Source organism: Bythopirellula sp., assembly GCF_041737835.1.
Taxonomy (GTDB): Bacteria; Planctomycetota; Planctomycetia; order Pirellulales; family Lacipirellulaceae; genus Bythopirellula.
In genome coordinates, this window is sequence record NZ_JBGSQY010000022.1 from 115,343 (window position 1) to 172,335 (window position 56,993).

50 protein-coding genes (2 of these 50 running past the window's edge) are annotated in these 56,993 nt (G+C 55.8%); 30 read left to right on the forward strand and 20 right to left on the reverse strand.

Annotated elements, in window-relative coordinates; genetic code table 11:
- The 4 genes from AC6T8Q_RS06875 to AC6T8Q_RS06890 form a co-directional block, all read right to left on the reverse strand.
- A protein-coding gene (locus AC6T8Q_RS06875) for an MlaD family protein (protein WP_496922343.1) crosses the window boundary here: on the reverse strand, positions 1-438 show its beginning. Its footprint begins 678 nt before the window's first position; 438 of the gene's 1,116 nt are visible here — the first part of the coding sequence; its start codon is at positions 436-438; the stop codon falls past the left edge of the window.
- Positions 439-465: 27 nt separating this feature from the next.
- On the reverse strand, positions 466-1,272 hold the full coding sequence (locus tag AC6T8Q_RS06880; protein ID WP_500678368.1) for an ABC transporter ATP-binding protein: 807 nt from the start codon (positions 1,270-1,272) through the stop codon (positions 466-468).
- Positions 1,272-2,144 carry an MlaE family ABC transporter permease gene (locus AC6T8Q_RS06885; RefSeq protein ID WP_496922345.1) on the reverse strand — a complete coding sequence of 291 codons (873 nt, stop codon included), beginning with the start codon at positions 2,142-2,144 and terminating at the stop codon, positions 1,272-1,274. The genes AC6T8Q_RS06880 and AC6T8Q_RS06885 overlap by 1 nt, the downstream gene beginning before the upstream one ends.
- 459 nt (positions 2,145-2,603) lie before the next feature.
- The gene (locus AC6T8Q_RS06890; protein WP_500678369.1) at positions 2,604-3,047 is read right to left on the reverse strand and encodes a hypothetical protein; all 444 of its coding nucleotides are present in this window, start codon (positions 3,045-3,047) and stop codon (positions 2,604-2,606) included.
- 180 nt (positions 3,048-3,227) lie between these two features.
- Between AC6T8Q_RS06890 and AC6T8Q_RS06895 the strand changes: the two genes are divergently transcribed.
- The 4 genes from AC6T8Q_RS06895 (at position 3,228) to AC6T8Q_RS06910 (ending at position 5,300) form a co-directional block, all read left to right on the forward strand.
- The gene (locus AC6T8Q_RS06895; protein ID WP_500678370.1) at positions 3,228-4,139 is read left to right on the forward strand and encodes a tetratricopeptide repeat protein; all 912 of its coding nucleotides are present in this window, start codon (positions 3,228-3,230) and stop codon (positions 4,137-4,139) included.
- A gap of 140 nt (positions 4,140-4,279) precedes the next feature.
- On the forward strand, positions 4,280-4,534 hold the full coding sequence (locus AC6T8Q_RS06900) for a hypothetical protein (RefSeq protein WP_500678371.1): 255 nt from the start codon (positions 4,280-4,282) through the stop codon (positions 4,532-4,534).
- A 125-nt stretch (positions 4,535-4,659) separates the two neighbouring features.
- The gene (locus tag AC6T8Q_RS06905) at positions 4,660-4,890 is read left to right on the forward strand and encodes a hypothetical protein (protein WP_500678372.1); all 231 of its coding nucleotides are present in this window, start codon (positions 4,660-4,662) and stop codon (positions 4,888-4,890) included.
- Positions 4,887-5,300 (forward strand): type II toxin-antitoxin system VapC family toxin, encoded by a 414-nt coding sequence (locus AC6T8Q_RS06910; protein WP_500678373.1) that lies wholly within the window; start codon positions 4,887-4,889, stop codon positions 5,298-5,300. Before AC6T8Q_RS06905 ends, AC6T8Q_RS06910 begins: the two co-directional genes overlap by 4 nt.
- An 11-nt stretch (positions 5,301-5,311) precedes the next feature.
- Here the strand turns inward: AC6T8Q_RS06910 and AC6T8Q_RS06915 are convergent, their stop codons facing one another.
- From AC6T8Q_RS06915 to AC6T8Q_RS06925, 3 genes are read right to left on the reverse strand one after another with little or no spacing between them, the layout of a single operon-like run.
- Complete coding sequence (locus tag AC6T8Q_RS06915; RefSeq protein WP_500678374.1) at positions 5,312-6,280, reverse strand: CNNM domain-containing protein; 969 nt, start codon at positions 6,278-6,280, stop codon at positions 5,312-5,314.
- A complete protein-coding gene (locus tag AC6T8Q_RS06920; RefSeq protein WP_500678375.1) occupies positions 6,277-7,545 on the reverse strand; it encodes a hemolysin family protein in 1,269 nt (422 codons plus the stop codon). Before AC6T8Q_RS06920 ends, AC6T8Q_RS06915 begins: the two co-directional genes overlap by 4 nt.
- Before the next feature lie 18 nt (positions 7,546-7,563).
- Complete coding sequence (locus tag AC6T8Q_RS06925; protein WP_500678376.1) at positions 7,564-9,435, reverse strand: ABC transporter permease subunit; 1,872 nt, start codon at positions 9,433-9,435, stop codon at positions 7,564-7,566.
- A 291-nt stretch (positions 9,436-9,726) separates the two neighbouring features.
- Between AC6T8Q_RS06925 and AC6T8Q_RS06930 the strand changes: the two genes are divergently transcribed.
- Positions 9,727-11,181: a tetratricopeptide repeat protein gene (locus AC6T8Q_RS06930; RefSeq protein ID WP_500678377.1), complete on the forward strand. Its 1,455-nt coding sequence runs from the start codon at positions 9,727-9,729 to the stop codon at positions 11,179-11,181.
- A 376-nt stretch (positions 11,182-11,557) separates the two neighbouring features.
- Positions 11,558-12,427 carry an abortive infection family protein gene (locus AC6T8Q_RS06935; protein WP_500678378.1) on the forward strand — a complete coding sequence of 290 codons (870 nt, stop codon included), beginning with the start codon at positions 11,558-11,560 and terminating at the stop codon, positions 12,425-12,427.
- 1,435 nt (positions 12,428-13,862) lie between these two features.
- Here the strand turns inward: AC6T8Q_RS06935 and AC6T8Q_RS06940 are convergent.
- Positions 13,863-14,720, reverse strand: coding sequence for a hypothetical protein (locus AC6T8Q_RS06940; protein ID WP_500678379.1), 858 nt, complete (start codon positions 14,718-14,720; stop codon positions 13,863-13,865).
- Between the two features lie 174 nt (positions 14,721-14,894).
- On the opposite strand from AC6T8Q_RS06940, the gene AC6T8Q_RS06945 reads away from it, so the two are divergent.
- Complete coding sequence (locus AC6T8Q_RS06945; RefSeq protein ID WP_500678380.1) at positions 14,895-15,725, forward strand: hypothetical protein; 831 nt, start codon at positions 14,895-14,897, stop codon at positions 15,723-15,725.
- On the opposite strand, the gene AC6T8Q_RS06950 is transcribed toward AC6T8Q_RS06945, so the two are convergent.
- Positions 15,708-17,546 carry a DEAD/DEAH box helicase gene (locus AC6T8Q_RS06950; RefSeq protein ID WP_500678381.1) on the reverse strand — a complete coding sequence of 613 codons (1,839 nt, stop codon included), beginning with the start codon at positions 17,544-17,546 and terminating at the stop codon, positions 15,708-15,710. The two genes, AC6T8Q_RS06945 and AC6T8Q_RS06950, sit on opposite strands and share 18 nt — an antisense overlap.
- Positions 17,524-18,081 (reverse strand): hypothetical protein, encoded by a 558-nt coding sequence (locus AC6T8Q_RS06955; RefSeq protein WP_500678382.1) that lies wholly within the window; start codon positions 18,079-18,081, stop codon positions 17,524-17,526. Before AC6T8Q_RS06955 ends, AC6T8Q_RS06950 begins: the two co-directional genes overlap by 23 nt.
- A gap of 416 nt (positions 18,082-18,497) precedes the next feature.
- Between AC6T8Q_RS06955 and AC6T8Q_RS06960 the strand changes: the two genes are divergently transcribed.
- The 13 genes from AC6T8Q_RS06960 (at position 18,498) to AC6T8Q_RS07020 (ending at position 32,550) form a co-directional block, all read left to right on the forward strand.
- Positions 18,498-18,968 carry a hypothetical protein gene (locus AC6T8Q_RS06960; RefSeq protein ID WP_500678383.1) on the forward strand — a complete coding sequence of 157 codons (471 nt, stop codon included), beginning with the start codon at positions 18,498-18,500 and terminating at the stop codon, positions 18,966-18,968.
- Positions 18,969-19,196: 228 nt separating this feature from the next.
- Positions 19,197-20,318 carry a phenylacetate--CoA ligase family protein gene (locus tag AC6T8Q_RS06965; protein WP_500678384.1) on the forward strand — a complete coding sequence of 374 codons (1,122 nt, stop codon included), beginning with the start codon at positions 19,197-19,199 and terminating at the stop codon, positions 20,316-20,318.
- Positions 20,319-20,334: 16 nt separating this feature from the next.
- Positions 20,335-21,756, forward strand: coding sequence for an aldehyde dehydrogenase family protein (locus AC6T8Q_RS06970; protein WP_500678385.1), 1,422 nt, complete (start codon positions 20,335-20,337; stop codon positions 21,754-21,756).
- A gap of 36 nt (positions 21,757-21,792) precedes the next feature.
- Positions 21,793-22,938, forward strand: coding sequence for an iron-containing alcohol dehydrogenase (locus AC6T8Q_RS06975; protein ID WP_500678386.1), 1,146 nt, complete (start codon positions 21,793-21,795; stop codon positions 22,936-22,938).
- Positions 22,922-24,034 carry an outer membrane protein assembly factor BamB family protein gene (locus tag AC6T8Q_RS06980; protein WP_500678387.1) on the forward strand — a complete coding sequence of 371 codons (1,113 nt, stop codon included), beginning with the start codon at positions 22,922-22,924 and terminating at the stop codon, positions 24,032-24,034. Before AC6T8Q_RS06975 ends, AC6T8Q_RS06980 begins: the two co-directional genes overlap by 17 nt.
- 14 nt (positions 24,035-24,048) lie before the next feature.
- Entirely contained in the window at positions 24,049-25,353 is a 1,305-nt protein-coding gene (locus AC6T8Q_RS06985) for a coproporphyrinogen-III oxidase family protein (protein ID WP_500678388.1), read from the forward strand.
- Between the two features lie 36 nt (positions 25,354-25,389).
- The gene (locus AC6T8Q_RS06990; RefSeq protein WP_500678389.1) at positions 25,390-27,180 is read left to right on the forward strand and encodes a HAMP domain-containing sensor histidine kinase; all 1,791 of its coding nucleotides are present in this window, start codon (positions 25,390-25,392) and stop codon (positions 27,178-27,180) included.
- Positions 27,181-27,357: 177 nt separating this feature from the next.
- Positions 27,358-28,308 carry a PstS family phosphate ABC transporter substrate-binding protein gene (locus AC6T8Q_RS06995; RefSeq protein WP_500678390.1) on the forward strand — a complete coding sequence of 317 codons (951 nt, stop codon included), beginning with the start codon at positions 27,358-27,360 and terminating at the stop codon, positions 28,306-28,308.
- 17 nt (positions 28,309-28,325) lie between these two features.
- Entirely contained in the window at positions 28,326-29,261 is a 936-nt protein-coding gene (gene pstC / locus AC6T8Q_RS07000; RefSeq protein WP_500678391.1) for a phosphate ABC transporter permease subunit PstC, read from the forward strand.
- Positions 29,258-30,136, forward strand: coding sequence for a phosphate ABC transporter permease PstA (gene pstA, locus AC6T8Q_RS07005; protein ID WP_500678392.1), 879 nt, complete (start codon positions 29,258-29,260; stop codon positions 30,134-30,136). Before pstC ends, pstA begins: the two co-directional genes overlap by 4 nt.
- A gap of 60 nt (positions 30,137-30,196) precedes the next feature.
- The gene (pstB, locus tag AC6T8Q_RS07010; protein ID WP_500678393.1) at positions 30,197-31,105 is read left to right on the forward strand and encodes a phosphate ABC transporter ATP-binding protein PstB; all 909 of its coding nucleotides are present in this window, start codon (positions 30,197-30,199) and stop codon (positions 31,103-31,105) included.
- 11 nt (positions 31,106-31,116) lie between these two features.
- Complete coding sequence (gene phoU, locus AC6T8Q_RS07015; RefSeq protein WP_496922373.1) at positions 31,117-31,797, forward strand: phosphate signaling complex protein PhoU; 681 nt, start codon at positions 31,117-31,119, stop codon at positions 31,795-31,797.
- Between the two features lie 39 nt (positions 31,798-31,836).
- A complete protein-coding gene (locus tag AC6T8Q_RS07020) occupies positions 31,837-32,550 on the forward strand; it encodes a response regulator (protein WP_500678394.1) in 714 nt (237 codons plus the stop codon).
- Positions 32,551-32,877: 327 nt separating this feature from the next.
- Here the strand turns inward: AC6T8Q_RS07020 and AC6T8Q_RS07025 are convergent, their stop codons facing one another.
- The gene (locus AC6T8Q_RS07025; protein WP_500678395.1) at positions 32,878-34,059 is read right to left on the reverse strand and encodes an excinuclease ABC subunit UvrC; all 1,182 of its coding nucleotides are present in this window, start codon (positions 34,057-34,059) and stop codon (positions 32,878-32,880) included.
- A 175-nt stretch (positions 34,060-34,234) separates the two neighbouring features.
- Positions 34,235-35,134 carry an alpha/beta hydrolase family protein gene (locus AC6T8Q_RS07030; RefSeq protein WP_500678396.1) on the reverse strand — a complete coding sequence of 300 codons (900 nt, stop codon included), beginning with the start codon at positions 35,132-35,134 and terminating at the stop codon, positions 34,235-34,237.
- A gap of 273 nt (positions 35,135-35,407) precedes the next feature.
- Here AC6T8Q_RS07030 and AC6T8Q_RS07035 point away from each other — a divergent pair, with 273 nt between their 5' ends.
- On the forward strand, positions 35,408-36,103 hold the full coding sequence (locus tag AC6T8Q_RS07035) for a DUF2461 domain-containing protein (RefSeq protein ID WP_500678397.1): 696 nt from the start codon (positions 35,408-35,410) through the stop codon (positions 36,101-36,103).
- A gap of 61 nt (positions 36,104-36,164) precedes the next feature.
- Here AC6T8Q_RS07035 and AC6T8Q_RS07040 read toward each other — a convergent pair whose 3' ends face one another.
- Entirely contained in the window at positions 36,165-37,361 is a 1,197-nt protein-coding gene (locus AC6T8Q_RS07040) for a cell surface protein (protein WP_500678398.1), read from the reverse strand.
- Positions 37,362-37,522: 161 nt separating this feature from the next.
- On the opposite strand from AC6T8Q_RS07040, the gene AC6T8Q_RS07045 reads away from it, so the two are divergent.
- The 3 genes from AC6T8Q_RS07045 to AC6T8Q_RS07055 all read left to right on the forward strand — a co-directional run bounded on the left by AC6T8Q_RS07045 (position 37,523) and on the right by AC6T8Q_RS07055 (position 40,439).
- Positions 37,523-37,945: a DUF6384 family protein gene (locus AC6T8Q_RS07045; RefSeq protein ID WP_496922379.1), complete on the forward strand. Its 423-nt coding sequence runs from the start codon at positions 37,523-37,525 to the stop codon at positions 37,943-37,945.
- Positions 37,942-39,450 (forward strand): hypothetical protein, encoded by a 1,509-nt coding sequence (locus tag AC6T8Q_RS07050; protein WP_500678399.1) that lies wholly within the window; start codon positions 37,942-37,944, stop codon positions 39,448-39,450. Before AC6T8Q_RS07045 ends, AC6T8Q_RS07050 begins: the two co-directional genes overlap by 4 nt.
- Before the next feature lie 137 nt (positions 39,451-39,587).
- Positions 39,588-40,439: a hypothetical protein gene (locus AC6T8Q_RS07055; RefSeq protein ID WP_500678400.1), complete on the forward strand. Its 852-nt coding sequence runs from the start codon at positions 39,588-39,590 to the stop codon at positions 40,437-40,439.
- 500 nt (positions 40,440-40,939) lie between these two features.
- Here the strand turns inward: AC6T8Q_RS07055 and alaS are convergent, their stop codons facing one another.
- Together alaS and AC6T8Q_RS07065 are read right to left on the reverse strand one after the other, a co-directional pair.
- On the reverse strand, positions 40,940-43,759 hold the full coding sequence (alaS, locus tag AC6T8Q_RS07060; RefSeq protein WP_500678401.1) for an alanine--tRNA ligase: 2,820 nt from the start codon (positions 43,757-43,759) through the stop codon (positions 40,940-40,942).
- Positions 43,760-43,867: 108 nt separating this feature from the next.
- On the reverse strand, positions 43,868-44,467 hold the full coding sequence (locus AC6T8Q_RS07065) for a Uma2 family endonuclease (RefSeq protein ID WP_500678402.1): 600 nt from the start codon (positions 44,465-44,467) through the stop codon (positions 43,868-43,870).
- Between the two features lie 117 nt (positions 44,468-44,584).
- Here AC6T8Q_RS07065 and AC6T8Q_RS07070 point away from each other — a divergent pair, with 117 nt between their 5' ends.
- Positions 44,585-45,358: a YceH family protein gene (locus tag AC6T8Q_RS07070; RefSeq protein ID WP_500678403.1), complete on the forward strand. Its 774-nt coding sequence runs from the start codon at positions 44,585-44,587 to the stop codon at positions 45,356-45,358.
- Here the strand turns inward: AC6T8Q_RS07070 and AC6T8Q_RS07075 are convergent.
- Positions 45,336-46,691 (reverse strand): MFS transporter, encoded by a 1,356-nt coding sequence (locus AC6T8Q_RS07075; RefSeq protein WP_500678404.1) that lies wholly within the window; start codon positions 46,689-46,691, stop codon positions 45,336-45,338. The genes AC6T8Q_RS07070 and AC6T8Q_RS07075 overlap by 23 nt on opposite strands.
- Before the next feature lie 246 nt (positions 46,692-46,937).
- Between AC6T8Q_RS07075 and AC6T8Q_RS07080 the strand changes: the two genes are divergently transcribed.
- Positions 46,938-48,014 carry a bile acid:sodium symporter family protein gene (locus AC6T8Q_RS07080; RefSeq protein ID WP_500678405.1) on the forward strand — a complete coding sequence of 359 codons (1,077 nt, stop codon included), beginning with the start codon at positions 46,938-46,940 and terminating at the stop codon, positions 48,012-48,014.
- 57 nt (positions 48,015-48,071) lie between these two features.
- On the opposite strand, the gene AC6T8Q_RS07085 is transcribed toward AC6T8Q_RS07080, so the two are convergent.
- The 3 genes from AC6T8Q_RS07085 to AC6T8Q_RS07095 form a co-directional block, all read right to left on the reverse strand.
- Entirely contained in the window at positions 48,072-50,834 is a 2,763-nt protein-coding gene (locus tag AC6T8Q_RS07085; RefSeq protein WP_500678406.1) for a protein kinase domain-containing protein, read from the reverse strand.
- Positions 50,835-50,925: 91 nt separating this feature from the next.
- A complete protein-coding gene (locus AC6T8Q_RS07090) occupies positions 50,926-51,225 on the reverse strand; it encodes a hypothetical protein (RefSeq protein ID WP_500678407.1) in 300 nt (99 codons plus the stop codon).
- A 301-nt stretch (positions 51,226-51,526) separates the two neighbouring features.
- Entirely contained in the window at positions 51,527-51,793 is a 267-nt protein-coding gene (locus tag AC6T8Q_RS07095; protein ID WP_500678408.1) for a DUF4404 family protein, read from the reverse strand.
- A 355-nt stretch (positions 51,794-52,148) separates the two neighbouring features.
- On the opposite strand from AC6T8Q_RS07095, the gene AC6T8Q_RS07100 reads away from it, so the two are divergent.
- Entirely contained in the window at positions 52,149-53,363 is a 1,215-nt protein-coding gene (locus AC6T8Q_RS07100) for a hypothetical protein (RefSeq protein ID WP_500678409.1), read from the forward strand.
- Between the two features lie 11 nt (positions 53,364-53,374).
- Here the strand turns inward: AC6T8Q_RS07100 and AC6T8Q_RS07105 are convergent, their stop codons facing one another.
- Positions 53,375-54,397: an alpha/beta fold hydrolase gene (locus AC6T8Q_RS07105; protein ID WP_500678410.1), complete on the reverse strand. Its 1,023-nt coding sequence runs from the start codon at positions 54,395-54,397 to the stop codon at positions 53,375-53,377.
- Positions 54,398-54,572: 175 nt separating this feature from the next.
- Here AC6T8Q_RS07105 and AC6T8Q_RS07110 point away from each other — a divergent pair, with 175 nt between their 5' ends.
- The 3 genes in view from AC6T8Q_RS07110 to mnmG are tightly spaced (at most 37 nt apart) and all read left to right on the forward strand, a layout consistent with a single transcriptional unit that may run on beyond the window.
- Positions 54,573-54,803 (forward strand): AbrB/MazE/SpoVT family DNA-binding domain-containing protein, encoded by a 231-nt coding sequence (locus AC6T8Q_RS07110; protein ID WP_500678411.1) that lies wholly within the window; start codon positions 54,573-54,575, stop codon positions 54,801-54,803.
- A 4-nt stretch (positions 54,804-54,807) separates the two neighbouring features.
- Positions 54,808-55,221, forward strand: a complete 414-nt coding sequence (locus AC6T8Q_RS07115; protein ID WP_500678412.1) for a hypothetical protein — start codon at positions 54,808-54,810, stop codon at positions 55,219-55,221.
- Positions 55,222-55,258: 37 nt separating this feature from the next.
- Positions 55,259-56,993 carry the 5' portion of a tRNA uridine-5-carboxymethylaminomethyl(34) synthesis enzyme MnmG gene (mnmG, locus tag AC6T8Q_RS07120; RefSeq protein WP_500678413.1) on the forward strand. Its footprint extends 95 nt past the window's final position, so only the first 1,735 of its 1,830 coding nucleotides appear in the window; it begins with the start codon at positions 55,259-55,261; its stop codon lies off the right edge, out of view.

Consider the following 56,993-nt stretch of genomic DNA (forward strand, 5'->3'; position numbering starts at 1 on the left):
GCCCTGCATATTCGAGAGTAAGTCCAGCGGACTCGGCACGAACACGCCGCGCAGTGGAGGCCCCCCTGGCTTCACCACGACGGCGTTGGCAGCAGGCCCCGCCGGCGAAAAGTCGATAATCGCGTCGCCAATGAGCGACGTGGTAATTCGCGCAACTTCGTTGCTCTTGATCTCTTTATTGCCGTCGATGTTCAGTGTAATCAGCGCCCCCGTGTCGGTATCGGCCACGGTATCGACACGACCGATGAGTACGCCGCGTCGACGCACGGGCGTATCAGGGGCCACGCCGGGCGCTTGGTCCACCAAGATTTGTAACTGATATTGGCTACGAAACGGCGACCACGAGAAATCGCTGCTCATGAGAATCAGTACGACCGTGATGATCGCCGTGGCAAAGACCACCACGCCGACGCGAAATTGTTTTTTACGTTCGTCCATGTTCGTATCCTTGTGCGCAGCCTCACGCTAAGCGAGGCCTTCGCTCATTTCTTCAAGCCGATCGCCGGCTTCGCCGTTGTAAAACTGCGAAACCCGCGGATCTTTCGAGCGTTCGATTTCTGTTGGCGTGCCGTCGAAAATAATCTGGTGTTCGTCGTCCTTCAGCCGTGACGTTGGATAGAGCATCACAATCCGGTCCGCAACTTTCGTGGCCGACTTCATGTCGTGCGTGACCATGATGCTTGTGACCTGATTGTGGCTTCGTGTGCGCATCATCAGCTCGTTGATCACGTCGCTCATGATGGGATCGAGTCCCGTGGTCGGTTCGTCGTAAAGCAAAATCTCCGGGTGCATCACCAGCGCCCGCGCAAGCCCCACTCGCTTGCGCATGCCGCCGGAAAGCTCGGCAGGACGTTTGCGTAACACGCTCTTAGGCAGCCCGACCTCCGCCAAACGAGCGTGCATTTCTTCGGAATGATTGCGCGCATCCTGCGGGCGATGTTGCCGCAAGGGAAATAAAATATTTTCGGCAATCGTCATGCTGTCGAAAAGCGCGGCATTTTGAAACACAAAGCCAAAACGCGTTCGCTCTTGGGCCAGTTGGTGATCGGTGAATTCACTCAGCTGGTGGCCATCAAAAATGACGTGACCCCGGGTTGGTCGAATCAAGCCGATCAAGGTTTTCAAGAGCACGGTCTTGCCGCAGCCGCTTTCTCCGATGATGGCCAGCGATTCGCCCACTTTCACATCGAGCGTAATATCGCGCAGCACTTCCTGCCGCCCGAAACGGACTTCCAGATCGTTCACTTCTAAGAGGGCTTGTGCGGCAACCATTACGTTTTTGGCAGCATCAGGCTGTTAGGCCAGATCCAACTATAAATTTGATCGAGGAAAATGCTCAGGAACAAATCGAGCGTGATGATCATTACGAACGATTGCACAAATGCAGTCGTGGCGGCTTGACCCACGCCTTCAGCGCCCGGTTTGCAGTGGAATCCGCGATAGCAACTCAAGATGCCGATCGTTGCTCCGAAAAAGACGCTTTTCACAACACCATAGATCAAGTCCCAAGTCTCGACAAACGATTTCGCGTTGCGCGAATAATGCTGCATGTCGATGTTCAAGTAGAAAATGCAGAATGCCGCGCCACCAACCACACCGCAGAAGACGGCCATGATCGTCAGCGAAGGAATGAGTAGTAAGCAACTCAAGAAACGTGGCACGACCAAATATTGAATCGGGTTGGCCCCCATGCTCGACAGCGCGTCGATTTGCTCGGTCACCCGCATGGTGCCCAATTCCGCGGCCATGGCGCTGCCGACTCGGCCGGCGAGCATCGTCGCGGCCAAGACGGGTCCAAGTTCGCGAAGCATCGTCCGATTAATCACGCCTCCGAGTTGTGTTTCCAACCCGAACGCGCGGAATTGATTGTAAGATTGCACCGCCAAGATGATGCCAATGAAAGTTCCCGTAAGAGCCACCACCGGCAAACTCAGCACGCCAATCTGGTACATGTTGTTGTAGAGCGTGTCACGACTCGGCAGCCGTGTTAGTAGCCACCTGATCGTTTGCCAGGCAAAGATCGTGATCCCGCCGATCGTTTCGAGAAAGCGTAGTACGACCGCCCCCAGCTCAGTGAGCGGGTCGGTGAAATAGGACACAAGTCCCCGGCGTCCATTCGGCGTGTAATCGAGGCCAGTCGACATGAAGGCTTGCACTCAGGTGTGAAATCGCGGCGAGCGCGCAGTGCGGCTCAACTTCAATTTCGACCAACGGAGATTACTGCTTGAGCAAACATTGACGATTCGGCCGAGATGGCTGATTGGGGGATTTGCGAAGTGCCGCGGTTGCCAGCACAAAACAGAAGGAACCGGTTGGCCCTGCGAGGGATGCCAACCGGTTCCTCAATATGGTCCCACTCGAAATCGGCTCGTGGCGAGCTTTGCAGCGTCATACGATCGACGCACTAAGACGAGGTTGTGCGAAGACAAGCTCTTTCAACAAACCTCTCAGTGCGGGTGGGTTGTTTGTTGATCTGCCATGTCTTGCGGACGTGTTCTTCGTAACGCATCAAACGTGCCAATGGCTCGCACGAGCTCAATTCACCGCGATTTGACGACGAACTCCGTGCCAGCAGTGGCGATTGCGCATGTAAGAATTGCAAATTATTCCTCACTGACAGTCAGATTACGCAGCACGCTGGCTAACATCGCGCGAAACACGAGCTCCACTTGCGCGAACTCGCGGTCTTCTGCCTGACAGATCAACAGGTAATTCGCTGCGGGTGTTTCGATTCCGCGTAGCCAACAGGTGTTCGTGAGGTCCAGATAGAAAAAATTGACCGTAAACCCCTTGACCGTAAAACCTTCGACCAAGTCGTTTTCGGGTTCCACCTCGATCTCTTCATATTCGCTCCGCAAGGCTGCCAGCACTTCGTCGAACAATGGTTCAAGATCTGTTCCCGGCGGGTACTTACTCAGTTGCCAGAAGGCCGTATGGGGGCTGGAAACCACCACTTGCTGGTTGGAGTCAATATCCTCACTCTGATCGACCGACCAATTATCGGGATACTCAAAGCGGAGGCCAAATTGATCGAAAGTTGCTGGCATCGAAGTCATCCCTTTCCTATCAGGGAGGGCTCGTGGGGTTATGTTTTGCTAGCACGCCAGCATATCAAATCGAATTCGACTCGCCCATGCCCAGCCGTTGGCAGCGAGTGCCGTTGTGGTACGTCAAACCGGTTTGCTATCATCCGCCGCTATTTTCCATCGCCTTCAGCACGGTCGACCATGGTTGGTTCTTTCCGCATCGTGTGGCTTGTCGCAGCGAGTTTGCTCGCGCTGTCGCAATACGGCTGCGCGCTCCCGGGCAAGAAAAAGGTCGTGCCCGATTCGTTGGTCGCTTGCCGCGAACTTTCGCGAGAAGGGATCACCGCGATGGAAACGGGCGAGTACGATCGCGCGCAGTCGTTGCTGGCCGAAGCTGTAACCACGAGCCCCACCGACGTCGACGCGCGACGCAGCCTGGCCGAGGCTTTGTGGCAACAAGGTTCCTATCGCGATGCCGCCGTGCAAATGGAAGCCGCGGTGCAGCTTGATCCGCGCGATGCACCCACCGTGATTCGCGCCGGCGAAATGCTCTTGGCCGTCGGGGCCAGTGATCGTGCCATGAAACGCGCTGAACAGGCGATCTTACTCGATTCCAACTTAGCCGGAGCCTGGGCCTTGCGCGGGCGATTGTACCGGCAACGGGGCGAACTCGATCGGGCGCTGGCAGACATGCAACATGCCTTGCGTTTTGCTCCCAACGACCCAGGTGCCCTCCTTGAAGTCGCCCAGATCCAGTTTGAACTTGGCAAACCACAACGCAGTTTGGCGACGCTCCATTGTTTACTCGACACGTATCCACCCGGCGAAGAACCGCAGCAAGTGTTGTGGCTCGAAGGTTTGGCGTTCAGTTCGTTGGGACGGCACGTCGAAGCGGTCGAAAGTTTGCACGCCGCCAGCGTCCGTGGTCAGCCCCGGCCTGAGCTTCTCTTCCAACTCGCTCAAGCCGAACAGAGCGCAGGTCAGCGCGATGCCGCCGAGAATTCACTACGCATGGCGCTTGCGCTTGACGAATCGCACGAGCCGAGTCGCGTGATGCTCGCTCAATTGCAGCAGCACGAAGACTTTAGCCAGGGCGGCACGATTCTCCGTTAGCCCGTGCAATTGGCGCGACCGCTACTATCGCGCCCCACTACGGCAAAGCACTTGATTTCACTCCTGAGGCTACGAAATAAGGTATGATTATTTTGTTTGCAGCCCGCCTTAGCTTCGTCCCACCTGCCAGGAGCTTGACCATGTCCAGCCTTACCGCACCCTTGCCCCCTTCTGAATTTAACGTCTCAGATTTTGTCGACCGCCGCGAACCACGGGGCGAAGGCAATGCTCCCAGCAAGGAACGCCGTCAGTTCGCCAACAGCCATGATGAACTCTCATCGGAAGCCGCCGAATTGGCGTGCGCGATCGATCAATACAAGCTTTTACACCGCCGCCGATTTATCAACTTCGAGGAAATGCTGGGCATCATCAAGGCGCTTGGTTACAGCAAGTAAGCCACTTTGTCACGACGAAGCTAGGCAGAATTCAATAAGGAACGCCGTCCGCGGCGTTCCTTTTTTTGTTGAGTATTAAGGGACAAATGTTGATTTTGCCACTGTCTCAGCAGTAAACTGATACTATGCAAATCACGATTCCTCATAACGCGGAACTTTGGCTAAAACAGCAGGCCGAACAGTCTGGCTTTGCGAGTGTTCAGGAATATGTTCTCGCCTTAGTTTTGCCTCCACAGCCAACCGGAACTCGCAGTTTTTACGAAGCCGCCAGCGCAGTCGGACTTATCGGCGGTGGTTCAGATTACGCCTGTGACTTATCCACCAACGCCGAGCATATGGCGGATTTTGGCAAATGACGCGCCGGGTATTGATTGATACCGGCCCTCTCGTCGCGATGCGAAACACTCGCGATCAGCATCGTGCACGAGTCGAACAACTTGCTCAAAGCTTGCCAGAGCAATTATTTACCAGTTGGCCAGTGATCACTGAAGCGGCTTTCTTGTTGCGCAGCCATCCTCAAGAAGTTCAGATTTTGCTTGAATCCATTAGGCGAGGCGTTCTAGGAATTTTGCCGTTAGCTGCGGTAGATATACCTGCCATTGCCAAAATTATGGAAAAGTATGCTGATCAAACTCTTTCGCTGGCTGACGCTAGTTTGATGTATCTTGCTGAACGTGATGACATCCTCGAAGTATTTACCATTCATGCAAAAGACTTTTCCCTGTTCCGAAAAGCAGATGGCTCAAGTCTAACTTTGGTTACTTAAACGGCCTGCATCTAGCTCACTCGCAACAACGCCATCCGCAATTCACGTCCCGTCACAAAGCCCACGGTTTTGCCTTCCGCGTCGATGACTTGCCCCAACGCATCGTCGGCCTGTCCCAACAACCGCATCGCGGCCAGACAGGAAATGTTGTCCAGCAGGCGCACCAGCGGACGTGGTTCGGGCAGTCCCGGCGAATTGTCGAGATACAAGTCCATCATTCGCAAGTAACCGACTAACTGCCGTTTATTGTTGCGAGTCTCTTCCACGGGGAGTAAAGCGCGTTGATGCCGCTGGGCGAGTCTGAGGACGTCGCTTTTACTCATGGTCGTCGTGGCCCGCACGACTCGTCCCGATGGCGAAGCAAAGGTTTTCACCGGCATACCTGCCACAACGAGCATCGCCTGGGCGAGCGATTGTTGCGAGGGTTTCAAGATGCCCGCTTCGTGTCCTTCGGTGAGCAAATCGCCAAGCTCCCGGCGAGCTAGCCGCATGCTGAATTCTTGCGAAGGGCTGCGTGTAATAATTTGTGCCAAACGACTCAATAACCACAGCACAATCGTGACCGGCATGAACAGAATGATGCAGATGAAAAAAGGAATCGCAGAGCGTTTCAGTAAGCGGTTCGGCGCATCGTAAAACAAACCTTTGGGCAACAAATCGCTGAACAGGAACACAATCGGTGTGACAACGATCGTTTCCAAAATTTCCACCATCGCGCCCCCTTTCGGCGCGATCACGTGCGAAGCGAGCACCACGCTCGTCGACACGACGTAGTGCGACAAGTTGGTTCCCACGAGCGCGGTCGCCACGAAAATCGACGGTTGGCTCCCCAACCACAATAGTGTTTTGGAAATCCAATTGCCGTTGAGTGCTTCAACAGCTAATCGTACGCGGGTCATGCGGAAGAAGCCCGTCTCCGTGCCGCTGAAAAACGCGCTGAGCAGCACCCCGATCACTAATAACATTACCGCGAGGATCATGATTCGGCGTCCTCTGCGTCGGCGATGCGTTCCAGCTCGAGCATCAAGGGTTGCGTTTCGGTCGATTCCAGCACGCGAAAGCGAAACGGCGGCCAGTCGATCACATCACCCACTTCTGGCATGCGCTGTAACACTTCTTGCGCGATCCCCGCGACGGTCGTGCTTTTACTTTTGGGAAGTTCCAAATCAAACGTGCGGCTCAATCGCCGTAAGCTCGTCATGCCCGTGACGTGCCAACGATTCTTGCCGGCTTGCCGAATCGACGCCGTCGCGAGCAATCGTGCGCTGCGGCTCGATTCGTCCTCGAACACCGTTTGCAGCAGATCTTCAAGCGTCACGATGCCGATCGTTTCGCCAAACTCGTTAATGATCGCCGCAACTTCGCAATCCTCGGCATTCAAGTGATCGAACACTGTCGCCACCGACGCACTCCACGGCACATACACCACCGGCGTGGCGAAATGCTCCAAGTGATGCCGAGGAATTGTGGACAGCAATTTGAGCGGAATTGCCCCGACGATCTCATCGCTATCAGCTTCGGTGACAAGCAAGTATCCACTGCGCGGATATTCCCCTTCGAGATCTTCCAAATCCACGGGTGGCGCAAACGTGCGGTACTGGGTCCGTGGCCGCATCAATTCTTCGGCCGTCAAATCGGAAAGCTGCACGATGTTTTGCAGCACCATCCGTTCTTGTGCAGCCAACTCTTCATTGGGAGTGGATATCGTGATCGCCTGCTCGAGATCCGAAAGCTCCAGATAAGGTTCTTTCTGAAAATTGGGAAAGAACACCCGTCGCAACGCGCGATTCACTGCCGAAAAGATCGGCGCGATCGGTCCGAACAAGCGAATCGCACCCGTGAGTGGAACGCTCACCACGCTGGCCATGAATCGTGGTGCCAACACGCCCACGGTCTTCGGCGTCATTTCGCTGAACAAGATAATGCTGAACATGGCAACAAGGGCCACAATACCCGCTTCGGTTTGACGGTCAGTTTGCTGCAACTTGATACTCACAACCGAAGCGATCGTGAAATAGGTGATGTTGATGATGAGATTCCAAAACAGAATCGCCATCAACAATTGCTCGGGCTGATCCAACAATCCCACGGCCATCCGCTGCGGCCGCGAGCCAGTTTTCAATAGGCGGCGGTCTTCGGGCTGCAAAGAAAACAGCGCCGCTTCACTGCACGAAAAGAAAGCCGACGCGAAAGCCAGCACCACCATTGTCAAAAACGCAGGAGCGAAATCTTGCAACAGCAGCACGGCAAATCTCGCGAGGCGTTAATCTTGACTCGTAGTGCGGCCGGTCGCAACGTCGAACTCATAAACCGCCGGGACAAGCATCGCCGCGGTGGCAAACAAATACGTGACGAACGTCATGAGAAACGCTCCGCCGTAGCTCTGCTGGAAAAAATTGGTGATGACGATGTACGTCGCAAACGGCGTCACGCCCGAAGCCAACGCCAAGGCCCGCGACGGATTACGAATCCCCAAGGCATAGAACATCCCCGCCCCGCCGCAAACCATGAACGCGATGAAGGCCTGCAGTTGATGCGTGAACGAATTCTGAAACGCCATCATCATCCGCATGCATACCCCGATCCCCAGCAACAAGAATAGCACCGTGCTTAAGCTCACCCCCACCGCGGTTTGCGACACACCATAAGTCATGCCGCAGTGAATCCCCAACACCGCCGCGAAGATATTCATCACCAAAAACGAGATCACCAGGAACACCAGGTTTTCGGTCGTCAGGTAATCAGTCCACCACAACAACACACTCAGCGCGATGGGGAGCAGGATCATTTCCTTGGAGTTGTAGAACACGCCCCCCAGCTTGCCGTAGATAATCTCTTTCGGGCTCAAATCAGTGACGAGCAACAAATCGAGCGCCCGCAAATCGCGTTCGTTCGTCAGCGACGTCACCGCCAGCGCGTTTACCAAGATCAATCCGATCACCATCAACGGCACGAGCGGTTTGGCAAGCTCGGGCAGCATCGCGTTTTGCCGGCCGGCATCGCTTCCCAATTGCCCGATCAAGGCCGCGGCCGAGATCGCGAAGATCACCAAATACGCAGTCCGCACCACGACAATCTTCTTGCCGTAGGCCCAGGTGCAGATCTCTCGCCACAGGATCGGATTGTCCCAAACTTGTTTGGAACTCTTCGGTGACAGCGGGGTTGCCTCAGCGGCAAGCTTCTCGGCTTGCTCGTCGGTCATCCGTGGCTGGGCTTCCTGCGAAGGATTCCATACCCGCACATGGGCAATCGCCCACAGATTCAGCGCCACCGCCGCGGCGAGCGCCAACAGCATGAACAAATTGACGGCCCCGCCGCACCAGGCGAGCCTCGGCGTTACTTCTTGAATCGGTTGAATCGCCACGAGAATCGCCCGCAATGGCGACAACACCGTGGCCCACTGTTCGGCTGATATGCCAAGCCATCTGCTTCCCACTTGTCCGCTGGCGATTGTTTCCCCCGCGATCAACCACAGCACGAGCAGCAGCGCCGTAAGTGCCAGCGATTGAAACGTTCTTTCTCGCCACAGGGCGATCGTCGAACCCAAGCTCCCCGCCAAGATGGCCGACGCAAACGTCACCCCCACCACGCGAAAAATTTGTCCGTACGACACCCCTCCCAACAGCGCGAGCAACATCAACAGTGGCACCGCTGCCGCGATCAACACAAACACGCTCAAGCTGCTCGCCAGCCACTTGCCCAGCACGAGTTCGCTGTTGGTCATCCGCGTCAGCAGCAGCAAGTCGAGCGTTTTGCGATCTTTCTCTTGCGCGACCGCTGCCGTGGTTAAGAGCGCGGCAAACGCGATCGCCATGGCCAGTTGCAGCGGGGCCAACAACGCAAATACGGCCGACCCAAACCGGGCCAAGTCGCCCAGGCTGCGCACGTTCTGCGAGCCCAGCAAAATCAGCCATGCCGTGATCACCAATCCGAAGAGCGCGCCGACGTAAATCGCCCGCATCACATATTGCCGCCAGCCGCGGGGCGAGGTGGTAATTTCGCGCGTGAAGACCGGACCGATGAGCATCAGTTGAGATTCTAGAGATTCTGGGAGAAAGAAACGGGTGTCCGGAGCGATTAAGAAACCTTCACTATAGGCCCCCGCGCCGGGAGTGTCGACCAGAGATGGCCCCACAGCTTCGCCCGACTCGCGTATTTCACGGCTCTTGGCCTGCTTGCCGGTGTTTCGTGAACCTTCGCCCGCTAATCCGCGTAATCCCTACGGTCGGCCCATCATTTAATCGCGCTTCTCGCAAGGAATTCCTTGGTGGCTGGCTAGCCAACGTGAAATGTCTAAAATAAAACCAGTGGTTTGCGGGGAACTCCCGCGCTACCGCAATCTCTGATCCAATGCCCTGCCCTGGCTTTGCGCGATCGTTCGCGAAGCCTAGGCCGCGTGGGCAGACACTTTGAGGCCAATAAATCCATGAAGTTCCGTAATCGCACCTTTTCTTTTGTCAGCGGACTCGCGCTCGGTGGAGTGCTGTTCGCTCCGCTGACGAGCGTCCATGCCCAAGCCCCTGCGGCGCCACCTGCCGATCCCATCGCGGGCGCGGCTGATCCCGCCGCACCGACGACCGCCACGCAAGCGCCGGTCGACGTGCAAGGCAACATCCAAAAAATGAAGGAAGCGCTCATCGGCAATGCCGTTTCGCTTTCTAATCTCGACTACGCCGAAATCGACAAAGCCATTCAGCGCTTTGGCAACAACGACGGCGAAGGCGCGCTCGAGATTCTCAAGGAAGCCAAGAAAAAGTATCCCAAGCTGCCACCCGTTTACGTCATGCTCGCCAAGTTGCAAGTCATGGCCCAGAACACTCAAGGCGCGTTCAACTTGCTTGAACTGCAAGTTGCCGAAGAGCCCAACGATCCCGAAGCCTATCTGTTGCTCGCCGATCAAGCTTTCGCCGGCAATCGCACCGCCGAAGCCGAAGCCTTGTTCGAGAAAGCACAACCGCTTGTCGAAGCTTTCAAAGACAACGACAAGCGCAAGCGTGACATGGAAATTCGCGTCCTCGCCGGTAAAGCCGCCGTGCAAGAACGTCGCGGCAAGTGGGAGAACGCCATCGAGTTGCTCAAACAATGGGTCGCCACCGATCCCGACAACGCCATGTCGCACGCTCGTTTGGGTGTGACTTTGTTCCGTCTCGATAAGGCCAAGGAAGCCTTCGACGAATTCAGCAAAGCTCGCACGATTAACCCCGAGATGCCGCATCCCTATGCGTCGCTCGGCCAATTGTTCACGCAGAACAACGATCTCGACAACGCCCGCAAGTCGTTCGAACGGGCGTACAAAGAAGATGGCAAGGACCCCAACACGGTCCGCAGCTATGCCGAATGGTTGTTGCAACAAAACGAGCTCGACAAAGCTCAAGAGGTTGCCGCCGAATTGCGTAAGCTGACCCCCGACAATCCGAATGCGGTGCTGCTCGATGGCGTCGTGGCCTTGATGAAGGGCCAAAGCGACCGTGCCGAGGAAGCCTTCATGAAGGTGCTCAGCCTCGAACCAGGAAACGCACGGGCGAACGATCTGTTGGCCCTGCTGTTGATCGAAAGCCCCGACAAGGCCGATCACGATCGAGCCCTGCGATACGCGGACCTCAACGCCAAGCAGTACCCACAGAACTCGCAAGCCAACATCACTCGTGCCTATGTGTTGCACAAGCTCGGCCGTGACAACGAAATGCAAGAAGCGATCCAAGTCGCCGGCCGCGGCCAATTGCAAATCGACTCGGCTTACTTGATTGCGAAAATCATGACCGACCTCGGCCAGACCGACAAAGCCAAGGCCGCGCTCGAACAAGTGCTCGCCCAAAAGGGTGGGTTGTTCATCTTCCGCAAACAAGCCCAAGCCTTGCTCGACCAATTGAACAAGCCGTAAGCGAGTTTGCTGAATCGATAACAACTCGATCCATCAAGAAAAAATTTAGCCCCGGGTGATTGCGAGGCCCTGCCGAGCATACACCCGGGGCTTTTTCATGCGCGGAATTCAAGGCGAGCCTCCCGCGTAAGCGGGGGGAGTAATCAAAGCATTTTTCTCATAGTGGTGGCTTCCAGCCGCCATCGTCATTCCCGCGAAGGCGGGAATCCAGTCTTAGTCACGTGCGGGAGATGATCGTATTTATGGGTATATCGAACCCTTGAACCATATGCCCACTTCTGACTACCGGTGGCCGGTTTCGTACCGCTCTGTTGAGATAGTTACATTGAACCTGTTATCATGCTGGGTGTCCTGACCAAAAGGATCCGAGGTAAACATGGTAGCCAAATCGACATCAATTGCTGAATTAATCAGTAAGAAGACCCGCCGAGAGTTACAGGAATATTTTGTTGGGACCACTCTGCGCATTATTGAACAAGCGTTTGAAGACGCAGGTATAGAGTGTGACTATAGTTGTCAGCCATCCGATAGCGGTCAGCGACGTTGTCTTGTTCAGCAATACTATGCGACAATAAATTTTGCTAACTACGATGACATTCGTAAGTTTCTGAATGTTTACGCACATGCGCTCTTTGATTTAGAACAGAACTTTGACAATGGTTATTACGGAGAAGACGCCAAAAAAACACACCGTACTTTAATAGCGTGCCTTCAGATCGACGGCTATGAATATAAAGAAGGCAAAATTGTTCCCATAGGGTCGCTCACTGCAGCTGCATCGCTTAAGGCGAATGCGATAGCAATCGACTCGCCTTATATGTTGCAACAGATTGAACGTATCGAGAATCAAGTTGATACTGATCCAAGACTAGCAATTGGAACAGCTAAAGAATTGGTTGAGACCGTTTGCAAGACGATACTTTCTGATCGAGGAGTTGAGTTCGATCCTAAGTCAGAACTAATGGATCTAGTAAAACAGACGCGGGCAGAGTTGAAACTAGTTCCAGCTAATGTTCCCGAATCTGCCAGGGCAGCTGATACTATCCGAAAGTTGCTGAGTAATTTAGCGACGATCACGCAAAGTCTTGCAGAACTTCGTAATTCCTACGGTACTGGACATGGTCATGATGGCCGTCACAAGGGCCTGTCGCCTCGTCATGCCCGATTGGCTGCAGGAGCTGCATGCGTTCTTGCTAAGTTCTTGTTCGAGACACATCAACATTTAGATGGCTCGGAATCAGAATAAGTCTTAACAAGAAGTTGAGTAATACTCGCTGGAAGCTTCTTGTGATGCTCGACTACTTCTGGGAATTCATAGTCTGCGCCGCGTCGAAGAACCCCACGCTAGCGCGTTTGGGCTCATGGGGGTGTTTTCCTTGTCAACAATTCTTTTTGTGCCACTTCGTGTTTTCGTGGCTGGTTCGTTGCGAGTTGCGAGTTGCGAGAACGCATGCGCAACGAGTTGCGGGCGAAATGTCGATGTTAACTGATCTTAAGAAACAAAAATCCCGAAGGGATGAAAGCCAATAGCCAGGGGTTGAGGAGCCTTAGCGACGACACCCCTGGTATGTGATTTTAAAATGATTCGTCGTTCGAGGTGTTCGCATTGAATACCGACGGCGGATGGTCGAGAACGTACAGCCCGCGCCCGTTTCGGTTCTCCGCGACGATACTGCGATGCGATTCGGCCTCGGCCACGTGCGTTCAGTACTCTGCACTTTCTGCTCGGCCGATGAAATATTTTTCTCTAGGTCCAGGGGTATCAGCAAGATTCGTGGAACTCATCTTGCCTCAACGCCCTGGCTATTGGCTGCCATGCCTTCGGCATTAAGATCATCACGCCATTTCATGTCAGCGTCTATCAGCGGTTCAAATTTTCCTCCGTGGTCTCTGTGTCCTCTGTGGTTTAATATCTTCCCCCCGGCCAAAAATCGTTGTGGCGAGGCGCTTGGCAATCGCGATAATGGGGTTCGCCCTTTGTTAGGCATGCTCTTTGAAAACAGAAACCGCCGACCGTCCTTTTGGAACGTGCTCGTCGCACGTTTGGATCTAAATTCGACGCATTTTGGAACGTGCGAATGTCGCAAGGACTTGAACTCTCACCACTTGCGACATCGCCCTGTGACAAAACCCAGGAGTTTCGTCACCGAAGTTGGGACCCCAGCGCACGCGCGAAAAATCAGCTTGGCGAGTTTTTAGAGGCCGCAAACCAAGCAAAGCTCGCCAACCTGGCAAAGCTGAAGGAAGAGGCGAGAGGCCAGAGGTCGGAGATCAGAGGCCGGAGGTCAGTAGTATTCCTTCCCTGACCTCTGACCTCTCACAAACAAAAAAAGGTCAGGGCAAGCCGATCCGTCGTCTTGCACTGACCTCTATCCTGAAGCAAAACACGTCGCCGTGTCTCGCCCTCCCGTTATCGTTATACAGGAAGTATCGGCCACGACCGGCGGTGAGCTATAGCCGAATTATCTCGGTGGTAGCTTGTTGGTAAGAAGTTCGGATTGGCGAAGAGTTGCCACCGAAACCGTATGAGAACAGGACGGCGAACGCCAAAAAAATCGGGCGGGCTCTCCAACACAGAGAGCCCGCCCACAAATCACCGGCTCCCACCGCGAACCATACTCCCCAGTAGGTTCGCGGCGAGGAAACCGGCTCAGACTACCCGCCAAAGCGGGCTTTGGACGTTAATGATTGTTGGCCGGCAAGGTCCCTTGTGGAATCATGTCGTTGCCCGAGGGGATGTATTCGGGAGCGGCGGGATTGCCGTCGATCGGCGTTTGCGGATCGATTTGGGCCTTGGGCAGGATGTGTTGTAAAGGATTCTCGAGCACGGTGGGTCCGGCCTGGGGCTGAACCTGACCGGGCAGCAAAGGCATGCCGGCACCAAGTTGCAAGCTACTCAACAGCGGATCGCCGGAAAGCGAAATCGCGCCGAGGACTTGATACTCACTGGATTCGATGTTGGGGAGGTATTCGCAATTGCGGTCGTGGCATTGGCCATCGTAGCAACCGTCGGTCGGGGCCATCGCGACGTGGTAGTTCATCACATCGCCTTGGCACATTCCATTGCCGCACATGCCCCCCTGGCAACCGCCGCAGACACCTTGGCGGCAGCAATAGGGACGAGCACAGAACATGACGGCGAGGCAACCGGGTGGGCAACCCTGTTCGCACAAGCAAGGTCCGCAGCCAGCGCGGTACGGGCCGTTGTAAGCAACGGGGCAGCAACCGCACTTGCGGGCGTACACATGATTCCGCCAACAATAATGAAAACAGCCATAGGGGCTGCAATAACCGGGATAGTGGGCATGGCAGCGGCGGCAAGCAGGTGACGACGTGCAATCCCGTTTGCAGGGGCTATAAAGTCCGTAGCGGCAGGTGCTGCAATAGCGAGGGACGAAGTAATCGCTATTGGCGTTCCAAGTGCAACCGCCCTCGGGCGTGGGAACAACCGAGCCGTAAGTTTGCCAAAACAACCGGGCGTCGGCTTGGGCCGCAAAGCAGCCAAGAAGCAACAGACTCAAAAATGCTGGGGAGCGCATTGTATGAACCGGTGGGTTGTGTAGGTTTGGGGAGGCGTTGACAATGACGAACAATGTCTCGCTGCCGAATCATGGGTCAGAACAGCGTGTTGAGCAAACGCCACAGGTCAGGTTTTACCATCACTAAACTTTTCGATGCCGACACAACCGGATTAAGCTGATAAGTCCTCCAAAATGTTGTCAATTTTAACGGTTGAATCGAATGTCGTTGCCGGCGTGTTGGCGTTGGTGGTATGTGGAATCGCTGGTTACGGCTGGCGGAAATGGCGCGGAACGACGCTCGCCGCGCCGTGCATTTGGGTGGCGATTTCAGCCGCCTGTTTAGGTCTGCTGGCTTGTGCGGAAATGCGTGGCGAGGAATCGCTGCGGATGTCGGTGGCCCGGTTTGTCGCCGCGGCCAGCACGCTCACGCCGGTGATTGCGGTGTTGGGTGCTAAGCGACCGCAGGATCGTGGCTGGCAGTGGATCGTGCTGTCGCTGTGGGTGATCGTTTCCTGGCCGGCGCTTCAGGCACTGGCGAATCCCGCGGGACCACGGGTGGAGTTTTTCACACCCTGGAAGCTGTTTTTGCTGGGATTGGTGGCCATGGGGCCGTTGAATTACTTGGCCACGCGCCATTGGTTTGCATCGCTGTTGGTCGCCGGCGGGCAGTTGGTTTTGTTGGGCGAGTATTTGGACTTCGGTCAACATGCTAACTGGCAACTGCCAGTTGCTGTCGGATGTTTTTTGTTGGCTGTGATATGGGTAGTCATTCGCAAACCAGCGAACGCTGAAGTTACCGAGTTGCCAGAGCAGAACGCTCGTTGGCTAGAGTTTCGCGATGCGTTCGGCGCGTTCTGGGGATTGCGAATCCTGCAGCGTGTGAACGAAACCGCAGGACTGCGAAACTGGCCGTTGCGTTTGGCATGGTCAGGATTTGAGAAGATCAACGAGGAAGAGATGACGGAAGTTCAGCAGGGAGAGATCGAACAGTCGCTCGATACGCTGCTACGCCGCTTCCTCTAGGTTGTCCGAGCCGGGGAAGCGCAAGTTGAACAGGCCAAAGATTTCCTTGCGCGAAAGTCCGAGCTTCGCTGTCGGCACACCGTCGAACACGGCGTTGAAGAGCTCACGCTTTTCTTCGAGCACACGGTTGATGCGTTCTTCAATCGTGCCAGTCGCAAGAAAGCGGGTGACCGTCACGGGTCCGGTGGCACCAATGCGATGCGCGCGATTGATGGCCTGATCTTCGACCGCAGGATTCCACCAGCGGTCGAACAGGAACACATAGCCCGCGAATTGAAGATTGAGCCCGACGCTCCCCGCGCCGTAACTCATCAGCATGATGTGCTTCGTAGGGTCGTCGCGGAACGTGTTGATAACGGCGTCACGCTTATTTGAGGGAACACGTCCATGATATTCCACGGGGCCAAAATGTTTGAGCCGTTCGCGGAGTTGGTCGATGGTGCTGACCCATTGGCTAAAGATAATCGCTTTGCGACCACTGGCGACGCACTCTTCGAGATCAACGGCAAGGCGATCGAATTTGGCACTCGCACCCGTGGCCGGATCGAAGTTGCAGATTTGCTTGAGTCGGATCACCAGCTCAAACACATGTTGAATCGTGAGCGATTCCCGCAATTCCGTAAGATGAATGATTCCTTCTTTTTCTGCCATCTCGTAGGCGATTTGCTGGTCGGCGGTCAACTCGATTTCGGCATCGCGAAACATCTTGGGGGGAAGGTCGGTAAGCACCTGATCTTTCGTGCGACGGATAACGTAATCGCTCACCGATTTGCGGATGTTGGCAATTTTCATCTGTGGCTGTAGGCAGCCGGGCGAGACGAATTCAAAAATACCGAGCAAATCGTCGGCACTATTTTCGATCGGCGTGCCGGTGAGTGCCCAGCTGCGTCGGCGGGGAATCGAGCAGACTACTTCATTGGTAGTGCTGGCGCGGTTCTTAATCCGCTGCGATTCGTCGATCACTGCGAGATCAAAGGGTTCATCCGCGGGAGGCAAATGTTCGCGGTCGCGCACAAGTGTTTCGTAATTGGCAAGCAGTACACCCTCTTTGACATTCTGCCACAGCCACTCGCGGCGGGATTGTTTGCCTTCGATCACGGTGAGTGGAAGCTCCGGTGCCCACAACGCAAATTCTCGTTGCCAATTCGTGACAAGCGGTTTGGGACACACTAGAACGGCGCGTCGCACGTGACCTTGCTGGAACAAGAGTCGCATAGTCACGATAGTTTGCATCGTCTTGCCGAGGCCCATTTCGTCGGCGAGGACCGCTTCGTGACGCGGGTAGAGGAACGCCACGCCGTCGAATTGGTATTTGAAGGGACGAAACGGAAAATCAAGAGTTTCGCTGGCAAAGATTTGTTCTAGAGGCGGCTGTAATAAATAGTACAGCCGGTCTTCGAGCTTTACGACATCGCGAGGTGGGCGAACGCGGGTGCAAGTCGTGGGTTGAAACAACGGGCCGATGGGCTGCGAGGCAGGACTGATCGATTGAACAAGAGGAAGCACGTCTTGCTGTTCAGGCTTGACGATGACCTCTAGCTTCTTCGATTTAGGTTGGTCCTTGGCTAAGGCCGCACTCCCCGGGGGAAAGAGTACGCTCACGATCTTGAGTTTGGGGAACGCAATCGGGACCGAGATCGCGGCCAGCTCTTCAAGCGCGCAATCTAAGGCGACGCATTCAGGAGCTTGTATTACGAATGGATTTTTCACCAGCTCGTTTGTAGAGACTGATGACAAGCGCAGGGCTTCGCCGGAAAGTGTATGAATGACCGGCCGTTTATGCGCATCGCCTTGCGGTTCAAGCGGCATCGGCAAGGTCATGGCGTTCATCCGTGCTGTTATCGGTTACGCGCTGGGCTTCGCGTATGGCTTCTCGAATCCGTTCGAAAGGCTCGGCAAGATCGACGTGCGATGCCAGGTTGTGCAACTTTTCCTGCTGCTCGGTTGGTTGCCAAATACACGTGGCTGATCCAAACAAGCGATAGTTGCCAAGCATAAATTTTGGAATCGCCGTGTTCTCTAGGTCTTCATCGGCACGATCGGCAGATTCGACACACATTATGATTTCATCGCGGACCAATGTGAGACCAAGCATCTCGCGTTGATCGGTGAGGACCGCTTGCACTGGTAGCTGGCTTTTGGTCAGCAAAGTTTGCCCAATCAGATCGCCCAGCACATAGGCCCCTAAGGTTTTGCCGTACAAAATTCGCTGAGCCTGGTTAGGCATAACGGGTGTACTGCAATGAAATTCCAAGGGACGGCCTAATTCAGAGAGTACGAGGTACCCCCCGAAGAAGCCGTGTTGGGAGTCTTCCAGGGCTGTGAGAAAGCCAATGGCGGGCAACGATTTAGACACTTTGGTGACCAGCTAGGAGGAAAATCGCAAGGAGGCAATCAAGCTGCATGCCAACTAGCCGTTAAGGCTGATTCGCGTTTCCCTCATCGGGACCAACGGGGGCCCAACTTTAGCCCACGCTTCATGAGGGAATTAGTTGCCAATCGCTAGAAATTCTCTCAAGTTCCATTAGAATAGGTCCTATAGCCCGGGCAGCGGCTGGCGATCAAGTGGGGTCGCCTCAAGTCCTCCTGGGCGAGTGGTGCTTTCATGGGCGCATTCTCCGTTGCAGCAATAGTTTCTTACTATTAGCAACGGCTGAACACCACAGGAAACTTTCATTCAGAGGATATTCGCAAGGGCAACGCTCGCCGTGGCGGGCAACTAATCTGCGAGGGATGCCATTCGCGCATCCAGAGAAAGGAAACGATTTTTCGATGTCTCAAAGTCATTCTATTCCCGCGATGTTCACCCAGGTGGACGTAAGCGCTGGGAGTTCGAGTCGTACTTCGTCGACCGGTGCCGTTGAACATGCTGAGCTATTGCGGGAAGTTTTAGCGGCTCAGGATCGCACCAACGAAATTCTGGAAGAGTTGGTCTGCGTGATGGGAACGCAGCAAAAGCAGCGTGCTCAGGAATTGCACCAATGGCGGAATGCCAATCCCCGACTTGCGGAAGCCTGCCGCAATGCTGCCGAAGCTCTTAGCCGCGTTCAAGTGGAATACTTGGAACGCATGACCGACGAGATCAACGATACCGCTGATGAACTTGCCGACGGCGAGTTTATGCTCAATGAGTTCGTTGATCGGTTTGGCCCTCGGCTCGCTCATCTTAACGGCGTGATTCAAGTGCTTGCGCAATTGAGCAGTTCCCCTGCTCCGGCCAATCAAGCCGATGACCTGGCGTAGTTGACCACACAATTGTTATTGCGGGAAAACCCCGTGCTTACGCGAAGTCGCAGGACTCGTCGAGTTGGCCTGCCCGTTGCCATGCGCCGGTAGGTCGGATATGGTTATAGGTGCGTTTGGCAACGCGCCTTTTCCAATGAGCAGGAACATGCATGGACCTGAACGGTTGTGGCCATGAGCTTGCTTTGCGGAGGGCTTCCCCCTGCTCCACCTGCCTTCTCTCGCCTCATGACTACGCCTATCGCAGTTTCGGCTGAATCGTTTGCCTCGGCTCGTGAGAAACTTGATGCCCACACCGTGGAAATGGTGGCTTGGCATTTTCACGACTCAACGGGCTGTCCTTTTTGGTTGGAAAAGAAATCCCAGTTGAAATTCGATCCCCTCAAAGACATCAAATGCTTCGAGGATCTCAAGAAGTTTGATTCCTTTGAAGACGAATGGCTGCGTGGCGGGCCGGTACGGCGTTGGGTTCCGAAAGGTCTGGCCGATAAGCCGGTGTATGTCTTTGAAACGGGCGGAACAACGGGCATCCCCAAGAGTCGCATTGCGATCGACGATTTCCGCACCGACTATTCATTGTTCAGTGAAACTCTGCCCGACAAATATTTTCCTGAGGGTAGTAACTGGCTCATGTTGGGGCCGTCGGGGCCGCGACGCTTGCGGCTCGCGGTTGAACATTTGGCCCAGCATCGCGGTGGGATTTGCTTCTGCATCGATCTCGATCCTCGTTGGGTGATCAAGCTCATCAAAAAAGGCTGGATGGAGCATCTCGAAGCTTATAAAAAGCATTGCATCGAGCAAGCGATCACGATTCTTTCCGCAGGACATGACGTGAAGTGCATGTTTGGGACGCCAAAGCTGATCGAAGCTTTGTGCCTAGAACTTGAAGATCGTGGCAAAACACTTGCCGACATGGGAATCACGGGTATCTTTTCCGGCGGCACGGAGTTCACCCCACAATGGACCAAATTTTGTGTTGAAGAACTCTTCGGTGGTCCACCCGAGGTGAGCGGAATCTACATGACGCCCACTTACGGCAACACATTGATGGGTCTGGCCTGCAGCGAATTGGTGACCAAAGAGAACGGCTACAAAATCACGTACCACGCCCCACAACCCCGCGCTGTGATTGAGGTCGTTGATTTTGACGAAACCGATCGCATTGTGGGATACGGCGAAACCGGCCGCGTGAAATTAACGACGCTCACGAAAGAATTCTTCGTTCCGGGATTTCTGGAACGCGATGAAGGCGAGCGCGAACCTGCCTGCGTACAGTATCCCTGGGATGGCGTGAGCGGTGTGCGGCCTTTCCATCGTTTGGCGGAAAGCACGACCGTAGGCGTTTATTGAGAGATTGAACGAATCAATGATTACTCTGCCAGCTATCCGATGGGGCCAGCCGTATGAGTCGCTTGAGATCGAAGAAATCAAGCATTTTCTGACGGGTGAAACCGTGGCCAAGGTCAACACGGTTGGTTCGGGAATCATTCGCCGTGATGCGAAACAAGCGCACAAAGCGCGTGAGGCATTACGGGCCTTATCGCCTGCGGAGTTAATCCAGCGCTGTCAACGAGCTGGTGAACTTTTTGAAACGGGCACTCTGGGCGTGGGAGATGCTCAGCAAACTCCTGCTGACTTTGTGGCCCAAACTTCGGCGACCACGGGAATGCCGATCGCGATGGTGCAAGGGAACGTCACCAAGAACGCTTTCGTGCTAAAGAACATCGATAAGATCTTGGCCGCTCTCACGCGCGGGTTAGATCTAGATATTCTGGCACGCGGCTATGGCGATGAAGGCCGGGGAGTGATTGTCAGCTACCAAGCGCAAACCGATGCTTTGGGTGCCGTCCTGCCCTCGAATTCTCCGGGCGTTCATACACTCTGGCTGCCGGTGATCGCACTCCAGATTGGGCTCGCTTTGAAGCCTGGTTCGCAAGAACCTTGGACACCTTATCGCGTAGCAGCAGCCATGACTGCTGCGGGCATTCCGGCCGAAGCGATTTCGATATATCCCGGCCCTGGTGGAGAACTTGGCGGCGCACTGCTCGCGAGTTGCCGACGGAGCATGATCTTTGGCGGGCCACAAACGATCGAACAATATGCCGGCAATCCTCAGGTTCAGGTTCACGGACCTGGTTATAGTAAGATTATGCTGGGCGATGACGTGGTAGATGATTGGCCGCGGTACATCGATATGATGGCTGACAGTGTCTATCGAAATGGCGGGCGAAGTTGCATTAATTGTTCGAGCATCTATGCTTCGCGCCACACGAAGGAAATTGCTGATGCCCTGGCCGAGAAGTTAGGGCCCATCGACGTGCTCCCGCCTGATGATCCGTCGGCAGGATTGGCTGCGTTCACAACGCCAAATGTCGCGCCGGCCGTTTGGAAATCGTTAGAGAAATTTATTGAGAATGGATCCGCTCGGCACGCTACGGCGAGCTACGGTCCACGCCTCGTGCAGCGTGAGACCTGCGATTATCTGCGGCCCACGGTGCTGGAGTGTGAAAGTCCCGAGTCGCCTGCCGTGAATGTCGAGTATATGTTTCCCATGGTGAGCGTCGTACGCTGCCCGCAAAACGAGATGCTCGCCGCGATTGGGCCCACCTTAGTGGGCACCGCGATTACAAATGATGCATCGTTCCGCAACGATTTGATCGCGGCCACGCATATCGACCGCTTGAATCTTGGGCCAATTCCTACACCCCAAGTGGATTGGCTCCAACCCCACGAAGGTAATCTCATTGAATTTTTGTATCGCAATCGAGCGCTGCAAGTATCGCAGTGAGAGTGTCTCCCACCCTGATTACGCATGAATGGACTTATGACCCCAGCCCAATTTGAATCGGCGACGCGGGTTGAGTTTGGCGCTGGTAAAGTGGCAACGCTCGGCGAGTTCGCGCGCGAGTTGGGAACGCTACGGGTCTTTGTTGTGAGTGATCCCGGTGTGATCGCCGCCGGCCATACGGGGCGTGGTATCGATAGTCTGACTGATGCTAATCTTGAGTTTCGCTTGTTCGATGGCGTGCAAGAGAATCCCACGACCGATAACGTCGAAGCGGGACTGGCGATAGCCAGAGAATTTCAGCCGGATTTGATCGTCGGCTTCGGTGGTGGCAGTTCGATGGATTGCGCGAAGGGAATCAATTTCCTTTTTTCCTGCGGCGGACGGATGCAAGATTATTGGGGGATCGGCAAGGCCACGGGGCCGTTGCTGCCCATGATTGCCGTGCCAACCACTGCGGGTACGGGAAGTGAAACACAATCGTTCGCGTTGATCTCGGATGCTGAAACCCATGTCAAGATGGCTTGTGGAGATAAGCGGGCCGCCTTCCGAGTGGCGATTCTCGACCCTGAGTTAACAGTGACCCAACCGCCCCGCGTGGCGGCGCTGGCCGGTTTCGATGCCTTGTCGCATGCGGTGGAGACTTATGTCACGAAGAAACGAAACGAAGTTTCTTGTGACTACAGTCAAAAGGCCTGGCAAGCGTTGGCACCAAATTATCTGCGCGTGCTCACTGAGCCCAACGATTTACAAGCACGGGGGCAGATGCAACTGGGGGCCTGCTTGGCGGGAGCTGCCATTGAGAATTCGATGCTTGGTGCGGCGCACGCACTCGCGAATCCGTTGACGGCCACTTACGGCATTGCCCACGGTGAAGCGGTCGCTCTGATGTTACCACACGTGGTACGATTCAATGGTCAAGAATGCGATGCGTGGTATCGGGAACTGCTTGCCACGACTGACAACGAACCAAATTGTCCGCATGGTGGCGCCGAGGAACTCGCGGGGTTCCTGAGGAATGTCGCCACAGAGGCGGGCTTGCCTGATAAACTAGAAGCATGTGGCGTCGAACGGGGGCGACTTTCTTATTTGGCTGAAGCCGCCTCTTGTCAGTGGACCGCGACTTTTAACCCAATTCTCGTGGATCGCAACGAGTTGTTGAAACTCTATGAAGCAGCGTACTGAATTCGCGGTAGTTCTGATCGTGCTGAGCCTGTGCAGCCACCTTGCTCACGGTGCGGATTGGCCTTTCTGCCGTGGTGATGCTTTAGCGACCGCCGCGGTGAAAGAGGATTTGCCTGCCGAACTCGAAGTCGTTTGGAAGCAGACCCTTCCCGACACCGGCTTTGAATCAACCGCCGTGATCGCCGATGGGATTATCTATCTGGGCGACGTCGATGGCGGTTTCTACGCCTATCGCTTGAGCGACGGCAGCGAAGTGTGGCAGCAGAAATTTGAAGACAGCGGGTTTCTCGCCGGCGCGGCATTTCATGATGGCCGGCTCTATGTCGGAGATTTCAATGGCATTGTTCGCGCGCTCGACGCCAAAGATGGTAAGGAGCTTTGGCAATACGAAGCGAAGGGTGAAGCTTATGCAGGCCCCAATGTCGTCGATGGGCGTGTGCTGGTGACCACCGAAGCGGGAGAATTGATCTCGTTGGATGCTGAAACAGGCAAAGAACAATGGCATTTTCAAATCGAGGCGCCGTTGCGTTGTTGGCCGACGGTCGTTGATGGTCGAGTGTTGCTGGCCGGCTGTGATGAACGCGTTCATGCAGTCGATGTGGCAACGGGTAAGGAAGTCGACGGAGTCGATATCGATGGCCCCACGGGTGCGACTCCGGCGATGTTCAATGGCCATGCTTTGTTTGGCACGGAGCAAGGCAGCTTTTATTCGATCAACAGTAAGGATATGAAGATCGCTTGGCGGTATTTGGATGACGAGAATATTGATCCAATTCACAGTGCCGCTGCTGTTGATTCGCGAGTAGCTGTCTACGGCACTCAGGGGAAACTCGCGTATGCTCTCAAGCCTACGAGTGGTGACGTGGCGTGGACGTTTCCTGTACGAAGCCATGTGGAAAGTTCGCCGGTGATCGCAGGAGATTCGGCATTTTTAGCCACCAAGCGCGGCATGATTCATCGCGTTGATGTGAATACGGGCGAGGAACTGTGGAATTACGAGGCGGGGGGCGATTTTCAAGCTTCATTCGCAATTGCCGACGGCAAACTCGTGATTGGCAATACCGACGGCACCTTGTATTGCTTCGGCAAAAAATAGAACGGTCAAGATTCATGGCAACTGATACCGTTAAAACTGAAGTTGGCAGCTACTTTGTCAGCAACTATCCCCCGTTCTCGCAATGGACGACCGAGCAATTGGTTGATGTACGCGAGGCACTGGAAAGCCCGCCGGCGGATGTACCCTTGGGTTTGTATCTGCATATTCCTTTTTGTCGTAAGCGGTGCAAGTTTTGTTATTTCAAAGTATTCACCGATAAGAATTCCAGTGAAGTCGAACGCTATGTGAGCGCTCTTTCGCAGGAAATAGAGTTAGTAAGCAAACTCCCGGTGATGGGGGAGCGGCCATTTCGATTTGTTTACTTTGGTGGTGGAACTCCATCCTTTCTCAGCGGTAAGCAACTCACACGCTTGGTGGATCGCTTGAAGGAGAACATCAACTGGGATCATGCTGAAGAGGTGACTTTTGAGTGTGAACCAGGAACGCTTAGTGAAGCCAAGGTGCATACGTTGCGCGAGTTGGGAGTGACTCGTTTGAGCTTAGGTGTGGAACACTTCGATGACGAGATTTTACGAGACAACGGTCGTGCCCACGAATCGGGGGAGATTGATAAGGCTTGGCCCTGGATCAAAGCAGCGGGTTTTTCCAACACGAATATTGATCTAATCTCTGGCATGGTCGGCGAAACTGACGAGAAGTGGAAGTATGCCGTGCAGCGTGCTTTGGAGCTTGATCCCGACAGTGTGACCATCTACCAGATGGAATTGCCGTTCAATACGGTGTACTCCAAAGACATTTTAGGCAATCAAATCGAAACGCCGGTCGCCGATTGGCCAACGAAACGCCGGTGGGTCGATTGGGCCTTCGACCAATTCAGCGCGGCGGGTTACAGCGTTTCCAGCGCTTACACGATGGTGAAGAACCCAACGGCCGTAAATTTTAGCTACCGCGACAACTTGTGGCGTGGAAGTGACCTGCTTGCCACGGGCATCGCCAGTTTTGGCCATGTTTCGGGCGTTCATTATCAAAATCGAGCCGAGTGGGAAGAGTATTGTGGTTCTCTGGAAGCCGGCCACTTGCCATTAGGGCGCGGGTTGCGTCTTACAGACGAGCAGCGTTTGATTCGCGAAATGATTTTGCAGCTCAAGAAAGGTTATCTCGATCTGGCGTATTTCCAACAGAAATTTGGCTGCAACATCGTCGACGAATGGCAAGAGGCATGGCAAGACTACGAGGCGGCGGGTTATGTTACTGTCAGTGACACACGCGTGGAATTGACGCGGCAAGGACTCTTACGAGTGGATGCCCTGCTGCCGGCGTTTTTCGAGCCCCAATTCCGCGACGTTCGATATACCTAAGGCCAACTTTTATTGTTGACGGCGAGCGATTGATTCATGCGGACCAGCCAATTGTTCTGGAGAATGTTTCTCGCTTACGCTGGTCTGGTTTTGCTGGGAATCATCGCCTCGACCGCTTCGATTGCTTCATGGGAACGCGACCAGCTGATCGAACAGGCCAATCGCCGCCTGAGAGACGCGGGTATCTTATTGCGGGATCACGTCGCAGACCGTTTGCCATCCAAGCCTTCAGAGCAACTGCAAGACGAAATTCGCGAATTGGGCAAGCAGCTAGAAATGCGGCTCACCATTATCGCGGCCGACGGCAAAGTCTTGGCGGACTCCGCTCAGGAGAATTTGACCGCTGTTGAAAAGATGGAGAACCATCGCAGTCGTACGGAGGTTGTCAAAGCCTTGCGTGCCGGTGAAGGAACGACGCGGCGTAATAGCCCCACTCTTGGCGATGCCTACTACTACTATGCAATTGCTATCAATCAGGGAGAAGAAAACGATGGCATCGTCCGCACGGCCTTGCCCGCGAGCTTGATTCAGGGTCAGCTCGATGCGATGCGCCGCTTGGTGTGGACCATTGGTCTGGCACTGGGACTCTTAGGATTGTTGATCACGTACTGGCTTACGAAAAAATTGGTGAGCCCGCTCACTCAATTGGCTGACGCCGCGGAAGGGATCGCCGCAGGGAGGTATTCCCAGCGAATTCGGGTGAATTCCAGCGATGAATTTGGCATGTTGGCAAGATCTTTCGAGCGCATGAGCAGCGAACTTGGCTCACGCGAGGCTCAATTACGCGAAAGCGTGCAACGACAGACCACCGTACTTGGAGGCATGGTCGAAGGAGTAATTGCCGTCGATAGCGATCAGCATGTCTTGTTCGCAAATGTAGCCGCTGGCACGAAATTGGGTTTTGCTCCCGACAAAGTCGAAGGATGGCCATTGTTGGAAGTCGTGCGGAGCCATGAACTTCGCGAGATCGTCCAGCAAGCACTCGGATCGAATCAGCAAACCGTGCGAGGTGAAATCGCCTGGCAATCACGAAAGAGAATGCTGACGCTCGACGTGCAAGCCACGCCGCTGGCCGGCAATCCTACGCCGGGTGTGGTGCTTGTGTTGCACGACGTGACTGAACTGAAGCGGCTCGAAGGATTGCGTCAGCAGTTTGTCGCCAATGTCTCTCACGAATTGAAAACACCGCTCAGTTCGATCAAAGCCTACACCGAAACCTTGCTTAATGGAGCGCTCGAAGATCCACAACATGCGCGTCATTTCCTAAGCCGCATCGACGATCAAGCCACACGGCTCCACGAATTGATCCTCGATTTGTTGAGCCTCGCGCGGATCGAATCGGGACAAGCAACTCTTGAGATCACAAGCCTGCCGCTTAAGAAGGTGGTGGCACGCTGCTTGCTCGATCATGAGGAGCGGGCCAAATCGAATGGCTTGACCATCGAGAATCAAGTGGCCGACAGCCCACTGATGGTGCGCGCGGATGAAGAAGGCTTACTGCAAATCTTAGGGAACTTGATCGACAACGCGATCAAATACACTCCCAAGGGGGGCTCAATCAGAATTCGCGGTCGTGAAGAAGCTGATGAAGCCGTGATCGAAGTGGCAGACACCGGCGTGGGGATCGAGCCGGAGCACCATAGCCGCCTGTTCGAGCGGTTTTATCGAGTTGATAAGGCGAGATCCCGGGAGTTGGGAGGGACCGGGTTGGGGCTGGCCATCGTCAAGCACCTTTGTCAGGCCATGGATGGTACCGTTTCCGTAAAAAGCGAGCCTGGCCAGGGGAGCGTGTTTGCGGTGAGATTACCGCTGGGGCCGAATAAATAACGGAAGATTTCCCTCGTTTCCCGGATCTCTTAAACCACCAGTTTTTGCTGGCTTTTCAAATTCGCGTGAATCCACATCCTCGACTCCGCGATTCTTAACATTTCCTTCACATAATACGGCTACAGTACCGGGACTGAATTCTCGAAATCCACGCAAACTAATGAGGAAGGCAACGTGGTGTTTCTCTCGAATTGGCGGGCATTGTCTGCTCCGGTCATGATGGCCGTGGTGCTAGCAGTTGGTTGTGGTGAATCCAGCACCACGCAAAGTATTCGCGTCGACGGCTCCAGCACCGTCTTCCCGATTTCCATGTCCGTGGCGGAAGACTTTCGGACGGACCATCCCGATTTGAAGGTTCCCGTGCGTGCTTCGGGGACCGGCGGCGGCATGAAGCAGTTCTCCGCCGGTGACATCGATATCTGCAATGCCTCGCGGCACATGACTGATTCGGAAAAGGAAACCTGCAAACAGAATAAGGTCGACTACCTGGAATTGGTCGTTGCCTTCGATGGTTTGGCCGTCGTGGTCAATCCTGAGAACGATTGGTGTGACTGTATTACCATCGAGCAACTGAAAAATATCTGGCGACCGGAAAGCGATGGCACGGTGACCAAGTGGAGCGACGTGAATCCTGATTGGCCTGAGGAAGAATTAAAGCTTTATGGCCCGGGAACGGACTCCGGCACTTTTGACTATTTCACTGAAGTGGTTTGCGGTGAGGCCCGCGCGAGCCGCCCAGATTACACAGCGAGCGAGAACGACAACGCGTTGGTCCGTGGCGTGGTCGCCGATAAGGGGGCTTTATGTTACTTCGGCATAGCATACTACGCGGAAAACAAAGACGAACTGAAATTGCTCGGAGTGAAAGCGGATGGTGAATGCGTCGTGCCGACTGAAGCGACCGTCCGTGATGGGACCTACGCTCCCCTGTCACGGCCACTCATGATTTACGTCAATAAGAAGTCGCTCGAACGACCTGAAGTCGCCGAGTTCGTGAAATTCTACTTAGCGAATGCTGGAAAAGCGGCGACCGAAGTCGGTTATGTGCCGGTCAACGACGAAGTTGCCGCTGAGAGCGATAAGCTGCTGTCCGAGGCGTTGCCCAAAACAGATAAAAAAGGCACCTGAGCGACGGGAAATCGTTTATGGCCACGGCAACACCCAAAGTCAGTGCTCTTCGTTCTTCGTCCGGCGGAGTAAAATACCGCGCGGCCGTTGAGCTCATTGTGCATAGTCTACTGCTAGGGTGTGCGGCAATTTCGATCATCACTACCGTCGGTATCGTGTTGATTTTGTTAATCGAATCGCTGCCATTCTTCCAAGAAGTCTCGGTCTGGGAGTTTCTTACTGGGACCAAGTGGTCGCCACTCTTGAAGCCTCAGCATTTTGGAATTTTACCACTCTTTTGCGGCACACTCTTGGTAACGGCAGGTTCGGCGATTATTGCGATCCCCATTGGGTTGGGTACGGCCATTTTTTTGAGCGAGTATGCTTCGAGTGGCTTCCGCGACGTCGTGAAGCCGATTTTGGAAATCTTGGCAGGTATCCCCTCGGTTGTTTTCGGCTATCTGGCAGTTGTGTTTATCTCCCCACTGATTCGAGAAGTTTTTCCTAGCGCGGATTTGTTTAACGCAGCGAATGCCAGTATTGTGGTCGGTTTTATGATTTTGCCGACCATCGTTTCGATTAGCGAAGACGTATTGCGCTCGGTGCCCCGCTCGCTGCGGGAAGGTGCTTATGCTCTGGGGGCGACGAAGCTGGACGTGACAGTTGGCGTGGTCGTTCCGGCGGCGGCATCAGGCATCATGGCGTCGTTTTTGTTGGCGATTGCTCGGGCGACTGGCGAAACGATGGCGGTGGCACTGGCAGCGGGTAACACGCCCAAGATGACATTCAGTTTTCTGGAAAGCATTCAAACAATGGCTGCCTATATCGTGCAGATATGCCAGGGCGACACTCCCGCCGATTCATTGGAGTATCGCACAATCTTTGCCGTGGGCTTGGCATTGTTTACTTTCACATTGATTTTAAATGTGTTAGCTCAATGGATTCTCACCCACGTTCGCGAGAAGTACGAATGAGCATATCACAACATTCAGATGGTCGGCCTTACGCGAAGTTCGCGTCCGAGCTCTTTGCTTGGACGTGCGGTTTCTGTACGTTTTTGTGCATTGCCGTGTTGGGATTGCTGTTGTGGAACGTCGTGAGCTTTGGTTGGGACTCGCTCAGTTGGAAATTTCTTACCAGTTGGCCCTCGATGAAACCCGCGAATAGCGGTATCTGGGCAGCGCTTGTGGGGAGCTTGTATCTCATAGGTCTAACAGCGTTGTTCTCGGTGCCGATCGGCGTCGGGTCGGCGATTTACTTGGAAGAATACGCCCCACCGAGCCGCTGGCGGACTTTGGTGCAAATCAATATTGCCAACCTCGCCGGCGTACCCTCGATTGTTTATGGCATTCTCGGTCTCGGTTTATTTGTGCAGATGATGATGCTGGGAAAGAGCGTCATGTCGGGCGCATTGACCCTGACGCTTGTTGTGTTGCCTATCGTCATCTTATCGACGCAAGAATCTTTGAGGGCCGTGCCGGGCACAATACGTCAAGCCTCCTACGCTTTAGGTGCTACCCGCTGGCAAACGATCTGGTATCAACTGCTTCCCGCGTCACTTCCGGGAATTATGACCGGAGTTATTCTCGCCCTGTCCCGGGCACTCGGCGAAGCTGCGCCACTGGTCGCCATCGGGGCAGCAACCTACGTATCCTTCACGCCCCAGAATATTTTCACCGATGAATTCGCTGCATTGCCCTTGCAGATTTTTAATTGGGCGCAAGAGCCCAAAAAAGAATTCCATCAGCTCGCCGCGGCAGGGATTGTCGTCTTGCTCACGGTGCTGATTTTGATGAATGCCGTCGCGGTGATCCTGCGGCAGCGGTTTAGCAAGAAAATTCGTTGGTGAACCTTCCTTGGTTTGTTTGTGGTAAAATTAATTCAGTAGTTCAAGTCGAGAACCAAAATGATGGCCCCAGAGTCAATCGTGCCTGAGTTGATGGTTATGGACGAAGAGGAACGACCGATGAGTGAAGCGACTTCTCCAAGAACTCCGATCCGAGTGTCGGCTTCCCCCATTCGGCGGCCTGTGACGACCAATGAAAAAGAAGACCTCGAGCGGCGTGCGAAGAAAGTCGTTGCGCACGACGTCAACTTTTTCTACGGGTCGCATCATGCCTTGCACGATATCAACCTCGACATGCCGGAGCATTGTGTCACGGCGTTGATCGGTCCTTCCGGTTGTGGCAAAAGCACGTTCCTGCGTTGCCTGAACCGCATGAACGACATGATCGACGACACGACGCTCCGCGGTCAGATTTTGCTGGATAACATCGACATCTATCAACGCGGCACCGACGTTGTGGAATTGCGTAAGCGAGTGGGAATGGTGTTCCAGAAATCGAACCCCTTCCCCAAATCGATCTACGAAAATGTTGCCTACGGTCCTCGCGTGGCGGGCGTCAAGAAGCGGGCCGTGCTGGATGAGATCGTCGAGAAGTGCCTGCAACAGGCCGCGCTCTGGAGCGAAGTTCAACATCGACTCAACGACTCGGCACTTCAACTTTCCGGCGGACAGCAGCAGCGGCTATGTATCGCGCGGGCTTTGGCGACTGATCCCGACGTTCTGTTGATGGACGAACCGGCCTCGGCGCTCGATCCCAAGTCCACCGCCGCGATCGAAGACCTGATCTTCGAATTGAAGGACACTTATACAATCGTCATCGTCACGCACAATATGCAACAAGCGGCCCGCGTGTCAGATCAGACGGCCTTTTTCTATGAAGGCCGGTTGATCGAAGTGGGGCCGACCACCGATATGTTCACCAATCCCAAGGAAAAGCGGACCGAAGACTATATTACTGGTCGTTTTGGTTGATAAAGGCATTTATGTCGAAACATCTCAGTCGTGATTTGGAAGCTTTGGAGCAAAACTTGCTCGCGCAATCGTCGATCGTCGAGCGGATGATCCTCCGCGCGAGCCAGTCGATCACCGAGCAGCGCACCGACTTGATCCCCTTGCTCTTGCAGGACGAAGACACCGTCAATCGAGGTGAGGTGCTGATCGAGGAAGAATGCCTCAAGTTGTTGGCGTTGCATCAGCCGGTCGCGGTGGATTTGCGGCGCGTGGCGACGGTGCTCAAAATCAACGGCGACTTGGAACGCATCGCCGATCTGGCCGTGAATCTGGGCGAGCGGGCTCAGGCACTGATGCACTTCCCGCACTTCCTGTTTCCCACACACTTGGATGAGATGGTGGAAGTTGCCATGTCGATGGTGCGCGATTCCTTGGACGCCTTCGTGCGGCTCGACGTGGAACTCGCTCACGAAGTTTGCTTGCGTGACGATCAAGTCGACGAACTCAACCGCCAAACAATCGACGACCTCCAAAATCTGGTGATCAACAATTCCGCGGAAATCGAACCCGCGTGGCAATACTTCTCGGCCTCGCGCCACGTCGAGCGGATTGCCGATCATGCAACCAACATCGCCGAGGACGTGATCTATCTCGTCGACGGCGAAATCGCCCGACATCGTCATGAAGACTTGTCGTTCTATCGGATGGATTAAGGCACTCTCGCTAAGAGCAGACTGGAAGTTAGGGCAGTTATGGGCAAGGCAAGCATTTTGATCGTGGAAGACGACGTCTCGCTCGGCGAGGTGCTCGAATACAACCTCCGACAAGAAGGTTACGAAACCCATTTGGCTCGCGACGGTCATCAAGGCCTCCGCGAAGCGCGGCAGCATTGTCCCGACTTGATCGTGCTGGACTTGATGCTGCCGTTGATCGACGGCATCGAAGTCTGCCGCCTGTTGCGGGCTGATCCCGCCACGCAGGAGCTCGCGATTTTGATGCTCACGGCTCGATCCGAAGAGAGCGACGAACTGATTGGCTTCTCGGTGGGGGCCGACGACTACGTCACTAAGCCGTTCAGCGTGAAGGTTCTGCTCCAGCGGATCAACGCTCTGCTCCGCCGCAAGGAACAAGGCCACGCCGACCGCGAAGTCATGGTTAGCCAAGGGATTATGATCGACCGCCGCCGGCATCGTGCCACCGTGGGCGACAAGCCGCTGGACCTTACGCCGAGCGAGTTCGGATTGCTCTCGGCCTTCGTGCGGCAACCGGGGCGAGCGTTCTCTCGTGCTGAGTTGATCGACGTGGCGCTGGGCGACGATGCGATCGTGCTGGAGCGAACCATCGACGTCCATATCCGCGCCCTGCGCAAGAAACTCGAAGCCCATGCCGACCTGATCCAAACGGTTCGCGGCATTGGTTACCGCTTCCGCGATCCGGCCGACGTGGCGATGGCCGAAGCTCATTGAACACGTCGGCATTTCATTCCAACGCAGGCGTCGAGATAAGCTGCGCGGTGTGCAAGGTCTTTCTTTGTGCCAATGGTTGTGAATTCTCATTTCAAGACTTCCAAGTTGTCCAACTTGGTCAACTTTTCGGAACAATTCACGAACGCGCGAATTGGAAAAAAATGGTTTTTGGATGTGGCCAGGAATTGGGATAGACGCTGGGGGTCAACATCTAACGCGCGCATTTTAGCTGACGGCGTTGGCCAATTTAGGAGCGAAAATTTGCTCACGGGTTGGCTCGTTCCGCGTTGCTTTGCAACACGTCGCGGCTAACGGAAATTTTAAATTTTAGAACGTAGCACAACGCTTCCGCGCCGCGGCGTAATCTACGACGTGCTCCAGCTCGCCCGGATGACGGCGAAACCACGCCGCGAGAATTGAGAGTTCGCTCCCTTCGCGATGATCGGCGACGGGCAAAACCGCATCCGCGTAGAAATTCAATCGATCGCGCCATAGTGCGGCAGATCGCGCGTTGCGTGGTGCGACCGCGACTTTCATCACGCGGCCTTCGTGCGCGGCGAGCCAACAGACGCGGTCTTGAAGAGTGAACGAATACACAAAACTCGCGGGCATTGTGGCGGGGCGATGCAATAGCTGTTCGCGGAGATCGATCAGGTGACTGCGCGTGTCGTGAATGGCCGCGGCTTGCTCGAAGCGGCGATTCTTCACGGCGGCTTGGAGGTTACGTTCCAATTCATCCAGAATGGCGTCCTCGTGGCCGTTCAAAAAGGCTTGTGCCCGTTTGAGTTGAACCTGATAGGCAGCGCGAGTGATGGTGCCCGCACAGGGGGCTAGACAGCGATTGACTTGCCCGCGCAAACATTGGGGATAGAGCTCGAGGTCGAAGAGCGGCGGCTCATCACTGAATCGCATGCATACGTCGGGCGCGCAATCGGCAAGGAGAAACGTGCGATTGAGCGTCTCGACGTTTCGTAAGAGGTAACCGCTGCGAGCGACAGGTCCCCAGTGATGGCGACAGGCCTTGGGGAGTTGGGCCGCCACCTTGAAACGGGGGGCAGCTTCGAGCGAGAGAAACACATACACCAGCGGTTTTCGTCGTCGTCCGCGGACGTTCATCTCGGGGGCAAAGCGGCGGATCAGTTCTTGTTCGCGCAACAGCGCTAGCAACTCGTGATTGGTTGTTTCCCAGGTGAGCCGCTTGGCCCGGACGGCGACGTTCGATTCTTTGCGATGCTGCACGCCATTTCGCCACGATCCCGATTGCCGGCCGTGCGTGTCTTGGAAATAGGTGAGTGTCCGTTTGCGCAAGCAGCGGCTCATACCGACATAGATCAACCGCCCTGCGCAATCGATCATGCCGTACACGCCGGGCATTTCTGGGCAGCTCGCGCGGAGTTGCGAGCGAACTTCGGCATAAGTGGTCGGAAGTTCCAATTCACACGACGCAGTGCGGCGCAGATAGTTGCTGGGGCCAAACTTGGCGAAGAGTTGTTCCTCGGTCGACAACATCCGTGCTTCCTCCATGACCTGCCCTGCTGGGCACGGAGTTTAGTAGAGAGGAAGCGGTGGGACGTGTCGAGGGTGCTAGCGGTTGGGACGCAATACCCGCTCCGCGTTGCTTCGCAACACGTCGCGGCTAACATCCATACGTTGTGGCTGACCTCTGTGAGGTCGGAGACCTCGGCTAAAGGATATCTTCCGCCATTTCGGGTTCATCAGCACTCGGCGGCACCGGCGGTTCTGTGGGGACGCCGATGAATTCGCCTTCCACGCAACAGGGGCAGAGGCAACCTGCGCGGCCGCAGCAATCGACGAACACACTGTTTTGGAAGCCGCAGGGCATTGATGGGCAGCGCATTGTGTCGTAGTACCATCGCATCACGCCGACGTGGTTCGACAGGCTCAAGTCGAGGATGCCGCGAATGGGGTTGTCTCCCTCAACGCTGTAGTTGCGTACGCCGCGATAGTTGGCCTCGTCGCCGTAGCCGCTGATGCCCGGCGACCAATAATTTTCGACCACGCAGGCATGCCGCGTGGCGGCGAGCTTGCAGAAGATTTCTTCGTGCATCGAAGTGGGCGGATCGAGCAGCGTCAGTTGTGCCACTGGTCCGCGATCGCTCAAACACGCGGCGCACTGCGCGGCGGCGACCGTTCCCAAACTGTGGGCGATGATTTGCGTGCAACGGGGATTCACGCCGCGGCAGCGCAAAGCCGAGGCCATCATGCGGCCTTGTTGGCGGCCGATGCGGATCGGTTCGTCATTGAACGGCGAAATCTTAACGGCGTTCCAGTCCCAGCTCAGAATATTGTAGCTATCGCCGCAACGGCACTTAAGCGCGGTGGCACCCGCGATACCGAAAGTCGTGCGAATCTTGTTGGGAAGCGGATTCCAACCGTGCGTGATGACAATCGTCGGCTTCGTGGGATCAATGGGGTCGCACGGATGGGCGCCGCAAGAATAGTTCAGCAGAACGCCGTGACGGTTGTTGCCCCCCTTTTGGAGGACGGCCGTATTGAGCCCGCAGCCGACCGTCGAGGTCAGCAGCAGCATCACGAGAACAAGTTGACGTCGAGCATCGTCCATCCATGGACCTGCTAAACTTTCGGGCCTGTGCCGGTTGTGGCATCAAGCCTTGCGGGTGGGTTAAAATGGACCGCCTCATGCGGTTCCAGGTAGGTCGGGTCGTGCTTTTGGTATCGTCTTTTCCGGGATAAACTCTCTACACGCGGCTTTATCGAATTCGAGAAATAGTTATCCGTCATCCCCGCGCAGGCGGGGATCCAGTGTTGTGCGATACATTACACCCTGGATTCCTGCCTGCGCGGGAATGACAATAATCCATCAGAGATTCTCACCATGCCCAAACACACATTCCCCGGTTTCTCCGAAGGTTTGGTTTCATTCCTCTCCGACCTTTCGCGGCATAACAACCGCACTTGGTTCAAAGCCAACCAAGAGCGTTACGAACAAAACGTCCGCGAGCCGGCGTTGGAATTCATCGCGGCCATGGCGGAACCCTTGCGCAAGATTTCGCCGAACTTCGTGGCGGTTCCCAAGAAGGTGGGCGGCTCGCTGATGCGTATCCACCGCGACATTCGATTCGCCAAAGATAAGAAACCGTACAAGACAAACTTGGGGATTCATTTCCGTCACGCGGCGGGGAAAGATGTTCACGCGCCGGGATTCTATTTTCATGTCGATCCCTACGATGTGTTTCTCGGCGCGGGGATTTGGCACCCGGAGTCCGATGCGCTCGCTGGGATACGCGAGGCAATCGACGACGACCCCGCGGGTTGGAAAAAGGCGAAAGCCAACAAGCCGTTTGCCGCGAAGTTTGAATTCTCGGGGGAAAGCCTCCGCCGTCCGCCACAAGGCTACTCTGGCGATCACCCACTGATTGATGATCTGAAACGGAAGGACTTCATCGGCATCTACCGGCTTGGACACGATGATTTGTTCGAGCCGTCGATTTTGGATCAAACCGTGGAAGCGTTTCGGACGGCGAAGCCGTTGATGGCGTTTTTGTGTAAGGCGGTGGGGGTGAAGTTTTGAAAGTGGGTGGCACGGCAGCGGGACGCTGCCGGCTAACTTAGACTTCTTCGCCGCGCGCTGATTATATCTGTTCGCCGCGGGCGAAACGCGCGAGCGATTCCTGGTAGCGCTTCTTGCCTTCTTCAACCACGCGGCGGATTTCGCGGGCGTTCTCTTCGCTTTCTTTGCGCAGCTCGGCGATCATTTGCAGCGAATCGACTTGGTAATCCGAAATCGACTTCACAAGTTTTTCCAGCGATTCGGCGGCAATCGTCGAACCGTAGCCCGCCTTGAGCGCGGCCCGTTCCAATTCGCGGCCGAGTTCCGCGACGTCTTCCAAACTTTTGTTCACGCCCCGTTTCAGGGCTTCCGTCGATTCCGTGGCTTCGTGCAAACCTTGCTGAGAAGTGTAGACCGTGCCAAGAATCGTGAAAACGTGCTCGTTCGTGGTGAAGAATGTCACCGCTCGGCGATAGACTTGGTCCTTAACGTCGTGCGTTTGCTTGAGCTTGGTAATCAGCGTTTCGCCGACGTCGTAGCCGATCGACAGGTTCTCGGAAATGTCCTTGAGCAGCTGATAAAAGCGATCCTGCTTTTGGAATTCGTTGCGAGCTTCGTCGCGGGCGAGTTCCAAACGGCCCAGCGTGCTTTCATCCCCCTTGTGATCGTCGACCGCTTGTTGCGAGGCGGCGAGGGCGTGCTTGGCTTTATCCAAATGCGGCAGCTGAGCTTCGAGCAATTCCCGGCTGAGGATTTCGGCTTCTTTCAGTGCGAAGCAGAAATCGATGTAGCCGTCCATGATCGATTGCTCGCGGTTGAGTTGATCCTTGGTGTCGGCACACACGTCGCGGTAGACGTCGACGATTTTTTCAAATCGCGCATAAGGCGTGCCCCGTTGGAGACGCATCCACAAATTGGCGAGCTTCTCGCTAACACCGAGCTTGCCGTCGTCGAGCTGGCCGATGAGATTTTTCGAGTCTTCGCGGATCGAATCGAACATTTGGCTGATTTCGAGGAACCGATTTCCCACGTTGATATTTTCGACGTTCTCGCGCACAAGCTTGTTGAACGTGCTCATGTGCTTGACGGTCTTGGCGATCGCCAGTGCCTTGGCTTCGTCGATGTGGCGGACTTCTTCGAGCAAGCGAATCAGCTCGGCGGGGACCTCTTCGTCCTTGGACAGGCCGAACTTCTCGAGCACGTCGACGGCCTTGTCCAAATACTTCTGCATGTTCTTCTGAGCAGCGGGGGCCGGTTGGGTTTGAGTTGCTTGAGCCATGGTTCGTCTCGGGGAGGTTCGGGAGTTGTCGGGTGCTATTCGCGGATGATACAGTAATCTTGCCGGTAAGCGTCAATTTATCATGTTGCCGGGCGAATCAATAGTATTGTCGATTGCAGGGAGTTCCTGGCCTGGGCGGGAATGCGAAACGGATAAACAGAATGGGAAAGATTCAATACGCCCAGCAGACGGCCCCGCCAGAGGAAGCGCAGGCCGAGATCGAAGCGGTACCACGCTTCAGCCGGCCGGAGCAATTGAGCCTGCCGGAATTGATCCGCATCATGGATGTCGCGACGGAGCTGCGCAAAGGGCAGGAAGTGGTCGAGGAACAGCTCAACATCGATCAAATCAAGGTGCGGCTGCGTGAGCGGTTGTTGGAAGCCGCCAAGGTTTCCGGCGAGCCGATCACAGCCGAGCAGATCGACGCGGCGATCGAAGATTACTACGACAAACTTCATTCGTTCGAGGAACCCGCCTGGAGCTTTGATTTGTTGCTCGCGCATTTCTATGTGCGGCGGGTGGCGATCATCAAATGGGCCGTGGCGATTGGCGCTTTGATCGGCGTCGCGTGGGGTATGTCATGAACGGGCGATCTGGCTATTCCGTGGGGAGCGTTCTGCAACAAGGGGTGCAAGGCCTCAACGGCCGCCTGCAGGAATGCATCAACGGCGTTGCTGAACTGAACGGAAGCGCCGCGGAGCTCGTCGAACGGCGTTCCCAAGCGTTTCTCGAACTGGCCGAGCATTATCTGCCAGCGATCGATCAGAAATCGGTGGCCGACACGTTTCAGGAAGTCCGCAGCCAGTTGATGGAAGTACTGATGCGTAAGCAAAAGCACGAGCGAGAAATTCAGAAATTGCTGGAAGCTGGTACCCTCGACGCCGAGCGTTTAGAGAAAGATTTGGATCGTATCACGGTCGCGCTCAACGAAAAAGTCGAGCAGCGCGAAGAACTGGAAAAGGTCGTGGCCGAGCGATTGGAAAAAGACGACGAGTTTCAGCGGCTCTCGAAGGAAGCGTTGGTTGCTGAGAAAGAACTTGAACGCAATGAGGGCCGTGTGACGGATATGCAGCAGGAAGCCGCGGAGAAATTGCCTTCGTATGAAAAGAGCGCGCTGTTTCAGTATCTGCACAAACGGGGTTACGGCACTTCGGGATATGTCAAAACGGGCCTGACCAAACGGCTGGATGGCTGGGTGGCGCGGATGATTGATTTCAATCGCGCGCGGCGCGGGTATGAATTTCTGCGCGTCACACCCGAATTGATGGCGCAAGAAGTGGGCCGCCGGCGGGATCAATTCAATGCGTTGATGGAACTTGTCGAGGCGTGTGAAGATCGTCACAGCGATGCCGTGGGGCTCACCGCCGTGATGCGCGAAGGGCAAGAATTGGGCAAGGCGCGCGACAATCTAGTTGCCGACATGAGCAAGCAGCAGGAGCGGATGGACAAGCAGCAGCAAGAACTCACGCTGCTGGCGAGCTCGCGGAATGAATACTACGAACAGGCCGTTGCGCGGATGAGGGAGTTTTTGGCGGGACTCGAAAGCTGGCGGCTGGAGCATGCTTCGCGTGCCACGCCTGATCCTCAAGACGATCAGATCGTGGCGGAGGTGAATTGGATCAGCGAAGAAGTTGAAAAAACCAAACAACACGTTGCCGAGTTGACCTCCGAACAAGAAGTGTGGAAGCGGCGCGTGTATGAACTGCAAGACATTTGGCTACGCTTCCGCCGAGCGGATTACGATTCCGCGCGGTCGATGTTTCATCCTAATTTCGAGATCGAAGGGATCGTCGAAAGTTTTGTGCGGGGACAAATGAGCCGCGATGATTTGTGGTCGGCGATTCGCGCCGCGCAGCAATTTGCTCCGCCGTGGTATGACGATCAGAATCGACCGCACGAGCGTATGCCCACCGGGAACGATTTTTCTTATGTGCTGCTACGCGTGCTCACTGAGGTCGCGGGGGCAGCATTGCGGCACGCGGTCGAGCGGGGCATGGAACGTCGTGGGCCCATTCGGCAGCAGCAACGCGTGGAGTCGGGACGGCCAAAATTTCGCCCGCGGGGGTTCACGAGTGGCCGGGGATTTTAGTGCCAGCAACGCTCGGATTGCGGTAAATGGGCTATTTTTGACCACATCCCAGAAGCCCGGTGCCGGTCGTCGCGAAATTTGGCTATAATCAGCGCCCCAATTGAGTTTGCTGATTTTGGATCGTGAAAGGATTCCGCATGTCTTGCCGCTTTGTGTGTTTGTTTCTCTTGTCTGTGTTCGTGGTGCTGCAGACAAACACCGCCGAAGCTCAAATTGTTCGCAGGGTTCTCGAACGCCGTGCCGCATTATTGGCACCGCCGGTCGATCCGAATGCGCCCCCCGCGGCACCAGCGCCAGCAACAGACGCAACCGCAGCTGCGACCATCCCACCGGTAGCACCGCCCGTGCGCGGAGGATTTTTCGCGCGGCGTATGCAACAGCGGCGCGATCTCGTGGCGCAACAAGCGGCCGAAGCTCAGCCCACGCCAGCGGCCCCAGGTCAAACGCCGCCAGCCACGCCGCAACAAGCACGGGCGCGTGCCTTCCAAGCCTTGCGGCAAGCATCGGCAACCGCCGCTCCCATGATGCGCGCTCTCTCCCCAGTTGAAATGAAAGGGATGGATGTGCCCGCGTTGCAGACGGCCCTTTCGAACACCGGGGGCGAACTGGGCAACGAGCTGAACCGCTTTACGTCGGCCGCCAGCTGGCAAGGCTTCTTGGATTTGCCGACGGGAATCGTCGACGAAGGGACCATCGATCTCGCCGCGCTGCAGGCCGCCCTGCAGCGGTTTGATAACGTCTCGAACGATCCGAAATTCGCACAGATTTCTGAACTGCCAAGTTTCCATCAAACACGCATGCTGCTCACGGAACTGGTGAATCGCGCCGACCTGCCGGCCCCGGACGGCCCGCAATTGATCGATCCCTCGGGCGAGACAGACTTGTCGATGGATGAGATTCAAGTCGAAGAGACGCTCCCCGCTCCCCAGCCAGAACTCCCCCGCAACGAGGGTGAGCATTCGATCCTGGTGCGGACGAAGAAGAGTTAGAGAAGACAAAGGGTGCCACTGCTGAAGTGAAATAGAGTAGATCGACACTCCGTGTCGAATTCAATCACGACATGGAATATTGTGCCACTCTCCCATTCACATGCCGTTGAAGATTTGAAACAGTTCCTACCCGACGTCTGTACGGCCGAAGATTAGGATGAGCCGCTTTCCATAGCGGACGAGTAGGCCTGCACAGCCGCGCAGACATGCTCCGTCAATTCATGTTGCAACGGCCACGAGTCAACCACCATTCGTCCCAATCCTGAATGATCACTGGCAGTTCTATCTCGATGTAGGTCTTCCAGCATATCGCTAAGTTCGCATTCAACTCTGAGTAGTTGCTCATGGGGAAGAACGCTCGCCGTTCCATTAGGAGTCGCTTGGAGTTCCCTGCGGACCGCCGTTAAAGCTTCTTCGATGATTGATTGCTCTTTGCTCATTCTTCATTGAAAATTTAAGACATCGAAAGTCTTAAGCAATGACTCTCGACCCCTTTCCAATCAAGCCCCAATCATCTCAGCAATCGTCTTACGCGCGACTTCCAGTGCTTCGGGCAGACGCTTGGGTTCTTTGCCACCGGCTTGAGCTAGGTCGGGTCTGCCGCCGCCGCCGCCGCCGAGGGCTTGGGCGACGGGTTTGATCCAGTTGCCGGCGTGGCCGCCGCGGGCTTGGAGTTCTTTCGACACACCGGCCACGAGCGTGACTTTGTCGTCCCCTTCGCTGCTGGCCAAGAGCACCGCGCTGAGCCCCACTTTTTGACGGATCTGGTCGATCAGTTGCCGCATGAGGTTCGATTCCACCGTGGGGGCCTCGGCCACGATCACGGTCACGTCGCCCACTTGGGTGGCTTTTTCGAGCAAGCTCTCGGCGGTGATGGGGCCCGCCGCGGCGCGTTGCGCGAGCCGTTCTTGCAAGTGGTACACGTCTTCTTGAATCGCGGCCAAACGTTCCGGCACATTGAGCGGCGACACCGATAGGAGCTTGGCAACTTCGGCGAGAATCGCTTTCGCGGCGGCGGGCTTGGGGGCTTCCTGGCTGATGTTGGTGGCCATGCCGCTGCCACCGACGTTGGGGAGCGTGCCGCCCGAGGCCAATAGCTTCTTTAGATCGCGTTGCTTATCGAGCAGCTCGGACGCGTTCACGGCTAATGCCAACTGTGCGCAGCCAATGGTCTCGGCCGCTTTGTGAACGGCATCAAGGGTTTGCTGCGCGTGCTCGGCAGCGCGTTTGCCCGTCAAGGCAACAATCCGCCGCGTACCGGCCGAAACACCTTCTTCGCTGAGGACTTCAAACGATTGCACTTCGCGGGTGTTGTTCAGATGAGTGCCGCCGCAAAGTTCCTTGCTGAAGGAGCCCATCGAAACCATCCGCACGGGGTCGGGATACTTTTCGCCGAAGAGCATCATCGCCCCCTGCTTGCGAGCCTCGGCCAGTGGCAAGGTCTCCCACTTCACGGGCTCGGCGGCGGCAATGTGCTTGGCGACGTCTTGATTGATCGAAACAAGCTGCTCGGTCGTCACCGGGCTGAGATTCGTAAAGTCGAAACGCAACCAATCGTCGTCGACTTTACTCCCCTGTTGTTGGGCGTGCGTGCCCAAATGCTTTTGCAGCGCGTGATGCAAAATGTGCGTGGCCGAGTGCGCGCGGCGGATGCCTTGTCGGCGTTCGACGTCGACAATGGCCTTCACCTTCGAGCCTTCGTGAATGACTCCCTTGGTCAATTGACCGATGTGAACGATGAGCTGGCCATCTTTTTGCGTGTCGGTGACTTTGAATTCAAAGCCATCACCGACGAGTTTGCCCGCATCGCCGACTTGGCCACCACTCTCACCATAAAAAGGCGTTTGATCGAGCACGACGCGCACGGCCGTGTGGCTCAGATCGTCGAGCATATCGCACAGATGATCTTCGGGGGCTTGGCCCACGATGATGCCTTTCACGATGGCATCGGCTTCATTTGTTTCGTAACCCAGGAACGCAGTGCTGTGGAGGGCATGCTTGAGCGAATCGATCGGGCCCTTGGCACCCATGACGGTGTGTTGCACCTTGCCCGACGCTTCGCCGTGCAGTTCCATGGCGTGCTTGTAGCCATCCCAATCGAAAGCCAGATTGTGCTCCGCGGCGAGGGCTTCAAACAACTCGGGCGGCACGCCGAAGGTTTGATACAACTCCGCGGCAATCTCGCCTTCGACCTTCACGCGGTTATGGCTGCGCATGTCGTCGAACACGCGCTCGATGCGATTGAGACCCGCGTCAATCGTGCCGAAGAAGTTGGCTTCTTCTTGTTGGATGACTCGCGCGACGCGATCTGTCGTTTCGGTCAGTTCGGGATAGGCGCTTTTCATGGCCGCAACAACGGCCGGCACGAGCTTGTACAGGAACGGATCGCGTAAGCCCATTTGATGGCCATCGAGCACGGCCCGACGGAGCAAACGCTTCACGACATATTTTTCTTTGTTCGCGCCGGGGTAAACATTTTCATGCACCGCGAAAGTACACGCGCGGATGTGATCGGTGATCCGACGGCAGCGGCGGCCTGCTTCGCTATCGAGGCTGTACTTTACGCCGCACACTTCGGCAGCGGCTTCGACGATCGGAAAGAGCGTGTCGATGTGATAGTTGGTCGGCACGCCTTGCAGCGTGGCGGCGGCACGTTCCAACCCCATGCCGGTGTCGATGTTTTTGGATGGCAGAGGCCGCAGATTGTTGGGTGGATCGCCCACGCGGTTGAATTGTGTGAATACGAGGTTCCAGATTTCGACCGACTTGCCGCTGTCGGGGTGGAAATAGATTTCACTGCACGGCCCGCACACGCCGTCGGGCCCCGCGCTGGGGGCGCTGGCTGGCCAGAAGTTTTCCCCTTCGTCGAGCCGTTCGATACGGTTGCCGGGGAGTCCAATTTCATTGGCCCAGATGTTCGCGGCTTCGTCGTCGTCGAGATAAACGGTGACGCTCAATCGCTCGGGCGCCATCCCGAGCCACTTTCTGTCGGTCAGGAATTCCCACGCCCAGTTGATCGCTTCGCGTTTGAAATAGTCGCCGAAGCTGAAGTTGCCCAGCATTTCAAAAAACGTGTGGTGATAAGCCGTGCGGCCGACGTTATCGATATCGCCGGTGCGCAAGCATTTTTGGCAGCTGGTGGCGCGAGTGTAATCCAGTTTCACCTTGCCGAGGAAATGATCCTTGAATTGGTTCATGCCGGCGGGAGTGAACAGCACCGACGGATCCCACGTGGGGACCAGCACGTCGCTGGCCACGCGGGTGTGTCCCTTGGATTCAAAAAACGCCAAATACTTTTCGCGAAGTTCGTCGGTTTTCATAACGGCAAGATGCGAGAGGACAGTGGTCGGAAATCGGGGAAATGGAATCCCTGAATATACCGCGAGAAAGCCAAAAGCGGCAGGGCAAGAGTTGGCTTGAAGCAGCCGCTATTTTTCCGTCGGCACGTCGACTTCAGGCGGAAATTCCACCTTGGCATAGATGTCGGCGAGCGGCAGGCGACAACCCACGGTCGAGAGTTCGATCACGGCATCGAGCCCCGAGGCATCGTCGAGGACCCACTGTCCTTGTTCGTTCAAGCTGAAGCGGTCGACATGGGCACGATCTTGCGAGATGAGCACGTATTCTCGCAGCGAAGGGATCGTGCGATACATCTCAAACTTTTTTCCGCGGTCGTACTTCTCGGTGGAATCGGAAAGGACTTCGATGATAACTTGGGGATTGAGAAGCGTATCAAATTCTTTGTCCAAGAAACGCGGCTGGTTGCAATTGATCGCAATGTCGGGGTAAGTGTAAAGTGTCGTCAGTTGCACTTTCACCCGCATGTCGTTGGCGAAGGCTTCACAATCTCGGTCTTTCAATTGATTGTACAAGCAACCAGAAACATTGAATGTAATGCGATTGTGCTGTCGACTCGCCCCGCTCATGGCGAAGATTTCGCCGCGATAGAACTCGTGCTTTGTTTCGGCAGCGCGTTCGAAAGCCAAATATTCGGCTTCCGTGTATCGGCGTTGTGGGGCTGTGGACATTACTTAATTATAGCGAATCCCCTGCACCATGCCGAGAGATTTCCCCTCCCGCATGATTCCCTGCCCTTTTATACTCATATCTTAACTTGTCGGGCTTACAGAACAGGGAGTTGTGCTATGAGTGAAGAACCTACCGCGGAAGGTCCCCGCTGGCGGCCCCTTGATCGGACGGAACGCCGGGTGCTGGGGGTTTTGATCGAGAAAGCCAAAACGACGCCGGACAACTATCCGTTGTCGCTCAACGCGTTGACCAATGGTTGCAATCAAAAGAGTAATCGCTTTCCACAGATGCAGCTGGAAGAATCGGATGTCGAAGACGCCCTCGAACGCTTACGCAAGATGAAAGCAGCGGCTGAGATTCAAGGGGATGGTCGCGTCGACAAGTTTCGCCACTTAGCCTACGAGTGGTTGGGTGTCGATAAGAAAGAGCTCGCCGTAATGGGAGAGTTGCTGTTGCGTGGCGCGCAAACGATTGGTGAACTACGCGCTCGCGCCTCGCGGATGGAACCGATCCCGGGGATCTCGGATTTGCGGCCGCTGGTGGAAAGCCTGCGCAAGAAAAAGCTGATCATTCTGCTCACGCCGCCGGGACGCGGCTGCGTGCTGACTCATGCGCTGTATCAAGATCAGGAATTGGCGAAGGTTCGCGCTGAGCATGGCAACATAACCGTCGGGGACGAGCCGTTCACCGACGATGAGGATGCACCGTCTGCACCTGTGGCAGCCTTTGTTCAGCGCCCGAGTGTGAGTTCTTCACCTAGCGCTGCCCCGTCGAACGCACCTACGATTGATTTCCGTTCGGAGCTCGCCGAGTTGCGTGAAGAACTGACCAATGAGATCAGCCAGTTGCGCCGCGAACTCGACGATCTTAAGCAGCAATTGGGCGTGTAGCTGCCGCTTCTTGCTCGATCACTCGCGCAGTGCGCGGTGGAGTGGCCCACAACGCCGCGATGGCGGTGATGACCGACAATCCCGCGAACAACCAGAGCGAATAGCCAAAGCCGCCGAGGTAATCCGCGCTCACGCCCATAATCACGGGGCCGATGGCGCTCGCTGCCACGGCGATCGTGAGCGATAGACCGCGGATTTTTCCTAGATGCGTGCGGCCAAAATAGCGGGCCCACACCGTCGCTGAAACCACGGAAATCATCCCCTGCCCGCAGCCAAACACGCCGTAGCCGAGCAGCAGCGTCGAGAGCGAAGTCGGCTCGGAAAGAATCACGCAGCAGAGCCCCATCAGGGCCATCGCCGACATCAACAGCCAACGCATCGTTAAGCGATCGGCCAGTACTCCGCCGACGAGTTGTGTCATAGCCGTCACGAGGGCCATCACCGTGATCGCGCGGGTGGAGTCTTGAATGCGAAAGCCGCTGGCTTGAAACAAGGCTACGAGATGAAAGATCAAGGCCGTTCCAATCATTGACCACATGCCAGTCGTTGTCAGCAACAGCCAATAAGACCGGTGTTGCATCGCTTCGCGGATCGTGAATTCATTGCCGTAGCTGAACGGTTTGTAACGCAGGGAAGCATGAAAGCGCATCCCGTCGGGAACCTGTCCGATTTCGTGCGGTGATTGTCGAAAGAAGATCGCCATTAAAGGGAGAAAGCAACCGGCAATGATCGCGGCGAAGACGAGATATGTTCCCCGCCAGCCCACGGATTCAATTAATAACACGATGGCCGTCGGAATCGCGGCCGACGCTCCGGCCATGGCGATTTGGGCGGCACTGCTGGCCGTGCCCAAGCGGCAATCGAACCACGCGGCCAAGCTATTGTTGGCGAGCAAGGTCATCGTGCCGGGGCCGAAGAATCGCAGCAGCGTAAAAGCGATGAACAGAGTGAAGATGCCTGTGGCTTGCGCGGCGAACGCGCAGGCGATGCCCATCGCGGTGAATCCCACGATGGTCATGATTCGCAGGCCCCAGCGGTCGATCATCGCGCCGATGAACGTCAGCCCCACCGAGGCCAAGAGCGTGGCAAACAGGTACGCCGCGGACAACGCGGTTTTGCTCATGCCGAATTCGGCGATGAAGGCTTCGTTGAAGTAGCTCACGCCGAAGGTTTGCCCCGGGCTGGTGGTGAGCATCATCAAGAAGGCCAACGGCAAAATCACCCAACCATAGAAGATCGGCTGAGATTCGTCGTAGGTCCGGGTGGCCAATCCTCGGTTGCTCAAGGGAGTGGCCGCTAATATTTCCGTCAATTCAGCAGAAGGTGTCGACATCGAAATTATGCGAATTCGCGGCACGGTCGTGATGCGAATCGCGCTTAGCTTCCTATCCAGATTGATCCAGGTTGTCCCACAAAGGGTCGAGACACTAGCGCATCGATCCTGGTTCGGCAAGATCACTATCGAGGGTGAAACGTGGCGTAGTATTTGTTATTCTAATGATGTTCGTGAATCCGCCGCCGTGTGCAGCTATCACGGCTTGAGGGCTTTCCGCAACCATCGAATTCCACGCAGCAGATTATGGCGTCGGCTCCATCAATTGAGGACGAACCACCACGCAGAGGCAATCGTGCTGCCATTGTTGTCGGCTGGATGCACGATCATTTTTTATGGCTGCTCGTGGGGTGCTATCTGCTGGCGGCGGTTGTGCCTGGTCCGGGTTTGATGCTACGGCAGTTTTCCTGGGGAAGTTCTGATGCCGGTGAAATCACCGTGCCGGTGTTGCTATTAACGCTGTTACTATTTTGCGCGGCGGCGGTCGTCCGCTGGGAACAAGTGTGGCATCTGATGGAGCGGCCCGGAATTATCGTGATCGCGTTGATCGCCACGTGGCTCGTGCCTTGTCTGTTTGTCACGGTGTTGGGTGGATCGCTGCCCCGTTTCTTTGCCAGCGAAGCGACCAGCGAACTGTTGGTGGGACTGGCGCTCGTGGCGGCAATGCCGGTGGCGAATTCCTCGGTGGCGTGGACGCAAAACTCGCGCGGCAACGTGGCCCTAGGGTTGGGATTGATCGTGCTCACCATCGTGATCAGCCCGATCGCCACGCCGCAGATGCTCAAGCTGATGGGGCTTGCGCTCTCGGATGAAGCCACCGAGCAATGCGAAGAACTTGTGAAGCGCTTTTCGGGGGCGTTTTTTATCGTGTGGGTGATTTTGCCGTCGCTCGCCGGAATGTTATTTAACCGCCTGGTCGGCGCGGAGGGGATTCAGAAAAATCGCGGGGCGATTCGGCTCGTGAGTGCGATCGCGCTGTTGGCACTCAATTACACGAACGCTTCGCTCGCCATGCCGCAGGTGTTTGAACGGGCGGCCCTGCAGATGATCGCCTTGGCATCGCTGCTGGCAATTTCGCTGCAATTGCTGGGAGTCCTCACGGCTTGGGTGATGTCGCGCGTGATTGCGCTCGACAAGGAATCGACGATCGCACTGGTGTTCGCTTTCAGCATGAAGCATACGGGCGTAGCCTTGGTGCTGGCGGGGGTCGTGCTGGAAAGCAAACCGCGCGTGGTACTGTTGATTGTCATGGCCACGCTGCTGCAACACATTCTGGCCGCGATTGTCGATTGGACGATCGCGCGGATGAAACCGGCCACCTAGCCGGCCCGCCACGCGAGCCGGGAAAGACACGGATCGCATTGCGATCCGGCTAGAGTACTACTGAATCGCCGGTTGCTGCACCAGCACCGTCCAACGAGCTGGTAAGACCTTGGGCGTTTCGGTCATAACATCCTGAACCTTGTACTCCACAGCCTGGAAGGCCCCCCAGTACGTCGTTTCGGGATTGATCGAGAGCGGATCGTGATAGCCGGCGATAAAATGGTCGGTGCCTGCATCCATCGCGGTGAGCACTTGGGGGCTGACTCGTGGCGGGTTGTCTTTGTCTTTCCACACCGAGAGTAGTGGGTGATTGAGAATCAGACCACGCTCTGGAATTGACTCGTCGGTGGCTTTGTTAGTCACTAAGTAATCGTTGCGTAGATCAACCAGCACAATATCCTTGCCACGTTGCAGATTCGTGTTGAGCACTTCAAAGTCGCCCAGATCGACCGACATCGCCAGCACACCGATCACCTTGCGAGTTTCCTCGGCCGTCGGCTGAGTCCAGATTGGCACGGAGAACGCCACGCGAAGCCTGCCTGTCGTGTCACTCTGATAAACGGTCGAGATATGCGGCTCTTGAATCGGAGCGATGCGCTTTTGCTCGGCAACTTCCCCCTCGGCAAGCGGGTCGATCTCAGGCAACTCTTTCTCTTGGCCGTGGAAGTAATCGCGGTGGGCATAGTTCTGCAAGAAACTGTCGACGGGTTGCTTGGTCTCCGGATCGATCAGCGGATGGCGGGCGATTTGCCTCCCTTCCAAATCGACGATGAACCAACTGTCGGAGCGGGCCGTGTCCATGTTGTTCTGGCGATGCTCTCTGATCCACTCGGCCAGACGATAGGTTTGCAAATCTTCACGGGCTTTATCGGCATCAAAGTATTCCACGTCGTAGATGACGGCCGCTTCGGCGACGGCTGACTGCAGAATAGCGAAACGCTTTTCGATCTCGGCCCCCACGATCTTGGCGGCTTGCTCCGCTGAGCTGGGGAGATTATTGCGGGCTTGCTCCATGGCATTCGCGATTGTTTGCTGCCGTGATAGCTGCATCGACCACAGCAAAGCCCCAATCGCACCAACGATGACCAAAAAGGGCACACCACGTTGCAGCAGCCAACGCCGCGAGGGCGACCATTCGCTGACCCAAGAAGAATGAGTCCGTTTGGAACTCCACGTATCGAACTGAGCCCCCGAATCGATCCGCGTGTATTGCAATGCGCTGGGATGGCTGCCGGGGTCGAGATAGCCGTTCACCAGCCCGGTGAGATTATGCCCTTCGCAGAACGGCGACAGCTCCGCGGCAACTTCCGCGGGAGTCGCGTAACGCTCTTCCGGTTTCTTGGCCAACATCTTTTCGATCACGTCCCACAACTTGCGGGGGATATTGTTCGTGCGAATCGGCGGGACGCGCGATTTCTCGTGCGCCTTTTCGGGGCGCAATTCCGAATCGTAGAACGGCGGGTTGCCGGAGAGCAGGTGATAGAGTGTGCAGCCGAGGCTATAAATATCCGCGCGGATGTCGACGCTGGTGGTCTTCCATTGTTCGGGGGACATATACATGCCGGTCCCCATCGCTTTGTGATCGTAGCGTGTGAGACGTTCCTGGGAATCACCGGCCAATAGCGCCAAACCGAGGTCGAGAATCTTCACGACCCCTTCCACGGGCTCACCTGGATCAGAAGAGGTTTGCCCCGCCACGCCGTCGCTATCCATCAGCGTGATCATCAAGTTCGAAGGCTTGATGTCGCGATGGACCATGCCGTTGCGATGGATGTATTGCAAACCACGGGCGGCCTGACGGACGATTTCGCACGCATCGGCCACGCTCAATCGCCCGCGCTGCTCAACGACATCTTGCACGGAAACGCCGTCGATGTACTCCATCACCAAGTAGTGCAAGCGGTCCGATGGCGATGACGAATCGATGGCCACCACGACGTTGCGGTGCTCGAGCGTGCCGATCGCTTTGATTTCTTGATAGAACCGACGGATAACATCGTCGTTACCCGCGGAAATGAATTGGGGCTTGATGACTTTGATTGCCCGCAGACGGCCAAACTGCGTGTGACGACCTTTATAAACGTCGCCCATGCCGCCACTGCCGAGCATCGCTTCCAGCTCGTAATTGCCCACGCGTTTGAGCATGGGAATTTCGGCCACCGCCGAGCCGCGCGATTCCCCCTGCCCTCCTCCTCCCAAGCCCGTGGGAATCACCGTCCACTGGCGGTCGGAGTGGCTGGAAGGTTGTTGCCGCAGTGGCCGCGGGCCGTGATCGTCGTACAGCATCTCGTGGACTTCGACATGGCCGATGCCCTTGAGATTCCGGCGTCCATGGAGATGAAAAGAAATGCCTTCGAGACCGATGTCATCGAGAATCGCCATCACGCTGCGCGAGACGAGTATCTGTCCGCCGGTGGCATGGTCATTCAGCCGCGAAGCATAGTCAACGCTCTTGCCAACGAAATTGTCAGGAGCCGCGGGATCAACTTGCGGCACGCCGACGTGCATGCTGATCCGCACCTCGACCTTGCCGCCACCGGGTGTATCGATGGGATTGTCTTGATGACTTTTCTGCACGTCGGCCGCCCACGTCGCGGCGAGGATCGTGTTGTTGAACACCAGGAAGTGACCATCCCCCGCCGTCGAGACAACCCGGCCCGTGTTTTCGGCGAGGTTGGCTTCGATGAGTTCGCGATGGGGAATCAGGATTTGCTGAATGAACGCCATGTCGCGTTCGGTGACGCTCCGCCCCGACATCTCGTTCTTGAGATCGACGCTGCGACAGATGTCGGTGAAGACGAAGGTCTTGAGCTCAGCCATAGTGAGGGGGCTGGGATCTAGGGATAGGGGATTGGATCATGCGATTTTGCTTTTCCCCAGTCCCTAGCCCCGAACTCCTAGTCCCCTTTGCTTAAAATCCGAAAAACACGGGGGCCGGTTGGACAACTACGGGCGCAAACCCGGGACGAACACGGGTGACCGTGCCACCCAAGATCGGACGGTAGCGAGTGCGGGCGACTGGGGCCGATTGGTACATGACAACGGGTGCGGGAGCAAAGAAACTGGTTTGGACGACAGGCGTGGGGGCAAAAAATGTGGTGACGGGAACCGCGGGGGCGAAATACGTGACACGGCGGACCTGAGCCTCGGCTTGGTTCGTCAGGGAGAGACCCACAATCGCGGCGGCCAATAGCATTACGACACGTTTCATACGAATTTCCCCTCTCGTGTGATCGTCAAATTCTCTAAGCGCAGTAAATAGCAAGATGTTACGTCCAGGGGCCTAGTATCCCACGACCGCCCGGGAGAAGCAACAGGGAGGGGAGCACGGTAATAATGTGCAGTACTGTCATTCCGAGGGGAGTTCCACGACCCGAGGAAGCTGGCTTCCATCGTCGCCCGCTCTCAATGCGGGAACGCGCTGCACGCCAGATCCCTCGGTCGGCGAGCCTCCCTCGGGATGACATATTTACAGCCGTCGTCGCCCACGATGACCGTAAGCTAGCCGAATTCTAGATACCCAGATTGGAAAGTGCGACCGCCACCTGATTGAGCGCGCTGGTGAGCTGGGGGTGATCGGCTTCGAACTTGAGGACCAGATCTTCGACTTGTTCGCTCAAAGGTTCCCCCTCTAGCTTGTCCTTCTCGGATTCGATGGCTCGTTCGATGTCGGCCACCAAAGCGCGGAGTTGGGCGTGGGTTTTGTCATCGAGCTGCGAAACCCCGGCGAGTTCGGTGCGGAGTTGTTCGAGCTTGGCGTGGAGTGATTCAGTGTTCATGGTGCGGGCCGCCTCAAGGGGGATAGGTCATCTCTAAGTATAAGCAATCGCGAGTTCCGAGTCAGCCGGTTGTATTGGTCGTAGTGAGAGGCAATTTCTCAGTCTAAACAACGCCCCGGGATGGCAATCCCGGGGCGTTCCCCGTTTTCGTTCCATCTGTAACGGTTACGTGAAACGTACCGACGCGGCGTGTTGATTTTCTGCAACTTCTTGGCCGCGGGGACGTGGTGTTATCGCCACACGATGTATTTTTTCCCAGAGCCGCAAGGTTTGCGCTGTTTGCCCAGCACGTACTCGGCACGCGACCTCGACGGCCAACGTCTTCCTATCCCAGTTAAAGAAGGCAAAGAATCTAATGAATGGTTTCCTCTCACGCTTGAGCCGCCCCGTGCGGCTGGCCGTGGTCGCCCTGGTGGTGATCGCCGGCACAACATCGAACAATCCTGTCCAAGCCAAGGGCAACAGCGGCTCGTGCTGCTGCGGCTCGCTTCCTGAATTGTGGGTGATCAACACGCGTTGTGTCCCACGCTGCAACAATCTCGATCGTGGCTTCGAGATGATCTCCTATCAACGCTTCGATCGCTGTCGCGGTTGTTTTGTGAAAGAAACGCGCGAATCGTTTCTTGCTCAAGAAGCGAGCATGCCCACCCTGTTCTACATTCACGGCAATACACTCAAGCACAAGGGAGCCATGAAAGGCTTCTGGGATGTTTATGAAAAGCTGTGTTGCTGCCCCGGCAAGAAGCGTTTGGTCTGCTGGTCGTGGCCGGCGGAGCGCGTGTTCAAGACTCAGGGTTTGCGTTTTCGTGAAATGATCCGCAAGAACTTGCAAATCAAGTATGTTTATGCCGAATACCAAGGCTACTACTTGGGCAAACTTGTGAGCCAAATGAGCCTCTCGCAGCGCGTCACCCTGTCGGGCCATAGCTATGGTGCGATCACTTCGTCGGTGGCCTTACACTTGATGGGTAACGGCAGCGTTCGCGGCATGAAGCTTGCCGGTGGTGCTCCGGTGGAACGTGCCAATCTGCGTGCCGCGATGATTTCGCCCGCGTTTGATTGCGATATGCTCTATCCGGGTCACCGTTATGGCCAGGCGTTTGTCGCCGCCGAGAAGATCCTCTCGACGTTCAACTGCCACGACCGCACGCTGCGTAAATGGCCCAAGACCGGTTCGTTGCGTGGCATGCAAGCTTTGGGCTTCTCGGGCATGAGTGCCGGTCGCCTGGGTCAGTTCCGTCACAAGTTCATCCAGCTGAACACCTATCCTGAAAATGGCCGGTCGCACTACTTGGGACCGCACTTGAAGAATCCTCGCTTTTTGTCGGCTTACTGCCGGATCGCCTTCGGTGGCATCACCTCGGGTGTGCCAGTGACGGCAGACAAAATCGACCTTGGCCAAGAGTTGGTAAATGCCGCGCAGGAAGAAGCGGCTATGACCAAAGCCAAGGTCAAGAAAGTCAGCGAGCCGACCTTAGCGGAGCCTCAAGCCGCGAGCGACAAGAAACAGAAAGCGGACATCAAAAGCGGGCAGGAAGCCCGCTCCGCCAAACTGCGCAAATCGGCCTAACGTCAGCTACCTCAGGGAACCGCGTGAGCCACATCCGTCACTGGGATGGGGTCTTTGTTTCCCGAGGGGAGAAAGTAACCTTTCTCGAGGAAGCGTAGCGTGGCGTCTTGAACTTGTTCGTTCTTGGGCATGAGTTGATGAATCCCTTTGATCACGATGAAATCACTCGCACCAGAGAGCCGCGTAGTTGCGACCGAGAGTAAACCATCGTCATCACCCGGAATGGCCGCGAGATAACCATCATTGTCTCCCGTGCCACCGGCAATGATGCCGAATTCGAAACTGGGCGCCGCGAGTCGCTGCTCCAATGATTCCCAGCCTTTGCTGGGGGCCAATTGTTGCAGCGGCTCTCCGGCGAATGTATTCGCCAGTTTGTTGTCGACGAACTCATCCGCGATTTCCGCCCCATGATTCGGCGGGGCAATCATCACGAATCGCTTGAACTTGAGCTTGGGCTGCTCCGCGGTTGGTAACTCCGCCAAGTCGGCCAGTGCATGACGGATTACGATGTTCCCCATGCTGTGTGCGACAAAGCTCACCGTTTCCACGCCGTCGAGATGCTTGAGCACATTCACGAGCGACGCCGCGTGGGTGGCGATGTCGCCATTGGTAGAGGGATAGCCAAAGTTAATGACGTTAAAGTGGCCGTTCTCCTTTAAGAATTCAGCCAACTGATCCATGAATTGCCGGCTTGCGCCGAGGCCATGGACGACGATCACCACTTCCTTGGGGAGTGATGCCAGCTTTTCGGTCTTCTTGATGTTCTCGAGTTCCTCCAGGCAATTCTCGTACGTGCCAAACGTGCGGCGGCGATCTTCGGGATCGATCAACCGATAGTGCCCAATCGTCGAATGCTTTTGAACGCGAAAGCCATCGTAGATCACTTCGTCGGACCAAACGAAACGCCCGCCGAGAGTTTTTGTGCCGATGCCCCCCAGAAAGGGTTCGGCTTTGGCCGTGACGGCCAGCAGGGACAGGATGAACAAGCTTTCGAGCAGCAGCGCGGCAAAGCAGTGGTTTTCAGCGCGTTTCATGACGGATTCCTTTTCCTCTGTTACGCGACCGGCCTAACCCTTCGTTACAGCCTAATCGCTAGCGTGGATTGTACTCCTTCGGGGCCAGCTCCCCAATCGGCTTACGGAACGAGCGGGTGTGGGGTTCAAATCGGCGGAAATTGCCGGGAATTCGCCTGTCAGCTATACTTAGGGCATGACAGTACGAGTGACCATCGACAGCAACGGCCTTATTACAATTCCAGAGCAAATCCGCGCAGCGTGTGGATTGCAGACTGATGGCGAGCTAATTCTGGAAACCGTTGAGCAGGGGCTTCTGCTTCGCCCCTCACCAAGTTTCACCGTGGAAGACTACACCGACGAACGGATTGCCGAGTTTGCATCGGAAGAGGATGAGCTAGGTAAGCTAATGCCGCACGAGAGCTAATTCGATGCGGATATTTCTTGACGCAAATGTTCTCTTTTCAGCGTCGAATTTTGGGAGCAATGTGGCTCGTCTTGTAGATATTGCCTGCCAAGCGCATAGCGTGCTGACATGCGATTTAGCTTTGGAGGAAGCACGTAGGAATATCTTGATAAAACGCCCGCAATGGCAAGACGAATTCGGAATTCTAGAAGCAAAAATATTCTGCGTACCAACTGTTCTCTTTGAATTGCCAATTGAACTTGCTGAGAAAGACCGGCCCATCTTATGTTCGGCAATTAGCTCTAACTGCGATCTCCTAGCAACTGGCGACAAAAGAGATTTTGGACACTTGTTTGAGCAAACCATTCAAGCCACAGTGGTTGTTTCTCTCACCGGCTTGGCAAATCGTCTCATTACTTCTAGTTCTGAGGGGGCATAGTCTTGCTCCTAGAAGATCATTCGTTACCCTGAATCTCATGTCATCCACCTACGATTTCGACGTGATTGTGGTCGGCGCCGGGCACGCTGGGACCGAGGCTGCGCTGGCCGCTGCGCGGATGGGGGCAAAGACCGTTCTGCTGACCACGAACTGCGATACCGTCGGCCAGTTGAGCTGCAATCCGGCGATTGGTGGCGTCGGTAAGGGCCAGATCGTTCGCGAAATCGATGCCCTCGGTGGTGCGATGGGTCGGGCGATCGATGCCACGGGCATTCAATTCCGTATGCTTAATTTGCGGAAAGGCCCCGCGATGCATAGCCCACGGGCCCAAGCGGATAAAAAACTTTATCAGGCTGAAATCAAACGGCTCGTGGAGTCCGAGCCCAATCTTTCGTTGCGACAAGAAGTTGTGGAAGAGTTGCTAACTGAGGGTAGTACAGAGCGACCAAAGATTGTTGGCGTTGCAGTGCGTGGGGATGCCGTTTATCGCGCGCAGGCCGTTGTGCTCACCACGGGAACATTCCTGCAAGCGCTTATGCACACGGGCCAAACCAAAACTCCCGGCGGGCGCGCGGGGGAAGGAACGACCGGTGGCATCAGTGGCGCGCTCGCTCGGTTGGGCGTGCGACTGCAACGCTTCAAGACGGGCACGCCCCCACGACTGAATGGCCGCACCATTGATTATGCGAAAACCGAATTGCAGCCGGGAGACGACGATCCGCAGCCATTTTCGTTTTTGAACGACAAGCTCGAACTCGAGCAACTCCCCTGCTATATCACCTACACAAATCAAGCCGTCCATGATCTGATTCGCGCGAACCTTCACCGCGCGCCGATGTACAGCGGTCAGATTCAAGGCACGGGGCCGCGGTACTGCCCTTCCATCGAAGACAAGATCGTCCGCTTTGCTGAGAAGACGCAGCATCAGTTGTTTCTCGAGCCCGAAGGCCGCAACACGCTGGAAATCTACGTCAATGGCGTGTCGACCAGTTTGCCGCGCGACGTGCAGGATCAAATGTTCAAGCTGATCCCCGGCTTGGAGAACGCCGAGATCATGCGCTACGGCTACGCGGTGGAGTACGACTTCGCTCCCCCGGAGCAGCTCAAGGTGAATCTCGAATCGAAGCTGGTCGATGGCTTGTTCTTCGCCGGGCAGATCAATGGCACGACCGGCTATGAAGAAGCCGGTGCCCAAGGTTTAATCGCCGGGGCCAATGCGGTGCTCACGCTGCGTGGCGCGGAACCGTTGGTGCTCGACCGCGATCAGGCTTACATCGGTGTGTTGATCGACGACCTCGTGACTTGCGGTGTCGATGAACCGTATCGCATGTTCACCAGCCGGGCTGAGTATCGGTTGCTGTTGCGGCAAGACAATGCCGACCGCCGGCTGACGCCGTTGGCTCATAAGTTTGGCTTGGTCGATAGCGAACGGTTCAGCCGCTTCGAGCAGAAGCTGGCCGAAATCGAATCCGCCACCGAACTATTAAATACGACTCGCCATCAGGGGACAGCGATTGCTCAGATCGTGCGGCGACCCGAAGTCGAGTGGCCCGATGTTGTGAAGCTCGTGCCGAGTCTCGCCACGCTTAGCCGATCATCCGCCGAGCAAGTGCTCAATGATCTGAAGTACGCTGGCTATGTCGCGCGACAAACGGTGGAAGTCGATCGGCAGCAGCGGCTCGCCGAGAAAAGAATCCCCCAAGGTTTCGATTATGCCCGTCTCACGCAGCTTCGCGCCGAAGCTCGCGAGAAGTTCCAGCGTGTTCAGCCCG

Excerpts from the sequence above, each read along its gene's own strand:
- AC6T8Q_RS06880 (WP_500678368.1), bottom strand. The coding sequence starts at position 1,272 with ATGGTTGCCGCACAAGCCCTCTTAGAAGTGAACGATCTGGAAGTCCGT.
- AC6T8Q_RS06885 (WP_496922345.1), bottom strand. The coding sequence starts at position 2,144 with ATGTCGACTGGCCTCGATTACACGCCGAATGGACGCCGGGGACTTGTG.
- AC6T8Q_RS06890 (WP_500678369.1), bottom strand. The coding sequence starts at position 3,047 with ATGCCAGCAACTTTCGATCAATTTGGCCTCCGCTTTGAGTATCCCGAT.
- AC6T8Q_RS06895 (WP_500678370.1), top strand. The coding sequence starts at position 3,228 with ATGGTTGGTTCTTTCCGCATCGTGTGGCTTGTCGCAGCGAGTTTGCTC.
- AC6T8Q_RS06900 (WP_500678371.1), top strand. The coding sequence starts at position 4,280 with ATGTCCAGCCTTACCGCACCCTTGCCCCCTTCTGAATTTAACGTCTCA.
- AC6T8Q_RS06905 (WP_500678372.1), top strand. The coding sequence starts at position 4,660 with ATGCAAATCACGATTCCTCATAACGCGGAACTTTGGCTAAAACAGCAG.
- AC6T8Q_RS06910 (WP_500678373.1), top strand. The coding sequence starts at position 4,887 with ATGACGCGCCGGGTATTGATTGATACCGGCCCTCTCGTCGCGATGCGA.
- AC6T8Q_RS06915 (WP_500678374.1), bottom strand. The coding sequence starts at position 6,280 with ATGATCCTCGCGGTAATGTTATTAGTGATCGGGGTGCTGCTCAGCGCG.
- AC6T8Q_RS06930 (WP_500678377.1), top strand. The coding sequence starts at position 9,727 with ATGAAGTTCCGTAATCGCACCTTTTCTTTTGTCAGCGGACTCGCGCTC.
- AC6T8Q_RS06935 (WP_500678378.1), top strand. The coding sequence starts at position 11,558 with ATGGTAGCCAAATCGACATCAATTGCTGAATTAATCAGTAAGAAGACC.
- AC6T8Q_RS06940 (WP_500678379.1), bottom strand. The coding sequence starts at position 14,720 with ATGCGCTCCCCAGCATTTTTGAGTCTGTTGCTTCTTGGCTGCTTTGCG.
- AC6T8Q_RS06945 (WP_500678380.1), top strand. The coding sequence starts at position 14,895 with ATGTTGTCAATTTTAACGGTTGAATCGAATGTCGTTGCCGGCGTGTTG.
- AC6T8Q_RS06950 (WP_500678381.1), bottom strand. The coding sequence starts at position 17,546 with ATGACCTTGCCGATGCCGCTTGAACCGCAAGGCGATGCGCATAAACGG.
- AC6T8Q_RS06960 (WP_500678383.1), top strand. The coding sequence starts at position 18,498 with ATGTCTCAAAGTCATTCTATTCCCGCGATGTTCACCCAGGTGGACGTA.
- AC6T8Q_RS06965 (WP_500678384.1), top strand. The coding sequence starts at position 19,197 with ATGACTACGCCTATCGCAGTTTCGGCTGAATCGTTTGCCTCGGCTCGT.
- AC6T8Q_RS06970 (WP_500678385.1), top strand. The coding sequence starts at position 20,335 with ATGATTACTCTGCCAGCTATCCGATGGGGCCAGCCGTATGAGTCGCTT.
- AC6T8Q_RS06975 (WP_500678386.1), top strand. The coding sequence starts at position 21,793 with ATGACCCCAGCCCAATTTGAATCGGCGACGCGGGTTGAGTTTGGCGCT.
- AC6T8Q_RS06980 (WP_500678387.1), top strand. The coding sequence starts at position 22,922 with ATGAAGCAGCGTACTGAATTCGCGGTAGTTCTGATCGTGCTGAGCCTG.
- AC6T8Q_RS06985 (WP_500678388.1), top strand. The coding sequence starts at position 24,049 with ATGGCAACTGATACCGTTAAAACTGAAGTTGGCAGCTACTTTGTCAGC.
- AC6T8Q_RS06990 (WP_500678389.1), top strand. The coding sequence starts at position 25,390 with ATGCGGACCAGCCAATTGTTCTGGAGAATGTTTCTCGCTTACGCTGGT.
- pstC (WP_500678391.1), top strand. The coding sequence starts at position 28,326 with ATGGCCACGGCAACACCCAAAGTCAGTGCTCTTCGTTCTTCGTCCGGC.
- pstA (WP_500678392.1), top strand. The coding sequence starts at position 29,258 with ATGAGCATATCACAACATTCAGATGGTCGGCCTTACGCGAAGTTCGCG.
- pstB (WP_500678393.1), top strand. The coding sequence starts at position 30,197 with ATGGCCCCAGAGTCAATCGTGCCTGAGTTGATGGTTATGGACGAAGAG.
- phoU (WP_496922373.1), top strand. The coding sequence starts at position 31,117 with ATGTCGAAACATCTCAGTCGTGATTTGGAAGCTTTGGAGCAAAACTTG.
- AC6T8Q_RS07020 (WP_500678394.1), top strand. The coding sequence starts at position 31,837 with ATGGGCAAGGCAAGCATTTTGATCGTGGAAGACGACGTCTCGCTCGGC.
- AC6T8Q_RS07025 (WP_500678395.1), bottom strand. The coding sequence starts at position 34,059 with ATGTTGTCGACCGAGGAACAACTCTTCGCCAAGTTTGGCCCCAGCAAC.
- AC6T8Q_RS07030 (WP_500678396.1), bottom strand. The coding sequence starts at position 35,134 with ATGGACGATGCTCGACGTCAACTTGTTCTCGTGATGCTGCTGCTGACC.
- AC6T8Q_RS07035 (WP_500678397.1), top strand. The coding sequence starts at position 35,408 with ATGCCCAAACACACATTCCCCGGTTTCTCCGAAGGTTTGGTTTCATTC.
- AC6T8Q_RS07040 (WP_500678398.1), bottom strand. The coding sequence starts at position 37,361 with ATGGCTCAAGCAACTCAAACCCAACCGGCCCCCGCTGCTCAGAAGAAC.
- AC6T8Q_RS07045 (WP_496922379.1), top strand. The coding sequence starts at position 37,523 with ATGGGAAAGATTCAATACGCCCAGCAGACGGCCCCGCCAGAGGAAGCG.
- AC6T8Q_RS07050 (WP_500678399.1), top strand. The coding sequence starts at position 37,942 with ATGAACGGGCGATCTGGCTATTCCGTGGGGAGCGTTCTGCAACAAGGG.
- AC6T8Q_RS07055 (WP_500678400.1), top strand. The coding sequence starts at position 39,588 with ATGTCTTGCCGCTTTGTGTGTTTGTTTCTCTTGTCTGTGTTCGTGGTG.
- alaS (WP_500678401.1), bottom strand. The coding sequence starts at position 43,759 with ATGAAAACCGACGAACTTCGCGAAAAGTATTTGGCGTTTTTTGAATCC.
- AC6T8Q_RS07065 (WP_500678402.1), bottom strand. The coding sequence starts at position 44,467 with ATGTCCACAGCCCCACAACGCCGATACACGGAAGCCGAATATTTGGCT.
- AC6T8Q_RS07070 (WP_500678403.1), top strand. The coding sequence starts at position 44,585 with ATGAGTGAAGAACCTACCGCGGAAGGTCCCCGCTGGCGGCCCCTTGAT.
- AC6T8Q_RS07075 (WP_500678404.1), bottom strand. The coding sequence starts at position 46,691 with ATGTCGACACCTTCTGCTGAATTGACGGAAATATTAGCGGCCACTCCC.
- AC6T8Q_RS07080 (WP_500678405.1), top strand. The coding sequence starts at position 46,938 with ATGGCGTCGGCTCCATCAATTGAGGACGAACCACCACGCAGAGGCAAT.
- AC6T8Q_RS07085 (WP_500678406.1), bottom strand. The coding sequence starts at position 50,834 with ATGGCTGAGCTCAAGACCTTCGTCTTCACCGACATCTGTCGCAGCGTC.
- AC6T8Q_RS07090 (WP_500678407.1), bottom strand. The coding sequence starts at position 51,225 with ATGAAACGTGTCGTAATGCTATTGGCCGCCGCGATTGTGGGTCTCTCC.
- AC6T8Q_RS07095 (WP_500678408.1), bottom strand. The coding sequence starts at position 51,793 with ATGAACACTGAATCACTCCACGCCAAGCTCGAACAACTCCGCACCGAA.
- AC6T8Q_RS07100 (WP_500678409.1), top strand. The coding sequence starts at position 52,149 with ATGAATGGTTTCCTCTCACGCTTGAGCCGCCCCGTGCGGCTGGCCGTG.
- AC6T8Q_RS07105 (WP_500678410.1), bottom strand. The coding sequence starts at position 54,397 with ATGAAACGCGCTGAAAACCACTGCTTTGCCGCGCTGCTGCTCGAAAGC.
- AC6T8Q_RS07110 (WP_500678411.1), top strand. The coding sequence starts at position 54,573 with ATGACAGTACGAGTGACCATCGACAGCAACGGCCTTATTACAATTCCA.
- AC6T8Q_RS07115 (WP_500678412.1), top strand. The coding sequence starts at position 54,808 with ATGCGGATATTTCTTGACGCAAATGTTCTCTTTTCAGCGTCGAATTTT.